This is a genomic window from Streptococcus sp. DD13 (assembly GCF_001578875.1).
In the GTDB taxonomy this organism is placed as follows: Bacteria; Bacillota; Bacilli; order Lactobacillales; family Streptococcaceae; genus Streptococcus.
In genome coordinates this window covers 1,188,984-1,233,882 of sequence record NZ_KQ969506.1, presented here as the reverse complement: position 1 = coordinate 1,233,882, position 44,899 = coordinate 1,188,984, and the positions used below count along the sequence as shown (strand labels likewise).

The window sequence follows — 44,899 nt, the reverse complement described above, 5'->3', positions numbered from 1 at the left end:
TTTGTAGACATCAAGCCTGCCGTCAACCAAATCGAAACCCATGTCTTCCAGCAACAAAAGCTAGCCAAAAGCTATTTGGACAAATACCATTGCCAGATCGAGTCTTGGGGACCTTTTGCCGAAGGGCGCAATGACTTCTTTAACACCCCTGTCTTGAAAGCGATTGGGGACAAATACGGCAAGTCAGTCGCCCAAGTCGCCCTGCGTTTCTTGTTGCAAAGTGATGTGGTCCTGATTCCCAAGTCAGTCCGCAAAGAACGCATGCAGGAAAACTTTGATATCTTTGATTTTGCATTAACCGAGGAGGATATGCAGGCTATTGCGGCTCTGGATCAGGAAGAATCGCTTTTCTTTGACCATCAAGACCCTGAGACGGCGGAGTTCTTTATGAACTTAGCCGATAAGTAAACAGGTAAAAGGAGAACCATGAAAAACAAATCTTTTCTCATCATTTCTGGCCTACTCATGGCCTTCACCTCGCTGTCGACGGATGTTTATTTGCCCGCTATGCCTACTATGGAAAAAGAACTGGGTGGGCAAGTAGAGTTGACGGTAACCGGTTTTTTGGTGGGCTTTGCCCTAGCCCAGTTGGTCTGGGGCCCTATCAGTGACCGGATCGGGCGGAAAATCCCTCTGTATCTAGGTCTTGTAATTTTTATTCTTGGGTCTTTGGGGTGTGCGCTGTCGACGGATATGACCCAGGTCATCATCTGGCGGGTCTTTCAAGCTTTTGGAGCCTGCGTGGGGCCGATGTTAAGTCGGGCCATGAGTCGCGACCTGTTTGATAGTCGAGAAGCGGCCCAGGTGTTATCGACCCTCATGATTATCGCAGCAGTGGCCCCTATCCTAGGCCCCTTTATCGGTGGCTTTATCGTTAGTTTTACGAGTTGGCATGTGATTTTTTACTTTATGGCGCTGGCTGGGACCCTCATGCTCTATGGGGTTTACCGTTTGCCTGAGACCTTACCAAAAGAAAAAAGAGGCCACATGAGTCTGCTAAGGTCATTTAGCAACTACGGGCAACTCTTGACCAATCGCTCTTTTATGCTCTACACGCTCTGTGTGACCTTTTACTATGTGGGCGCCTATGCCTTTATCACAGGTTCTTCCACGGTTTACATCACCTATTTCCATGTGCCTGAACAGGATTACGGCTTTTTGTTCGGGGTCAATGTCTTAGGGATTGTCGGGCTCAATCTCTTTAACCGACGTTTGGTGGAGCGTTTTTCACTGAGGTTCTTGTTGCGTTGCGCTAGTGTCATCGCTCTCTTGGCTAGTCTGGCCTTGTGGGGTCTCAATCTGGGCAATGGGTCGAGTATTTGGACCTTGGCCATCCCTGTCTTTTTCGTCTTTAGCATGAATGGGATTATCGCTGCCTGTAGCAATGCGGCGGCTCTAGCCTTTGTCTCTGACGAGATGACGGGCTCCGCTTCGGCCTTACTCGGTTCCCTCCAATACGGGAGTGGGATTCTCTCGTCAGCACTTCTGGCAAGCTTTGCAGCGACAAATGGCCACCCTGGCGCTATGGTGACCATCATCTTGGTCTCTGTTGCCCTCGCCTTTTTGACGACCTTGCTAGCCAAGAATGTCCCACAAATCAAAAAGAGTGTCTGACTTGGTCGAGCTAAGTCGATGTGATTGCAAGTAATGAAAGGAAATAAGATATGACAGGTATAAAACAAACGGCAGGACGAGACCTCTTAGGGGACTTTGCTCCCAACTTTGCCCATTTTAATGATGATGTTCTCTTTGGTGAAAATTGGAATGATCGGACGATTCCACTAAAAACACGGGCGATTATCACAGTTGTCGCCCTGATGGCTCAGGGAATAACGGATAGTGCCATGGTGCACCATTTGGAAAATGCCAAAAAAGAGGGGGTTAGCCAAAAGGAAATAGCAGCGATTATTACCCATACGGCCTTTTATGCAGGGTGGCCTAAAGCCTGGGCGGTTTTCAATCTGGCCAAACAGATTTGGCCTGTTGAAGAAGCAGAAGGCAAAGCCAGCGATAAAGAGGCTTACCAAGCGACACTTTTCTTTCCCATCGGTGAAAAAAATACAGCTTTTGCAGATTACTTCAGTGGCCAGTCTTACTTGGAGCCAATTGCAGAGGAGGCCTTCCCTGTTTTTAATGTGACCTTTGAGCCTGGGTGTCGCAATCATTGGCATACGCATAAGGCTAAAGCAGGTGGCGGGCAGTTGCTCATCTGTGTCGGTGGCGAGGGGTATTACCAAGAATGGGGCAAGCCAGCCCTCAAACTGCTCCCTGGGGATACCGTTACCGTTCCTGCAAATACCAAACATTGGCATGGGGCCAGCAAAGACCAGTGGTTTTCTCATCTAGCCTTTGAAATTCCTGGTGAAGCGACCGCAACAACTTGGCAGGAGCCGGTGTCCGAGGAAGATTACCTGAAAGCACAGGAGTAGGAAGCGAGACAAATTGTACAGCAATTCGTGTTATACTCAATGAAAATCATCAGCAAACTAGGAAGCTAGCCGCAGGCTGCTCAAAGCACTGCTTTGAGGTTGTGGATGGAAGCTGACGTGGTTTGAAGAGATTTTCGAAGAGTATTAGCTTTGTTTCCCACAAACCCCGTTAAAAAAAGAGTCTGGGACAAAATCCTAGACTCTCAATTTTTTTGGGGTTGTCGAGCAAGACGCAGTGGTTGAGTGGGCTCTACTAGGCTGATTGCATCAGCATTTACAGCCCGACTCAACTGTGCGGAGGTGGGACGACGAAATCGAATTCTAACGAATGACCGATTTCTATCCCACTCTCTCTTTATGTTGTTAGAGCGTTTTTTGGCCGCTATTTCTTCAATTGGGTGGTCAGTTCGAGTTGGTTGCCTTCTGGATCCAGTACGATTGCTTCGTAATAGCCGTCCCCTGTCGTACGTGGGCCGGATTGGATGGGGTAGCCGTCAGCTTCAAAGCGCTGGGCAAAGGCATCCACGTCGGCCTCATTGCCAACAGCGATGGCCAAGTGGGTGAAACCAAAGGTATTTTTGTCTCCAGCGACAATGTCGGGGCGGTGGCAGAGTTCCAAGCGGGCACCATCTTCAAAACTAAGAAAATAGGAAGAAAAACCAGTTCTTGGGTTGTGGTATTTTTCGCTAGCTGTCGCCTTGAAGTAGGTTTGGTAGAAGGTTTTCATATTTTCTAGGTCTTTGACCCAGACGCCGATGTGTTCAATTGCGATTGTCATCATCAGTTCCTTTCTGGAGGCTGACCCAAAAGTATCCCAGTTCGGTAAATAATGGAAATAAGAGCCTGACGCAATGAGTGCTTGAGTTCGTTGTTGGTATGAATGAGGGATTGTATCCGTGCTACTTTTTGAATGGTCTTTGGTTAAGTGGCAGAAAACATATTGTAGAGTTTGAGCAAGCGAAGGTCCTCCTTGGACACTTTCAGTTTTTGAATGAGTTCTTCATTCTCTTCTAATCGTTGCTTTGAAAAGAGCATTTTGACAGCGATCGGCATCATTGGCCGACTCGAGATTCCAAAAAAGAGTCCCCACTTGGTATTGGAGTCGAGGAAGGAAGCTAAGATGCTAACGGTGACCTGCTCCATGAGGGTGTCTTGGTTTCTCATGATGATATTGGTCAGTGCATCGTAGTGTTCAATTGTGCCCTTATAGGTGTTTTCTGAATTTTGATAGTTAGCATAGTCTTCAAAATTCATGTACATGTATACAGTGTTTCCCATCTCATGGTCGCTTGGCACAATGTCGAAGACACATCGGATCAACTGGTTGCTCCGGCCATCATAGAGATAGGAGTAAAACTGGTTGGCATCAGCGAAAAAGGCGGGGTTCGATTGCTTGCTATCCGGGCGAGTGATGTTCTCTTCCATGTGCAAGAGTTGAGCTAGGTCCACGGAAAGAACTTTTGCGAGCTCGTGCAAAGTAACCACATCTAGGGTAATTTCCCCTCGTTCATACTTTGAAACCGTTGCTTTACTTTTGTGTAAGAGGTCGGCCAGTTCTTGAATGGTGAGACCTTTTTTCTTGCGAAAGGTCCGGATATGTTGGCCGATAACGTCATTAATCATTATGTAAGTTTCCTCAAAATAGACAAATGAATGATTTTCACAGGGAATGTCTGCTTTTTCAAAAAGTATAACATGAAAAAAGAAAAAAATCTATTCAAAATAGATTCTATTGGAAGGAAAGTTTCGTTAAATGAAACAGAAGAAGTTTTGAAAAGAGAAACGAGAAGCACTAGAATAGAAGCATTAATCATCAAAAAGGAGTCGACATGTTTGCTGTGTTTTTCCTGATTCTTATCTTTCTCCTCATCATTCTCTTATTAGGGTTAAAGCGACCACTCTACCAGGCTATGCTAGCGGGGATTCTAGCAACCGTTCTCTTCTTTCAAATCGCACCCAGCAACTGGTGGAGTTTGATCCGATCGGTCTTTGTGGATTGGGGGAGTTTCTCCATCTTGCTTTCTCTCTATCTGATTACCTACCTACAACGTATTTTAGAAGAGAAAGAACAAATCAAAAAAGCGGAGCGGGATTTAGATGGTATTTTCCATAATCGTAGAGTAAATACGATGGTTGCTCCGCTTTTTATCGGTCTCTTGCCTTCGGCGGCAGCCATGTTGCTCTGTGGAGATATCGTCACATCGACCACGGATGGTTACTTAAAGCGCAAGGATCAGGCGTTTTTAACGACTTGGGTTCGCCATGTACCGGAGGCTTTTTTACCAACTTATCCGGCTGTTCTTCTGATGTCCACTTTATCAGGGGTTCCTGTGGCTAGGTTTATGCTGGCGATGCTCCCCATTATCACCTTCTTATTGCTGGTTGTTTACTGGAAATACATCCGTCAGATTCCTAGGAAACCGGATACTCCAAAATCTTCGCATCCTTGGAAGGCTGCTGTCCAGCTCTTGAAGCATCTGTGGACCTTGATTCTCATGCTAGTTCTAATGATTGTCTTGGGTCTTGGGGTGGTTCCTGCGGCTCTCATCACCATCGTGCTTGCCCTGCTTGTTTATCGTTTATCTCTTAAACAAGGAGTGCTTTTTCTGAAGACGGCCTTTGAAGGTCGACTCATTGGAAATATGTTTCTTGTTCTTGTTTTTAAAGTCTTTTTAGATAGTACAGGAGTTCTTGCTAGCTTGCCAAAACTTCTTCAGGGCTTACCCATTCCAAGTTTTCTTATCTTTGTTCTCCTCTTTTTCTTGGGAGGAGTGATCAGTGGGGCTTCTGGGATCATTGCTCTTGGGACACCGATTGCTTTTGCGGCCGTTCCGGATGGGGGTGTCGCCCTTATGGTTCTCCTAATGGCAACGACACATGCGGCTAGTCAGGTATCTCCCACTCATATCTGTCTCACGGTTGTTTCCGAGTATTACGATACGTCTCTCCTACAGCTCATGAAAAAGACTTTGCCTTACTCCTTTGCAACGATTGTCTTTGCTTTATGTTACTACTTGTTACTCGGATGGATCGGATAAACATTCACATCCTAATAGTCGGGTTCTATCGTGGGCAGACTCTTTTCTATTCTCAAGATTTTTCTCCAGCTACCAGAGTATGTGATGACAAGGGTTATTCTATCTTTCTTTCCATGCTATAATAGAAGGAACGGTAGAAATCGGAGTAAAGATAGGATGATGTTGCAAGCATTAGAGTTTAAGGGAAAATGGCGGGATTACCAACAGCGGGTGCTAGAATCCGAGCTCTGGGAAACAAACAAGAACGAACCTATAACCCAAAGAAGGTCCTGTCTCCTTTTGGATAAGCTCTTATTTTCCACTGCAACGAAGTTGGATAAGTCTGGTTTCACGCCTCTACTCTATCCCTACTCTATTCCATCAAGTCTACCACTCTAAAAATTGACGAAAGGACTCTTCATGACACCTATTCGCTCCAAACGTGTTTCCAATTATGAACTCTTTTTTGATTTGGCTTTTGTCTTGACCATTAGTCAGCTGACTGGCGCCATCCATGTCCCTCATGTGCAGCTTGAGCATATCTTTTACTTTTTGACCACCATTATCGTTATGCTCAATGTTTGGAATCAAGAAGCTTTTTACTACAATAAATACGGCGATTCGAGGCAGATTGACATCTACACGGTCATCGTCCTCATGCTCCTTGTGGGGAATCTGGCTCTGTCTATCACCTTTGACCCGACTACCCTCAACTCTTTTTTGGAAAACCCGCTCAACTTTAATAGCCTTTTGATTTTGAGTTATGGGACCATTGCCCTCCAGTACGTCCTAAAAGGGAGAAAGCTAGGTTTTAACAAGGACATATATCTATCCATTGCCTTACTGGTGGTGTATGCGCTAGCTGTTCTCCCTAGGGCTTTGGATCTTCTGCCTTTTTCGGTTTATGCTCTGCCTCTTTACTACCTACCACTAGTAGTGCCCTTGTTTTTAAACTCGAAAAAACGCCCCATTTCGATGAATTTCCCGCATTATTTGGAACGTTGCCAGCTCTTGACCATTATCACCTTTGGGGAGAGTGTTATTGCTGTGCTTAAAACCTATCCCTTGGCTCAACATTTTTGGGAAGGTCTAACGCTCTTTATGGGCTTGGGCTTTATGTTTGTCTTTTATATCATTCAGACCTTTATCAATATCAATCACCACCAAAGGGTGTCTGTTAAGGCCCTTTGTTATGCCCATTATGTCATTGTGGCCAGTCTCTTGTTCTTTACGGTTGGTTTGGAATTCTTAAAAGACAGCCACCATCATGATCTAGGGCTGCATTTCTTTGTGCTGTCTATTCTGGCATTTTTTGTTGGAACCTTATCTACTTCCCACTATAATATCGAACTCTACCGTCTGGACCGCCGTGTGGTAGTCCAATACGGGCTCATCTTACTTGTCGCCATGGGGCTTTTCTACTTATTTGGGCAACAGCTAGCCCTTCTGGGTCTGACCTTGGCAGGACTTTCTCGGGCCTTGACTCGGACAGGGATGAGCTATCGCCGTCGCGTGCGGGAGCAAAATAAGGTGCCTCATCCTGATGTAACTGCAAATGAACGTGATTTTTCATAGTATGAACATAAAAATTGAGCCAAAGGCTTGACTTGGAGCGAACTCTAAGGTTTATAATAAGGGTATCCACTAATGAGAGAGGGGAAAGGAGTTGGGCATGAACATCAAATCCGCTAGTCAAGAACTGGGACTATCTGCCGATACCATTCGCTACTATGAGCGTATCGGGCTGGTGCCACCCATCACGCGGTCGGCTGCGGGCATCCGTGACTTTCAGGCGTCCGACATGGAGGCTCTGGAATTCGTCAAGTGCTTTCGGTCGGCAGGTGTGTCGGTAGAGAGTTTGGTCGCCTACATGTCCCTCTATCAAGAGGGGGATGCCACAAAATCTGCTCGCCTAGACATCTTGCGGGATGAACGAGACGAGCTGGCCCAGCGCATTAGCGAATTAGAGACCGCCCTTCATCGACTGGACCACAAAATTACATACTATCAAAAGGAGACAGCTAAATGAAATCAGCTATTTACACCAAAGCAGGCCAAGTCGGTCTGACAGAAATTGACCGCCCTCAACTGCAGGCAGCAGATGATGCCATCATCCGGATTGTCCGTACCTGTGTTTGTGGCTCTGACCTATGGAGCTACCGCAATCCTGACATCGAAGAAGGTCATGGCAACAGTGGTCACGAAGCGATTGGGATTGTCGAAGAAGTTGGCGATGCCATAACGACTGTAAAAGCTGGGGACTTTGTCATTGCACCTTTCACGCATGGTTGTGGGGAGTGTGATGCCTGCCGTGCCGGATTTGACGGTTCTTGTGACCGCCATCAGGGCCGAGATAACTTCTCAGGTGGGGTCCAAGCCGAGTATATTCGCTTCCAACATGCCGAGTGGTCATTGATTAAAATCCCTGGTCAACCGTCTGACTACATGGAAGGCATGCTTAAGTCGCTCTTGACCTTGGCAGATGTTATGCCGACAGGCTACCACGCTGCGCGTGTGGCCGATGTCAAACCGGGTGACCGGGTGGTCGTTATCGGTGACGGAGCCGTTGGCCAATGTGCGGTTATCGCAGCCAAGATGCGGGGGGCTTCTCAGATTGTCCTGATGAGCCGTCACAAGGACCGCCAAGACATGGCTTTGGCATCTGGTGCGACAGCAGTAGTGGCTGAACGTGGCCAAGAAGGGATTGCCAAAGTCCGTGAAATCGTGGGTGGTAACGGTGCAGACGTCGCTCTAGAATGTGTCGGTACCGAGGCAGCCATTGACCAAGCCCTGGGTGTCCTCCACAATGGAGGCCGGGTCGGCTTTGTCGGTGTGCCTCATTACGACAAAACACCGCTAGGGTCAACCTTCGCTCAAAACACCATCGTGGGTGGAGGACCAGCCTCTGTTACCACTTATGTCAAAGAGGAGCTCCTTAAAGCTGTCCTTGACGGTGCCATCAACCCAGGACGCGTCTTTACCAATACCTACAAACTCTCAGACATCAACCAAGCCTACAAAGACATGGACGACCGCAAGTCCATCAAGTCTATGTTGGTAGTGGACTAATCACATCTTAAAAAGCAAGAAAATCCAGCAATCTGCGGATTTTCTTGCTTTTTTCTTCTGTGAAATGCTATGTCGTCGAAACAAAAGGGGGTCATCCTCAAAATATCGACAGCAACTCCGAGGCAAAATTTAAAGTTCTGCGAGAGTGGCGTGAGAATCCGCAAACGAATCCCAATGGTGCTCAGTTTGCTTTTTTGCCGGCCAGCTGGCAGGGCAAAAGGACCAGTGGTTCTTTATCGAGCTCTACCAAGATGACGCTGCCTATGAAAGCCATCGGCAAAGGCCCTATTTTACAACTTATATAAAAGAAACCAAAGACTTGGTCATCGCAAAAGACCTGCTGTCTCTAAAATTGGATCTTTTGGTCTCAAAGGGGCAGTTGACCTATCTAAACTGAAGATTGTCTTTGCGACTGCCCTTGCTTCGTCCTGATAGCAGGCCTCACAACTCTAGCTTTGGCTGTTCTTTTGGTTAGCTGTCATCTCAAAAACAATCCAATTATCACTAATTAAAAATAATTGAGCAAAATTCTTGCTTTTGGGAGGAAGTTAGCGTAGAATGTAATTGTAACTAAGGTTATTACAAAAAACAAAATGAATCACAAGAGGTAATCCTATGTCAACATTTACTGAATTGCAAAAAGAACGTCGCTCTATCTATGCCTTGGGCAAAGATGTCGCTCTGTCAAACCAAGAATTGGTTGAACTGATTGAAGAAGCTGTGCTTCAAGCCCCATCAGCCTTCAACTCCCAAACATCTCGCATCGTCGTCCTCTTTGGCGAAGAGTCAGATGCTTTCTGGAATGAAATCGCTGCTTCTGAATTAGAAAAAGTAACACCAGCTGAAGCTTTTGAAGGCACCAAACAAAAATTGGCTAGCTTTGCAGCCGGAAAAGGAACCATCCTTTTCTTTGAAGACCAAGACGTGGTCAAAGGCTTGCAAGAAAACTTCCCTCTCTATGCGGAAAACTTCCCAATCTGGTCTGAACAAGCCCACGGGATTGCGCTTTACTCCGTTTGGATGGCCTTGGCGTCTAAGAATGTCGGTATGAACGTGCAACACTACAACCCATTGGTGGATGCACAAGTGGCTGAAAAATACGATATCCCTGCAAACTGGAAACTCCGTGCCCAAGCCCCATTTGGTTCTATCCAGGCGCCAGCTAGTGACAAAGAAGTGCAAACAGAAAACCGCTTCAAGGTTTTTGGAGAATAAGCGATTAAGACACGAGGCTGGGACAAAAGTCCTAGCCTCTTAATTATTTTTGGATGGTCAAGCAAGACGCAGTGGTTGAGGGGGCTCTACTAGGCCAATTTCATCCGCTTTTACAGCTCGACTCAACTGTGCGGAGATGGGACGACGAAATCGACTTCTAGCGAATGACCGATTGCTCTCCCACTCTCTTTGAATAGTGTTGAACGGTCAAAAGTGACCCTCCCTTGGCCCTTGGAATGGTCGTTTGGTCCATCCACAATTGTAGCCGTTGTTCCGATTGCCCGATGATTGGTGGAAGAACACAAGTGACGGCCTGGACAATCTTTAAGATTCGTTTAAGTAACGGACGCTATACTAGTAACATCCTAATAAGTTAGGAAACAAATTTTTCATCATCTCCCTAAAATGAAGACTGAGGCATGTGTCTCAGTCTTTTTTGTATCGCCCGAAGCGAGGTGCTCGATTTTCTTTTTATCTGTTTGTGGTACAATAACTCTATGGAATACTCACAAGAAGAAAAAGAATTTTTCATGGCAGAAGCCTTGAAAGAAGCGAAGAAATCACTAGACAAAGACGAAATTCCGATCGGCTGTGTTATCGTAAAAGATGGGGTCATTATCGGTCGGGGGCACAATGCGCGTGAGGAGCAGCAACAAGCCATTCTACATGCTGAAATCATGGCTATCCAAGAAGCCAATCGCACCTTGAAAAACTGGCGCCTGCTGGACTGTACCTTATTCGTCACGATTGAGCCTTGTGTGATGTGCTCTGGAGCGATCGGCCTCGCCCGTATTCCTCAGGTCATTTATGGAGCCAACAACCAAAAGTTTGGTGGAGCAGGTAGTTTGTACAACATCCTGACAGATTCCCGGCTCAACCACCGTGTGACTCTAGAAACAGGGGTTTTGGCACAAGATTGTGCAGCCATCATGCAAGACTTCTTTAGACAAGGACGTGAGAAGAAAAAGAACAGCAGGCAGACAGACCTCCTGCAGCAAGACTCGTAAAAGGATTTCCTATTTAAAAAAGGCTTGTTATTTTTTGAAATTCATGGTATAATTTATTAAATTATTTGTCGTCTTGCTCACTTGAAATATTGTCCAAGTAGGCGAAACAGCAGTTAAATCAAGCTTTTCGAAGAAAGATTTAGCTGCTCTTTTTGTGCTTTATTTTAGAAAAGCTAGAGAATTGTTACCTATTCTTAAAGATTCTAAAAATTCAGTCAAATCGGGCAAATTCCTTTGCATCTGGCAAAGAGTTAGAAAACGAGCGATGTCTCGTGGTCGAAGCATATTGCATTGGAGCGGATGATTCAAAATCGCCTAAGTTTCAGGCTCAGCTTGGAGGGGAATGGTTTTGAAAAGACGCTCTCCGATCTTTTATAAAGGAGTTACTATCTTGGCAGGACATGAAGTTCAGTACGGAAAACACCGTACACGTCGAAGTTTTTCAAGAATTCAAGAAGTTCTTGACTTACCAAATCTAATCGAGATTCAAACGGACTCATTTCAAGAATTCTTAGACCATGGTCTAAAGGAAGTTTTTGAAGATGTGCTTCCTGTGTCGAACTTTACAGATACCATGGAGCTAGAGTTTGTTGGTTATGAAATCAAGGAACCGAAGTATAGCTTAGAAGAAGCACGGATTCATGATGCGAGCTACTCTGCTCCTATCTTTGTAACCTTCCGCTTGATCAATAAGGAAACCGGTGAGATTAAGACACAAGAAGTCTTTTTTGGAGATTTCCCGATCATGACGGAAATGGGAACCTTCATCATCAATGGTGGCGAGCGGATTATCGTTTCTCAGTTGGTTCGCTCTCCAGGTGTTTACTTCAATGACAAAGTTGATAAAAACGGTAAGGTAGGTTATGGTTCAACGGTGATTCCAAATCGTGGAGCTTGGTTGGAGTTGGAAACAGACTCAAAAGACATTGCCTATACGCGTATCGACCGGACTCGGAAAATTCCATTCACAACCTTGGTTCGTGCATTAGGCTTTTCAAGCGACGATGAGATCATCGATATCCTTGGAGACAGTGATCTTGTTCGCAATACGATTGAAAAAGATATCCATAAGAATCCAGCGGACTCTCGGACAGACGAAGCCCTGAAAGAAATTTACGAACGGTTACGTCCAGGTGAACCAAAAACCGCTGACAGTTCTCGTTCACTTTTGACCGCTCGTTTCTTTGACCCACGTCGTTATGATTTAGCACCAGTTGGTCGCTACAAGATCAATAAAAAATTGAGTTTAAAGACACGCTTGGTTGGACAAACCTTGGCGGAGCACGTTGTAGATCCTGAGACAGGGGAGATTGTCTTTGAAGCAGGTGCTGTCTTGAGCCGTGAGGCGATGGAAGCACTCGGAGAACAATTTGATCGCCTGAACTTGTTCGAATATATTCCAAATGATTCTGCTGTGCTGACAGAACCAGTAGTATTGCAGAAGTTCAAGATTGTAGCTCCGACTGATCCAGATCGTGTGGTTACAGTCGTGGGAAATGCAAATCCTACTGAAAACATCCGGACAGTGACCCCAGCGGATATCCTGGCGGAAATGAGCTATTTCTTAAACCTTGCAGAAGGACTAGGACGTGTCGATGATATTGACCACCTTGGAAACCGTCGGATTCGTGCTGTTGGTGAATTGCTGGCCAATCAAGTCCGAATCGGCTTGACTCGGATGGAACGTAACCTACGCGAACGGATGTCTGTCCAAGACAATGAGGCGCTAACACCACAACAAATTATTAACATTCGTCCGGTGACCGCTGCGATCAAGGAATTCTTTGGTTCATCCCAGTTGTCCCAGTTCATGGACCAACACAACCCGCTTTCTGAGTTGTCTCACAAACGCCGTTTGTCAGCCTTAGGACCAGGTGGTTTGACTCGTGACCGGGCTGGTTATGAAGTCCGTGACGTACACCCGACTCACTATGGTCGGATGTGTCCGATTGAGACGCCTGAAGGACCAAATATCGGGTTGATCAATAACTTAGCTTCATACGGACATCTGAATAAATATGGCTTTATTCAAACTCCTTACCGTTGGATTGACCGTAAGAATGGTGTGGTCACGAATGAAATTCACTGGTTAACAGCGGATGAAGAAGATGAGTTTATTGTAGCGCAGTCCGACTCACCAGTGGATGAAGAAGGTCGTTTTGTAAATGATATCGTGATGGGTCGTCATCGCGGAAACAACCAAGAATACGCTGCAGATTCAGCGGATTACATGGACGTGTCACCGAAGCAGGTAGTTGCTGTTGCGACCGCATGTATTCCATTCTTGGAAAACGATGACTCCAACCGTGCCCTCATGGGTGCCAACATGCAACGTCAGGCCGTGCCTTTGATTGATCCCAAAGCGCCGTTTGTCGGGACTGGTATGGAATACCAAGCGGCTCACGATTCAGGTGCCGCGGTGATTGCTCAACATGATGGACGTGTCACATACGCAGATGCGGACAAGGTAGAAGTGCGCCGTGAAGATGGTTCATTGGATGTGTATCATATCCAAAAATTCCGTCGTTCCAACTCAGGGACTGCTTACAACCAACGGACCTTGGTAAAAGCAGGCGATATCGTTGAAAAAGGCGACTTCATCGCGGACGGCCCATCTATGGAAAATGGTGAAATGGCCCTCGGACAAAACCCTGTCGTCGCGTATATGACCTGGGAAGGGTACAACTTTGAGGATGCCGTTATCATGAGCGAACGCCTCGTCAAAGATGATGTCTATACATCTGTTCACCTAGAAGAGTTTGAATCTGAAACTCGTGATACCAAGTTAGGCCCTGAAGAAATCACCCGCGAAATTCCAAATGTTGGGGAAGATGCTCTTCGAAACCTAGATGAGATGGGAATTATCCGAATCGGTGCGGAAGTAAAAGAAGGCGATATCCTGGTCGGAAAAGTGACGCCAAAAGGCGAAAAAGACTTATCAGCCGAAGAACGCCTGCTTCATGCCATCTTTGGAGACAAGTCTCGTGAAGTTCGCGATACTTCACTTCGTGTCCCTCACGGTGGTGACGGAGTTGTTCGTGACGTGAAGATCTTTACTCGTGCCAATGGAGATGAGCTCCAATCGGGTGTTAATATGCTGGTTCGGGTCTACATCGCTCAAAAGCGGAAGATCAAAGTCGGAGATAAGATGGCTGGTCGTCACGGAAACAAAGGGGTTGTCTCTCGCATTGTTCCTGTGGAAGATATGCCTTACTTGCCAGACGGTACACCTGTTGATATCATGTTGAACCCTCTTGGGGTACCATCTCGGATGAACATCGGTCAGGTTATGGAACTTCACCTTGGTATGGCAGCACGTAACTTGGGAATCCACATCGCAACACCAGTCTTTGATGGAGCGACATCAGAAGATCTTTGGGATACCGTTCGCGAAGCAGGGATGGACTCTGATGCCAAGACTGTTCTTTATGATGGTCGGACCGGAGAGCCATTTGACAACCGTGTGTCAGTTGGGGTCATGTACATGATCAAGCTTCACCACATGGTCGATGACAAGCTTCACGCACGTTCTGTCGGACCGTACTCACTCGTCACCCAACAACCGCTTGGAGGAAAAGCACAGTTTGGTGGACAACGGTTCGGGGAAATGGAAGTGTGGGCCCTTGAGGCCTATGGTGCCTCAAACGTCCTTCAAGAAATCTTGACCTACAAGTCAGATGATGTGAATGGTCGATTGAAGGCTTATGAAGCGATTACTAAAGGAAAACCAATTCCAAAACCAGGGGTGCCAGAATCCTTCCGTGTCCTCGTGAAGGAACTACAGTCGCTTGGTTTGGATATGCGTGTTCTGGACGAAGATGATCATGAAGTAGAGCTTCGTGACTTAGACGAAGGCGATGATGACGATATTATCCACGTAGATGATCTCGAAAAAGCTCGTGCAAAAGCGGCAGCAGATGCAGCCGCAGCCTTTGCTCGGTCCGAAGAATAACCCTTTTAGGCACAGAAGGAAGCCTAATAAAGAAAAACAACTGATAGGTGGGAAAGCCCACAAGAAAAAGAAAGAAAGGGAATAAAAGTGGTTGACGTAAATCGATTTAAAAGTATGCAAATCACGCTAGCTTCACCCAATAAAGTCCGTTCATGGTCCTACGGAGAAGTTAAAAAACCTGAAACAATCAACTACCGGACCTTAAAACCAGAGCGAGATGGCCTCTTTGATGAAGTCATCTTCGGTCCAACCAAAGACTGGGAATGTGCCTGCGGAAAATACAAGCGAATCCGTTATAAAGGAATCGTTTGTGACCGCTGTGGCGTAGAAGTGACTCGTGCCAAAGTTCGTCGTGAACGCATGGGGCACATTGAGTTGAAAGCACCGATCTCACATATCTGGTATTTCAAAGGAATTCCATCTCGCATGGGATTGACCTTGGATATGAGTCCACGTGCCCTGGAAGAAGTCATCTACTTTGCGGCTTATGTCGTTATTGATCCAAAAGATACGCCGTTAGAACACAAGTCCATTATGACGGAGCGGGAGTATCGTGAACGTCTTCGGGAGTTCGGCGCAGGCTCTTTTGTCGCAAAAATGGGAGCAGAAGCGATTCAAGATCTCTTGAAACAAGTTGACCTACCAACAGAAATTGCAGCTCTCAAGGAAGAATTAAAATCAGCTACTGGACAAAAAAGGGTGAAGGCAGTTCGTCGTTTGGATGTGCTGGATGCCTTCTACAAGTCTGGCAATAAGCCAGAGTGGATGATTCTGAACATCCTGCCTGTTATTCCACCAGATTTGCGTCCGATGGTGCAGTTGGATGGTGGACGCTTTGCCGCTTCTGACCTCAACGATCTCTACCGTCGGGTTATCAACCGGAACAATCGCTTGGCCCGTCTCTTGGAACTGAATGCTCCCGGGATTATCGTGCAAAATGAAAAGCGGATGTTGCAAGAAGCGGTCGATGCGCTGATTGACAATGGCCGTCGGGGTCGTCCGATCACTGGACCTGGTGGCCGTCCGCTCAAATCCCTTAGTCACATGTTGAAAGGGAAACAAGGACGTTTCCGTCAAAACTTGCTAGGGAAACGGGTTGACTTCTCAGGACGGTCTGTTATCGCCGTTGGTCCAACACTCAAGATGTACCAATGTGGAGTCCCACGTGAAATGGCAATTGAGCTCTTCAAACCGTTTGTCATGCGAGAAATCGTCGCAAAAGACATCGCCCAAAATGTCAAGGCGGCGAAACGCCTTGTTGACAGAGGAGATGAGCGGATTTGGGACATCTTGGAAGAAGTTATTAAAGAACACCCTGTTCTACTAAACCGGGCACCGACCCTTCACCGTCTTGGTATTCAAGCCTTCGAGCCTGTTTTGATCGATGGGAAGGCCCTTCGTTTGCATCCTCTGGTCTGTGAAGCCTATAATGCCGACTTTGATGGGGACCAAATGGCCATCCACGTGCCGCTTTCAGAAGAAGCCCAAGCAGAAGCCCGCATCTTGATGTTGGCTGCTGAGCACATTTTGAACCCGAAAGATGGAAAACCAGTCGTTACTCCATCACAGGACATGGTTTTGGGGAACTATTACCTCACCATGGAAGAGGCCGGACGTGAGGGAGAAGGAATGGTCTTCAAGGATGCGGATGAAGCTGTTATGGCTTACCGCAACGGATATGTCCACTTGCACAGCCGTGTGGGGATTGCGACAGATAGTCTCAACAAACCTTGGACAGAAGAGCAACAACATAAGATTTTGATGACGACTGTCGGAAAAATCTTGTTCAATGGCATCATGCCAGCCGAGTTGCCTTATCTGCAAGAACCAACCAATGAAAACCTAACCCAGTCAACTCCAGATCAGTATTTCTTGGAGCCAGGACAAGATATTCACCAAGCCATCTCTGGATTGTCCTTGAATCAGCCTTTCAAGAAGAAAAACCTTGGAAATATCATTGCAGAAATCTTCAAACGCTTCCGTACGACAGAAACATCTGCCCTGCTGGACCGTTTAAAAGATTTGGGCTACTATCACTCAACTCTGGCTGGACTCACCGTAGGGATTGCGGATATTCCAGTGATTGAGAATAAGGCTGAAATCATCGAAGAATCCCACAAACGCGTGGAACAAATTCAAAAACAATTCCGTCGCGGGATGATTACGGATGACGAACGCTACAATGCTGTGACAGATGAATGGCGCTCTGCTAAGGAAAAACTTGAAAAACGCTTGACCGAGTCTCAAGATCCTAAGAACCCAATCGTTATGATGATGGACTCTGGAGCCCGGGGAAATATTTCCAACTTCTCCCAGCTGGCCGGAATGCGGGGGCTCATGTCTGCTCCGAATGGTCGGATCATGGAGTTGCCAATCCTATCTAACTTCCGTGAAGGTCTCTCTGTTCTGGAGATGTTCTTCTCTACTCACGGTGCCCGTAAAGGGATGACCGATACCGCCCTGAAGACCGCCGACTCAGGTTACTTGACCCGTCGTCTGGTGGATGTGGCGCAAGATGTTATCATCCGTGAGGACGACTGTGGTACGGATCGTGGTCTAAACATCCGTTCGATTACAGATGGGAAAGAAATGATTGAACCTCTGGAAGAGCGCTTAGTTGGTCGTTATACGAAGAAGACAGTCAAACATCCTGAAACAGGTGCCGTGATTGTTGGTCCAGATACGTTGATCTCTGAAGACTTGGCACGTGAAATCGTCCAAGCTGGTGTAGAGGAAGTGACGATTCGTTCGGTCTTTACATGTAACACTCGTCATGGGGTTTGTCGTCACTGTTACGGTATCAACTTAGCGACGGGAGATGCGGTTGAAGTTGGAGAAGCAGTCGGAACGATTGCGGCACAATCCATCGGTGAACCTGGTACTCAGCTGACCATGCGGACCTTCCACACAGGTGGGGTAGCTTCAAACAGCGATATCACTCAAGGTCTTCCTCGTGTCCAAGAAATCTTTGAAGCCCGTAATCCGAAAGGGGAAGCGGTCATCACGGAAGTTAAAGGAACAGTCACTGAAATTGTCGAAGACGCGGCTACTCGTACTAAAAAAGTCTTTGTGGAAGGCAAGACCGGCCATGGGGAATACGTGGTACCATTTACAGCTCGAATGAAGGTAGCCGTTGGAGATCAAGTAGCTCGTGGAGAAGCCCTGACAGAAGGTTCTATCCAGCCAAAACGCTTGTTGGAAGTTCGGGATGTCTTATCGGTAGAAACTTACCTACTCTCTGAAGTACAAAAAGTGTACCGGAGTCAAGGGGTAGAAATCGGTGACAAACACGTCGAAGTGATGGTTCGCCAAATGCTTCGCAAGGTGCGTGTCATGGATCCAGGAGATACTGACCTCCTCATGGGAACTCTCATGGATATTACCGACTTTACGGATGCCAATGCGGCAACTGTTATCTCAGGGGGCGTTCCTGCGACAGCTCGTCCAATCCTGATGGGAATTACGAAGGCTTCTCTTGAGACCAATAGTTTCTTATCAGCGGCTTCCTTCCAGGAAACAACTCGTGTCCTCACAGATGCAGCTATCCGTGGAAAACGGGATAACCTCCTTGGTTTGAAGGAAAATGTAATCATTGGTAAGATTATCCCAGCCGGTACCGGTATGGCTCGTTACCGCAATCTAGAGCCACAGGCGATTAACGAAGTTGAAATCATCGAAGAAGTCCCATTGACAGATGGAGAAGTAGATGTAACAACTGAAGAAACTGCCTATATTTCTGAATAAGAAGGACAAACAAGTCTGCCATTGTGCAGGCTTGTTTTTTAGTTGGTAGCATCCGTGCGCTCTCATCCAGAAGATGATAGGTATTTTCTGTAGAATATTCGGGAATTCCGGATTCATGAGTTCACAATAGTTGCGTATTCGTGAGGAAGCAGTATAATATTGTCTAAAGGAAGAGAGAGTAAATCATGTATCAAGTAATTACCATGTATGGAGATGCCGAACCTTGGTGGTTCCTAGATGGCTGGGAAGAGGATATCGTTAGTAGTGTTTTTTTTGAAGAGTATGATGAAGCCTTGCGCTACTATCAGCGAGAGTGGGTTCATTTAGCCGAGCAATTTTCGCAACGAGATACTCGAAAAGGGACCATGGCAGCCTTCTGGGATACGACAGACCAGCTCTGGTGTGATGAGTGTGATGAGTACTTGCAACAGTATCACTCCCTCATGTTGATGGAGACTAAAGATGCTCTTCCCAAGGGGCTGCAGCAAAAAACGGGGAAATACAAGGTCCGACCTTGTCGCCTGAAAAACTAAAAGAGAGGGGGACAGAAATCGGTCATTCGTTAGAATTCGATTTCGTCGTCCCACCTCCGCACAATTGAGTAGGGCTGTAAAAGCTGATGAAAACAGCGTCGTAGAGCCCACTCAGCCACTGCGTCTTGCTCGACAATCTAAAAACAATTAAGAGGCTAGGACTTTTGTCCCAGCCTCTTTTTGCTAGTCTGTGTCAAAATGGATGGACAGTTGCTCTGTGTCAACCGTTACTTCTCCTTCCATACTCTGGATAGAAGAGAAGGGCTTGAGAATACGAGTGTGGTCTTAGGGAATCAGTTTTTTTATAGCTCCCTCCAAAATCACTTGTTTTATTTTGATATAAGTAAGAAAAGGGGCAAGACCTTTTCGAATAAAAGAGTGAGGAGAAAAATATGGTACAAGCATTAGCACAGGAACTTATTCAGGAAGCTGTCACCAAGCGAGTCAGTGATTTGTATTTCCTTCCAAAAGAAGGAGAGTATCATCTTTATGGAAGAATTCGGGAAGAACGAACCTGGTTTCGCAAGGTGGAAAGCGCGACTTACAACGCCTTAATCAGTCATTTTAAATTTTTGGCAGGGATGAATGTTGGAGAGAAGCGTCGAAGTCAGTTGGGGTCTTGTGACTATGAGTATGGTTCGGGTCACATTGCGATGCGCTTATCAACTGTTGCGGATTACCAAAACCGTGAAAGTATGGTGGTGCGCTTCCTCTATCCCGATTTAGATAATTTGACCTTTTGGTTTGATCAAATGACAGATTTTAAACCTGTCATTTCTGGTCGAGGTCTGTACTTGTTTTCAGGACCGGTGGGGTCAGGGAAGACCAGTCTCATGTATCGCTTGGCCCAAGAATGTTTTGCGGAGCGACAAATTCTGACGATTGAAGATCCTGTTGAAATTCAACAAGAACAGATGTTGCAACTGCAAGTAAATGAAGCAATCGGACTCACTTATGAAAATCTAATTAAGCTCTCGCTACGCCATCGCCCAGATCTCTTGATTATTGGAGAAATTAGAGATTCTAAAACGGCACAAGCTGTTCTCCGAGCTAGCTTAACAGGCCTCACCGTTTTTTCAACCATTCATGCCAAGGGGATTCCCGGAGTCTATCATCGGATGACGGAGCTAGGAGTTGCGCCGGAGGAACTTGATAAGGCTCTTCAAGGAGTGTTTTATCAGCGATTAATAGCAGGAGGAGGAGTTGTCGATTATGCGAATGAAAATTTTAAGGACCATTCACCACAGGCTTGGAACCGCAAAATGGATCGTCTGGTGGAAGAAGGTCGGATTCTTTCATCCGAAGCGGCCACCGAAAAAATTAAAGATCAAACAACAGCTTGAAGTGATTGATCTCTTCTACAATCTTCTCTCGAGTGGTTTTCATTTATCCGAAAGTATTTCATTTTTAAAAAGAAGCTGTCTGCTTCCAGAGAAATACACAGACCATATGGAAAAAGGCTTGTTAGAGGGGGCAAGCTTTTCGAAAATTTTAGAAGACCTTGGTTTTTCCTCTTCGGTCACCACCCAGGTCGCCTTAGCGGAACAGCATGGCCATTTGACACACAGTCTTCTGAAAATTTCAGACTACCTGAAAAGCCTGTCCCAAGTCCGAAATAAATTAGTAGAAGTTTTAACTTACCCTTTGATTTTACTGCTTTTTTTAATCCTGATGATGATAGGTTTGAAAAATTATTTAATCCCTCAGATGGAGGATGAAAACCTTGCGACGCAGCTGATCGGACATTTACCGACGATATTCTTGCTCCTTTTTGGAAGTGTACTTGTGTTGGTCTATGGGGCGACTCTCTACTTCCGAAAAAGTAAGAAAATCCTTGTATGTACACGGTTGAGTCGATTGCCCCTAGTTGGTCCCTTGATTCAGTTGTATCTAACGGCTTATTACGCACGCGAGTGGGGGAATTTAATCGACCAGGGGCTCGATTTGGCAACGGTTGTTTCCGTCATGACTCAGCAACGATCCCGCTTATTTCAAGAGCTTGGAGAAGAGTTTACAAAAGCGCTAGCCAGTGGCAGAGGCTTTCATAATCAAGTAGCCCTTTATCCTTTCTTTAGACGGGAGTTGCCTCTTATGATCGAATATGGAGACGCGAAAGGAAAGCTCGGAAAGGAGCTTGTGATTTATGCAGAGCGCTGTTGGAAAGACTTTTTTAGGCGGCTCCATCAGAAAATGCAGTGGATTCAACCCATGGTCTTTTTGTTTGTCGCCCTCATAATTGTCCTCATTTATGTAGCAATGCTACTGCCGATATATCAGAATATGGAGTTTTAAATGGAAAAATTAAAAAGAAAATATGTTTCTGCTTTTACATTAATCGAGATGTTAATTGTCTTACTGATTATTAGTGTTCTTCTTCTTTTATTCGTTCCCAATTTATCCAATCAAAAAGAAAATGTAAAAGAAACCGGTAATGCAGCGATTGTCAAGGTGGTGGAAGGTCAAGCGGAATTATATGAGATGTCGCATACGGATACGGCCTCCCTTCAGAAGCTGGTCAGTCAAGGGATGATTACGAAGGAGCAGTCAAGTGCCTATCAGGAATATTATGCAAAACATTCGGACCAAACGGCAAATATTGGAAATTAAGGCCTTTACCTTGGTTGAGTCTCTTTTGACCTTGTTTGTTGTCAGTTTTGTAACCTTGCTCTTTTACTCGGGTGTAGGCGAGGGCTTTCATCAGGCACAAGAACAATTATTTTTTCAAGACTTCGAAGCTCTCTATCGGGAAAGTCAAGATAGGGCTCTTCACTCGCATCAAGAGGTTGTCCTCCAAATCAATGAGACGAGTATCACAAATGGCCGTCAAACGAGTATCTACCCCCAAGGGGTTCGGCCAGCGCAGTCCTATCGAATTGTCTTTGCGCCCGGGACAGGTGGGAATTCTTCTTTGCAGAAAGTCGTTTTTCAATCAAGAAATGGTTTCGTAGAGTATCAATTGTATATAGGAAGTGGTCGTTATCAGAAAAAGAACCGTTAATGCCTACATTCTCGTTGAAGCGTTGTTTAGTTTGTTTATATTTGCAATGATTGTCAGTCTTCTTCTGGAGAGTGTCAGAGGTTTGAGACTCAACCAAGAAAGCTTGCATCATCAACGAGAGGAGAGAGAGACAGCGCTGATTGCCCTCCAAACCGGTCAAACACGCCTCAATCTAAATGGGATAGAAGTCGAAGTTCAGCGAAGTGAAGAAGGGGTCCGGATTCAATCAGAAGGAAAGGAGATTCTTCATGTTCTTAAAAAATAAAGAAGTTCCTGCCTTTACCTTATTAGAGTGTCTCGTGGCCTTATTTGTGATGTCAGGAAGTTTGCTGGTGTTTCAAGGATTGACCAGTCTCGTTCATCAAGAAGTGCAGTATCTTTCGACAAATGTGCAGAAAGATTGGTCCTTGTTTGTCGATCAATTTCGTACAGAGCTGGATGGAGTCGTTCTAGAGAAGGTGGAGCAGAACCGCCTGCTGGTTCGGAAACGAAAGCAACAGTTAGCTTTTGCTTTATCTGGGGCAGGGGATTTCAGAAAGACCGATCATAAAGGGAAGGGCTACCAACCCATGCTGTATGGATTATCTACTGTCAGGGTTCGTGAAAAAAATGGTCTTGTTCACTTTCAATTCACGTTTGAAAATGGAGTTATAAAGGAGTTTGCATATGCTTTTCAAAAAGCAAGTTAAGGCAGGAATACTACTGTATGCACTGCTTATGCTCGCTGTGTTTTCTCTCTTGTTGAACTTTTATCTCCACCGTCAAACTGCCGCAATGGACTTGCATAAAGAAATCGCAAAAAACCAGCAAGCGCGTGCTATTGCCTATGTATCTGAACAGGAATTGCGCTCGAGTAAAGAGTTGCTAAAAGATCAAAAACGTAAAGGGACGTTGACCTACCAAGAAGGGCTTTGTGACTATGTTATAGAGCAGGATTGGATGGTTCTAATCGTCCGTTTGCCTACTGGAGAAAGCTATGAATATCAGATGGCGCCTCCTAGCAAAAGCAGTTGAATTTTGATATGATAGAGGCATGGAATTCGAAAAGATTGAGCAGGCTTATGAACTCCTGCTAGAAAATGTTCAAACGATTCAAAATGCCCTTTCTACCAACTTTTATGATGCCTTGATTGAGCAGAATGTCGCCTATACGACTGGTGAAGGAGATTGGGATCGGGTCAAAGAAAATAATCAGCGGTTGCGTCAGCTTGACCTAACCGTAGAAGAATGGAGACGAAGTTTCCAATTTTTATTTATCAAAGGCAATCAAACAGAGCCTTTGCAGTTTAACCACCAGTTTACCCCAGACAGCATCGGCTTTTTGATGACCTATTTAATAGACCAACTCACAGAGTCAGAAACGGTAACCGTTCTAGAAATTGGTTCAGGGACGGGGAATCTTGCTTATACCATCCTGAATCACAGCCAGCGGACTCTAGACTACTACGGCATCGAAGTGGATGATTTATTGATTGATTTATCTGCTAGTATCGCTGACGTGATGGGGGTAGAGCTTGGTTTTGCCCAAGGAGATGCTGTTCGCCCTCAAATTTTAAAAGAAAGTCAAGTCATTGTTGGAGATCTTCCGATTGGCTATTATCCAGATGATACCATCGCACATCGCTATCAAGTGGCTGCAAAAGAAGAACACACCTATGCCCATCATTTGTTGATGGAGCAGGCTTTAAAATACTTAAAAAAAGATGGATTTGCCATCTTTCTGGCGCCGAACGATCTCTTGTCTAGTCCCCAAGCAGACCTATTAAAAAAATGGCTTCAAGAACAAGCGAGTCTATTAGCCATTATTGCTCTGCCACAAAATGTTTTTCGTGCAAAGCACATGAGCAAGTCCATTTTTATCTTGCAACGGAAAAAAGAAGTGGAAAAGGAAGTTTTTGTGTATCCGATTCGGGATTTACAAAATGCAGACGAAATGCGAGATTTCACCTTAAAGTTTAAAAAGTGGCAAGAAGAGAATGCAAAATAAGCAGAATTCTGCTATACTAGACTAAGGAAAACGCTTTTAGAGAGGGAATAATATGACAAAAACAATTGCAATCAATGCAGGTAGCTCTAGTTTGAAATGGCAACTTTACGAAATGCCAGAAGAGAAGGTTCTCGCGAAAGGATTAATTGAGCGAATTGGGCTTAAGGACTCTGTTCCGACGGTCAAGTATGGTGACCAAAAACATGAACTGGTTCTTGATATTGCAGACCATGTACAAGCTGTAAAAATTTTGTTAAATGACCTTATTGAACTGGGGATTATTCAAGATTTTAGTGAGATTACTGGAGCAGGACATCGGGTAGTAGCTGGTGGAGAAAGCTTCAAAGAATCCGTTGTGGTAGACGATGAAGTCTTAGCAGAGATTGAACGTTTGTCTGAGTTGGCTCCGCTTCACAATCCAGCAAATGCAGCTGGAATTCGAGCTTTCCGTGAAATTTTGCCAGATATTACCTCTGTGGCGGTATTTGATACAGCTTTCCATACAACCATGCAACCAGCAACTTACTTGTATCCAATTCCTACAAAATATTACAAGGAAAATAAAGTTCGTAAATATGGGGCACACGGGACCAGCCATTATTATGTAGCGCAAGAAGCTGCTAAAGTACTTGGCAAGCCTTTAGATAAATTAAAGCTGATCACGGCTCATATCGGGAATGGGATTTCCATTACGGCTAACTATCACGGGGAGTCTGTTGATACTTCTATGGGCTTCACACCGCTAGCTGGTCCAATGATGGGGACTCGTTCAGGTGATATTGATCCAGCGATTATTCCTTACTTGATTGCAAATGATCCAGATTTGAATGACGCAGCGGATGTGATCAACATGCTGAACAAACAATCAGGCCTCTTGGGAGTTTCGCAAGTATCTAGTGATATGCGTGATATTGAAGCTGGTCTTCAAAATCATGATCCACAAGTGGTCTTGACCTACAATATGTTTATTGATCGACTGAAGAAATTTATTGGTCAATATTTTGCTGTGTTAAATGGGGCAGATGCCATTGTCTTTACAGCAGGAATGGGTGAAAATGCTGTGATGATGAGAAATGACATTGTCCAGGGGTTATCTTGGTTTGGAATGGAATTGGACCCAGAAAAGAATGTCTTTGGTTATACGGGTGAAATTTCAACACCGGCATCAAAAGTGAAGGTACTGGTCATTCCGACAGACGAGGAATTGGTCATTGCACGCGATGTTGAACGACTAAAAAATTAAAACAAAGAGGCTGGGACAAAAGTCCTAGCCTCTCCATTGTTTTTGGATGGTCGAGCAAGACGCAGTGGTTGAGTAGGCTCTATTAGGTTGATTTCATCCGCTTTTACAGCTCGACTCAACTGTGCGGAGGTGGGATAGAAATCGAATTCTAACGAAGGACCGATTTCTGTCCCCCTCTCTTTTTTGAAAACGGATACTGTACAAATGTCCTTTTTTATGGTATGATGAACAGGAAAAGAACAGAGTAGGTGGTTTGCGTCAAGTGTGTATGGACGGGATGTTGCTATACAACGAAGTGAAAACGCGGTGAACCATTGCATCCGCTGTCGATAGAATTCTCTAGGACAGCTCCCCCCAATGATAAAGGAGCCTTATTTTGCAAAAGAAGTCAGTATTTACTATTCAACGCATTACAACTATTGCGATGTTGATTGCCCTCTCGATCGTGATCAAGCGTTTAGGGACGATTACGATTATTCCCGGACTCTTGAAAGTGTCCTTTGCGTTTGTCGCCAATACGTTGATTGGGATGGTTGGTGGTCCCTTCTGGGGATTTGTAGGATTAGCGGCTGGTGATGTCATTGGTATGGCCCTAAGTGGTGGAATGGGGCAATTTATTATCTGGTTTACCTTGTTAGAGGCTGTCCAAGGAGCTTTATACGGTTATTTTTATTATGGAAATGAGTTAGATGCTAAGGAACCAAAATCTTGGTTACGAGTAACATTGGCAACGTTAGCGATCATGCTCCTTGGGACCTTTATTGTCACCCCGATTTTGAATTGGATTTATAACGGAGTGCCGATTTTGGCACAGTATGCATCGGGACGGATTTTCAAAGTATTTGAAATACCAGTTCGCGTACTGGTGACCATGGCTTTGATTCCACCGCTTCAAAAAATTCCGGAGGTCCGTCGTTTGATGGGCTTGACGAGAAAGAAATAAAACATGACCGTCTGCGTAGACAGGCATGAATTGGTAACGCTATCCCCTAAAAAGGAGACCGACCCTACCAGGTCGGTCTCCTTTTGAATAGGTCAGGATGGCTAATATCGTTTGATCAAATCAACGGTAGAGCGATCGAGTTTTTTCACCAAGGCTTGTAAGAAGGCTTGGGCTTGTAAGAAATCATCCATGCTGTAGAGAGTCTGATGTGAATGGATATAACGGGCGCAGACGCCAATGGTGGTTGATGGGATTCCTTGGTTTTTGAGATGAGCGGCTCCAGCATCTGTCCCACCTTTTGCGCAATAGTATTGATATTTAATGCCAGCTTCTTCCGCAGTCGTTAGAAGGAAGTCTTTCATATTTGGCAAGAGGATATGGCCGGGATCATAAAATCGTAGCAGGGTTCCTTGTCCAATGGCTCCTTGGTCTCCAAAGACGTCTCCTGCTGGAGAGCAATCTACTGCGAGAAAGATTTCTGGGTCAAACTTTGTTGTTGATGCATGGGCACCACGGAGGCCAACCTCTTCTTGGACATTTGCTCCAGCAATTAAGGTATTGCCTAGTGATTGATTTTCAAGGCTTCTTACGAGTTCAGATACCATCAGCACTCCATACCGGTTGTCCCAGGCTTTCGAAATAACATTTTTTCCGTTTGCAGTCAAAATAGCTTCGCTTTCAGGGATGATTTGATCTCCAGGACGGACTCCGAATGTCTCTGCTTCTTCCTTATCGGTAAATCCAGCATCAAAAATGATCTCATCTACGCTCGGTAAACCAGGGTTTCCGTTGCTTCCACGTAGGAGGTGTGGAGGCATAGAACCAGAAATGACAGGGATGATACGACCGTCTTGAAGATGTAATTGAAAGCGTTGGCTAGAGATGACGAGAGGATTCCACCCACCCAGAGCCACTGCTCGAAAGGTTCCGTCTGATTTGATTTCACGGATCATAAACCCGACTTCATCCATATGCGATGCGACCAGGATTCGGGGTGCTTGGGGTTGGCTGGATTCTTTTATACCGAATAGACCTCCTAAGCCATCTGTCTCGATCCGATCCACGTAGGGAGTAAGTTGGTCACGTAAGTAGGTGCGAACAGGGCCTTCAAATCCAGAGACACCTGTTAATTCTGTTACTTTTTTGATGTTATGAAATAGTGTTAAGTCTTCCATTTTGCTCCTCCTTATAGCTACTATTTTAGCAGAAATTGTGATAAAATGTGAGCTATGAAGAAGAAAAATAAACGTCTACTAGGGATTGGACTTGCTGGTTTTGCTGGTCTGATGGTAGGATTTCAAATAGTGCAGAATAAATTAGAGCAGAAAAAGAAAGAGCGAAAGATACTGGCCATTCGGGCAGAGCTTCTGCGAAAAGGAGAAATCGCTGGCTTTTATATTTTGGAAGAAGAATCGTCTGGAGATGACCTGATTGGAGGAGCGGTTTTAGAGGATGGTCGAGTCTTTTCTTATGAAATGCTCGGACAGGCATTAACGATTGAGGAGGAAACACGATGATTCGGGCGAAATCAATGGAAGAAGTCGAAGGCTTGATCCAAAATGGGAAAAAAACAGTATTTGTCTTTACGGCGGATTGGTGTGGAGATTGTCGAGTTTTGAAGCCCCACTATCCAACGATTGAAGCGCATTTTCCTGATTGGATATTTGTGGAGTTGGATCGGGATGAGTTCATGCCCTTAGCCCAGCAGTGGGATATCTTTGGGATTCCGAGTTTTTTAGTGATAGAAAATGGAAAAGAAATCGCTCGTTTTGTCGATAAAAATCGGAAGACGAAAGAGCAAGTAATCGAGTTTTTAGAAGGATGTTAAGATGATATTTTCATATAATAAGCAACAAGTAGGAGATGTCCTCCTGGTAATTTTGACAAATACAAACGATGAGAAAGTCCAAGTAGAGCGATGTGGAAAGATCGCGCGTGTCTTCAACCCCGAAACGAATGAAGTGAGGGCCTGGAATATTTTTGATATCTCCAAATTGTTTCCTATAAGCGGTCGAGGCCAGGTTTTCTTAACAGATGATGAGATTGCAGTTCTCAATGCTGAAATGGAAAAAGAAGGATTTGCAGAACGTTTAGAAAACGATCAGGATCCTAAGTTGGTTGTTGCCCAAATACGAGAGATTCAAGATCATCCAGATAGCGACCACTTGCATATTTGTCAGGTGGAAATTCAAGATGGTCAAGTTGTTCAAATCGTTTGTGGAGCTCCAAATGCTTCTTTGGGGCTCAAGACAGTTGCAGCCCTACCTGGGGCCATGATGCCAGATGGATCCTTGATTTTCCCAGGAAGTTTGCGTGGAGTCGAGAGTTTTGGGATGTTGTGTAGCCCTCGTGAATTGGCTTTGCCGAACGCTCCTCAAAAACGAGGGATTATTGAACTAGACGCTGAAATTGAAGTTGGCCAAGCTTTTGATCCTAAACGACATTGGAAATGAGGAATGAACAAAAATTCTAGAACTATTTTCTAGGATTTTTTCTTTGTCTCCTCTTTCACGAATAAATAGATAGGAGGAAATGATATGTACAATAAAGTAATCACAATTGGACGTCTGACAGCGACACCGGAGTTGCAACAGACCAGTACGGGGAAAAGCCTGACGCGGGTTACCCTAGCAGTGAATCGGCGTTTTAAGACAATGGATGGGGACCGCGAAGCGGATTTTATTTCAGTCACCTTCTGGGGAAAATTAGCAGAAAATTTGGTGGCATACGGATCCAAAGGGAGTCTGATCTCCTTGGATGGTGAACTCCGGACGCGGCGTTATGAAAAGGACGGGAAGACGCATTATGTGACAGAAGTCTTGGGTCACTCCTTCCAGTTGTTAGAGAGTAAAACGCAACGTGCGATGAGGGAAAATGGCAGTATGGATGTAGTAACGACTGTCACGCTAGAAGAAGAGCCTCTTCCTTTTTAAGTAGATGCTATGGCTCCACTTGACGAATCCTTGTGGTAAATGTGGGGTCATAAAAAGTTAAAAATGGAAGATGGCAAAAACTTCGTTCTCCATATGGAACGAAAAGGTGTTTTATACGAGTTGTAGAGGGAAGGGCTGCAACCAAATCTGATAAAGGTTGGTTTGGTTCAACTCTCTTTTTGTGTCTCTCAGTTGATATAGAAAATCGGAATAAATTCTTGACTAATTCTGACTAAATGATACAATAGAAGAGTAACCATTAGCACTCGGTTGGTTAGAGTGCTAAAAACAGGAGGTAATGTTCGTATGTTAAAACCACTTAGCGACCGTGTGGTCGTAAAAATCGAAGAAAAAGAACAAACGGTTGGAGGGTTTGTGCTAGCAGGTGCTAGTCAAGAAAAACAAAAACGGCGGTTGTTGTAGCAGTTGGAGAAGGGATTCGGACACTGAATGGCGAATTAGTTGCTCCAAGTGTTGCTGTCGATGATCGTGTATTGATTGAGGCGCATGCGGGTATTGAGGTGACGGATCAAGAACAAAAAGTGCTAGTGATCCGTGAATCTGATATTCTCGCTGTCGTAAAATAGGAGGCAATAAAATGGCAAAAGACATTAAATTTTCAGCAGACGCACGTGAAAGCATGGTCCGCGGGGTGGATATTTTAGCAGATACCGTAAAGGTTACCTTGGGTCCTAAGGGGCGCAATGTAGTGCTTGAAAAATCATTCGGTTCTCCGCTGATTACCAATGATGGGGTGACCATCGCAAAAGAGATTGAATTAGAAGATCATTTTGAAAATATGGGAGCAAAATTGGTTTCAGAAGTTGCTTCCAAAACCAATGATATCGCAGGAGATGGAACAACAACCGCAACAGTTTTGACCCAAGCGATTGTTCGAGAAGGATTGAAAAATGTGACAGCTGGGGCCAACCCGATTGGTATTCGTCGAGGGATCGAAAAAGCGGTCTCTGCAGCCGTTGCCTCTCTGAAAGAAAAAGCGCAACCCGTTTCTGGAAAAGAAGCGATTGCACAAGTAGCGGCTGTGTCTTCTCGCTCTGAAAAAGTAGGGGAATACATCTCCGAAGCGATGGAAAAAGTCGGAAATGACGGTGTCATCACAATTGAAGAATCCCGTGGGATGGAAACAGAGCTGGATGTTGTTGAAGGGATGCAATTTGACCGTGGGTACTTGTCTCAATATATGGTGACAGATAATGAAAAAATGGTTGCTGAGTTGGATAACCCTTATATTCTGATTACAGATAAAAAGATATCTAATATTCAAGACGTCCTTCCATTGTTGGAGTCTATTCTTCAAACAAGTCGTCCTTTGCTTATTGTCGCGGATGATGTGGATGGAGAGGCTCTTCCAACTCTTGTATTGAATAAGATTCGTGGAACCTTTAACGTCGTGGCGGTTAAAGCTCCTGGATTTGGAGATCGTCGGAAAGCCATGCTAGAGGATATCGCAATCCTAACTGGTGGAACTGTGATTACGGAAGATTTAGGGCTAGAGCTTAAAGATGCTACCATTGAAGCTCTTGGCCAAGCGGCAAAAGTAACGGTGGACAAGGATCGCACGGTTATCGTTGAAGGTGCTGGAGATTCAGAAGGGATTGCTCAGCGTGTTGCCGTGATTAAATCACAAATCGAAGCGACAACATCCGAATTTGATCGCGAAAAATTACAAGAGCGCCTTGCAAAATTATCGGGCGGTGTTGCAGTGATCAAAGTCGGAGCAGCTACCGAAACAGAATTGAAAGAAATGAAACTTCGAATCGAGGATGCTTTAAATGCGACACGTGCTGCTGTCGAGGAGGGAATTGTTGCTGGTGGTGGAACAGCCTTGGTAGATGTGATCGATGCTGTAGCTGCCCTAGACCTCGATGGAGATGAAGCGACCGGTCGGAATATTGTGCAACGAGCATTGGAAGAGCCAATGCGTCAGATTGCGTATAATGCCGGCTTTGAAGGTTCGGTTATTATTGATCGATTAAAGCGGTCTGAAGCTGGAATGGGCTTCAATGCGGCTAGTGGTGAATGGGTAGATATGATTCAAGCGGGGATTATTGATCCCGTGAAGGTTACTCGTTCTGCTCTTCAAAATGCGGCTTCTGTAGCTAGTCTCATCTTGACAACGGAGGCGGTCGTAGCGGACAAACCAGAACCAGCCAGTGCAACACCAGCAATGGATCCAAGCATGATGGGCGGGATGATGTAAGAACGTTAATACAAGGACAGGTTTGGAGGAAACTCTGAATCTGTTTTTTGTCATCTGTCCTATAGCTGGATAGTCAAGGATAGTGGAAGAAGATTCAAAAATGGATCGGCAGGTTTGCGTCAGAGCTCTTGATGGAACGGAATCTTCGAAAAGCCAATACCAGCAAGACCTGGTCATTGATGCTCAGTAGAAGTGATCTCACACTCTTTTTAGCGAATGCAATCCGCTACCTTTCCTTGAAATAGGGTAGGAACAAAAACATCCGTCTTCCGGGAATAACTATTGACACACTGGGACTTCTATGGTATTATGATAGACGGTACTTTTTACTTTTGGTCTCTCAAAAGTGTACAGAGACGTGCTGACAAATGTTGCAAAAGTACACACAGATAGGGGTTGTCACCAAATGCCCTATCAACCAAAAATAAAAATTTTACAGGAGAATGTAGATGCCTACAATTAACCAATTGGTTCGCAAACCGCGTAAATCAAAAGTAGAAAAATCTAAATCACCAGCTTTGAACGTTGGTTACAATAGCCGTAAAAAAGTTCAAACAAATGTTTCTTCCCCACAAAAACGTGGAGTTGCAACGCGTGTTGGAACGATGACACCGAAGAAACCAAACTCAGCCCTTCGTAAATTTGCTCGTGTACGTTTGAGCAACTTGATTGAAGTAACTGCTTATATCCCAGGTATCGGACACAACTTGCAAGAGCACAGCGTGGTGCTTCTTCGTGGTGGACGTGTAAAAGACCTTCCAGGGGTACGTTACCATATCGTTCGTGGTGCACTTGATACAGCAGGTGTGACTGACCGGAAACAAAGCCGTTCTAAATACGGTACGAAACGTCCAAAAGGGTAAGAAGGGAGATTAGCTAAATGAGTCGTAAAAATCAAGCGCCTAAGCGCGAAGTATTGCCAGATCCATTGTACAACTCAAAATTGGTAACTCGTTTGATCAACCGTCTTATGCTAGATGGTAAACGGGGTACTGCAGCATCTATCGTATATGGTGCGTTCGATCAAATCAAGGAAGCAACAGGAAATGAGCCTCTTGAAGTCTTTGAACAAGCAATGGAAAACATCATGCCTGTACTTGAAGTACGTGCACGTCGTGTAGGTGGATCTAACTATCAAGTCCCAGTTGAAGTTCGTCCTGAGCGTCGTACTACTCTTGGACTGCGTTGGTTGGTAACCATCGCGCGGAACCGTGGTGAGCACACTATGGTGGATCGTCTTGCAAAAGAAATTTTGGATGCGTCCAACAATACAGGTGCATCTGTTAAGAAACGTGAAGACACCCACCGTATGGCTGAAGCCAACCGTGCCTTCGCACACTTCCGTTGGTAAGAAAATGATACTAAGAGCGACAAAGGCCCAAGGCAAAAATAGGAAACTGATGCAGTGTTCCGTGAACACAAAGCAGTTTATCTTTTTTGCGCCGGGCCTCGCTCGGGTTCAAATCAATTAACTTGAGCTTTTAGCCCAAGTACAATTCAACTTTTATCGTAAGTTGACACCAACATGTAATATAAATGATGACAACGGGTAGGTCCTGCCTATCCGTTTTGTTGGATAAAATCCAATAGAAAAATAATAGGAGAAATAACCTCATGGCACGCGAATTTTCACTTGAAAAAACTCGTAACATCGGTATCATGGCTCACGTCGATGCCGGTAAAACAACTACAACTGAGCGTATCCTTTACTACACTGGTAAAATCCACAAAATCGGTGAAACTCACGAAGGTGCATCCCAAATGGACTGGATGGAGCAAGAGCAAGAACGTGGGATTACCATCACGTCTGCTGCGACAACGGCTCAATGGGATGGTCACCGTGTGAATATCATCGATACCCCAGGACACGTGGACTTCACCATCGAAGTACAACGTTCCCTTCGTGTATTGGATGGAGCCGTAACTGTTTTGGACTCGCAATCAGGTGTTGAGCCTCAAACTGAAACTGTTTGGCGTCAAGCAACGGAATACGGAGTTCCTCGTATCGTTTTTGCCAACAAGATGGACAAAATCGGGGCAGACTTCCTTTACTCAGTAAGTACACTTCATGATCGTTTGCAAGCAAATGCGCATCCTATTCAATTGCCAATCGGTGCTGAAGATGATTTCCGTGGAATCATTGACTTGATCAAGATGAAAGCTGAAATCTATACCAACGACCTTGGTACAGATATTTTGGAAGAAGATATCCCAGCTGAATATGTGGATCAAGCAAATGAATACCGTGAAAAATTGGTGGAAGCAGTTGCGGAAACTGATGAAGAACTCATGATGAAATACCTTGAAGGTGAAGAAATTACCAACGATGAGTTGAAGGCGGCTATCCGTCAAGCAACAATTAATGTTGAATTCTTCCCAGTATTGTGTGGATCTGCCTTCAAGAACAAAGGGGTTCAATTGATGTTGGATGCTGTTATCGACTACTTGCCAAGTCCGGTTGATATTCCAGCGATCAAGGGTGTCAATCCAGATACAGACGAAGAAGAAACTCGTCCAGCCTCTGATAACGAACCATTTGCTGCGCTTGCCTTCAAGATCATGACAGATCCATTCGTTGGTCGTTTGACTTTCTTCCGTGTGTATTCAGGTGTCTTGAACTCAGGTTCTTATGTCTTGAACACTTCTAAAGGAAAACGTGAGCGGATCGGACGGATCCTTCAAATGCACGCGAACAGCCGTCAAGAAATCGAAACTGTTTATGCGGGAGATATCGCGGCTGCAGTTGGATTGAAGGATACGACAACTGGTGACTCATTGACCGATGAAAAAGCAAAAATCATTCTTGAGTCTATCGAAGTTCCAGAACCTGTTATCCAATTGATGGTAGAACCAAAATCCAAAGCTGACCAAGATAAGATGGGTATTGCCCTTCAAAAACTGGCGGAAGAAGATCCTACTTTCCGTGTTGAAACAAATCCTGAAACTGGTGAAACTGTTATCTCTGGTATGGGAGAGTTGCACTTGGATGTCTTGGTTGACCGTATGCGTCGTGAATTCAAGGTGGAAGCGAATGTAGGTGCTCCTCAAGTATCTTACCGTGAAACCTTCCGTGCGGCTACTCAAGCACGTGGATTCTTCAAACGTCAATCTGGTGGTAAAGGTCAATTCGGTGATGTTTGGATTGAATTTACACCAAACGAAGAAGGGAAAGGATTTGAATTCGAGAACGCTATCGTTGGTGGTGTCGTTCCTCGCGAATTTATCCCTGCAGTTGAAAAAGGATTGCAAGAATCGATGGCAAACGGTGTCCTTGCAGGATACCCAATGGTAGACATCAAAGCGAAATTGTATGATGGATCATACCATGATGTGGACTCATCTGAAACAGCCTTTAAAGTGGCGGCTTCTCTTGCACTTAAAGAAGCAGCGAAGTCTGCTCAACCAGCAATCCTTGAACCAATGATGTTGGTTACCGTAACTGTTCCTGAAGAAAATCTTGGGGATGTTATGGGGCATGTTACGGCACGTCGTGGTCGTGTAGATGGTATGGAAGCACATGGATCAAGCCAAATCGTTCGTGCGTATGTACCACTTGCTGAAATGTTTGGTTATGCAACTGTTCTTCGTTCAGCAACTCAAGGTCGCGGTACCTTTATGATGGTCTTTGACCACTACGAAGATGTACCAAAATCAGTACAAGAAGAAATTATCAAGAAAAACAAGGGTGAAGCTTAATCGCTTCTTCCAAATGAAGAGTTTGAAAGGTTCTTTCAGACTCTTTTTTTGGTTAAATCCTCCTTTCTCTACCTATTATTAGAGGTTTATCCTCTAAAAACATGCTTCAACTGATAAGAAGCTTCTCTCCTAGCGGTCCGTACATGAACGTTTCCCTTGAGGGCTAGAGGAATTGTTGGTCAAGATAGAATATGAAGAACAAGAGTCAATGAGAGACAGGCTGAAAGAAAATTAAGTTCATCCTGCTTGAAGTGAAGGGAAGATCCTTGATTTTTGTTGGGAATTGAGGTACAATAAGACTGTTGAAAAATACTTGTAATCATTCAAGTTATTATTTTCACATAATGGTTAAAAGGGAAACCTTTTAAAAAATTTAACGCGATTTTCATAAGGAGGAAATCATTCATGGTAGTTAAAGTTGGTATTAACGGTTTCGGTCGTATCGGACGTCTTGCATTCCGTCGTATCCAAAACGTTGAAGGTGTTGAAGTAACTCGTATCAACGACCTTACAGATCCAGTAATGCTTGCACACTTGTTGAAATATGACACAACTCAAGGTCGTTTCGACGGAACTGTTGAAGTAAAAGACGGTGGATTTGAAGTAAACGGAAAATTCGTTAAAGTTTCAGCTGAACGTGATCCAGAACAAATCGACTGGGCAACTGATGGCGTTGAAATCGTTCTTGAAGCAACTGGTTTCTTTGCTAAGAAAGAAGCTGCTGAAAAACACCTTAAAGGTGGTGCTAAGAAAGTTGTTATCACAGCTCCTGGTGGAAACGATGTGAAAACAATCGTATTTAACACAAACCACGACACACTTGATGGAACTGAAACAGTTATCTCAGGTGCTTCATGTACAACTAACTGTTTGGCACCAATGGCAAAAGCTCTTAATGATGCCTTCGGTGTAAAACAAGGTTTGATGACCACTATCCATGCTTACACAGGTGACCAAATGATCCTTGACGGACCACACCGTGGTGGCGACCTTCGTCGTGCACGTGCTGGTGCTGCAAACATCGTTCCTAACTCAACTGGTGCTGCAAAAGCTATCGGCCTTGTAATTCCAGAATTGAACGGTAAATTGGACGGTGCGGCACAACGTGTTCCAGTTCCAACAGGATCTGTAACTGAATTGGTTGCAACTCTTGATAAAGAAGTAACTGTTGAAGAAGTAAATGCAGCTATGAAAGCAGCATCTAACGAATCATTTGGTTACACTGAAGATCCAATCGTATCTTCAGATATCGTAGGTATTTCATATGGTTCATTGTTTGATGCAACTCAAACAAAAGTTCAAACTGTTGATGGAAGCCAATTGGTAAAAGTTGTTTCATGGTATGACAACGAAATGTCTTACACTTCACAACTTGTACGTACTCTTGAGTACTTTGCAAAAATCGCTAAATAATCCAAAAGAGGAGCCTAGCTCCTCTTTTTTTCTCTTTTTTTTATTGAAAATTCATCTATTTCTAGAATTTTTAAAAATATCTTGACAATATTCCGACAAAGAGCGTACACTATCAGTGATTGGCGGTTCTAACAGAAATATGTAAGCGGTTACAATAGAAAGGAGAAGTTTGTCACTGCTCTGTTTAGAAACGATACTCATAAAGTACATTTCTTAGGAGGAAATGATGAAAGGTCAATTATTTGAAAAAAGAAGTCGGTTTAGCATTCGTAAATACACAGTAGGAGTCTGTTCCGTTTTGATAGGAGCTTTTTTATTGGGGGCGCCTCTTGTATCGGCAGATGATGCTGTGGCTTCCGAGGTCAGTTCTACTGTGGTGGAAGGGGATCTAGGATCTACAAACATAGATGAAGTCAGCGCACAAGATGGAGAAGAAACGCCTCTAACTCCTCAAGCCGAATCTAGTACGACTATTGAGAATGGCACATCTACATCAGCGAGTACAGATGAAGAACTGGTTGATAAAGAAGTGGTCACTGCGCCATCTACTATCGAGGGTACAGGAGAAACGGGAGCACAAACTGGACCAGCTGCTGAAGAACCTCGGGCGGTTGAAGAAAAGGCTGTTGCAGACTCTCCGGTAGAAGAGGAGAAATCTATTCGGCCAAAAGAAGTGAAGTTTGAAACATGGACCGACTTGTTGAACTGGCAACCTGGGGCTAGAGAAGATGATGCAATCAATCGTGCTTCGGTTGCATTGGCAGAACGCTATCGTGGGACGCTTGTTAATCAGCAGGCGAATCCTGATGCTAAGGTTCAGGCCTTGTCCAATATGAATTCCAAAGCTAAGGACCATGCTTCTGTCGGTGGGGAAGAATTCAAGGCTTACGCTTTTGATTACTGGCAATATTTGGATTCAATGGTCTTTTGGGAAGGATTGGTTCCAAGTCCAGATGTGATTGATGCGGCCCATCGGAATGGTGTTCCTATTTACGGTACCCTCTTTTACAACTGGTCTGATAGTCTCAAGGATCAAGAGCGCTTTGTCGAGTCGCTAAAAGAGGATAGTGAAGGATCCAAGACGTTTCCAATCGCACGAAAACTGGTGGATTTAGCGAAATATTATGGTTTTGATGGTTATTTTATCAACCAAGAGACAACAGGACGTCTGGTGAAACCGTTAGGACCAAAAATGCGGGACTTTATGCTTTATACCAAGGAGTATGCCCGTTCTGTTGGCTATCCCATCCAGTATTCTTGGTATGATGCCATGACTTATGAATATGGTCGGTATCATGAAAATGCTTTAGGAGAGTATAACTACCAGTTTATGGAAAAGAACGAAAAAGGGGATAAGCCGGTAGATACTTTCTTTGCCAACTTTAACTGGAACAAAGCAGATGTTGACTATTCTATCAACACAGCTGATTATGTCAAACGAAGCCAATATGATGTGCTGGCTGGATTGGAACTGCAACGTGGCGGGTCCTACTTGACCAATGTAGACTGGGACGCTATTTTAGATGCAAACGGGAAATTGAGATTGTCTTTGGGTCTTTATGCTCCGGATACGATAACGGGTCTTGGCAAGACTGGAGATGGATACCATAAACACGAAGATATCTTCTGGACAGGTTACCAAGGGGATCCGACCAAGGGGAAACCTGGAGATAAATCATGGTATGGTTTGGCTAATTTAATTGCTGACCGAACAGTGATTATCTCTCCAAATTTCAGTACTAGCTTTAATACTGGTCACGGGAAAAAGTGGTTTGTAGATGGAGTAGTTTCTAAGGACGGTGAATGGAATTATCGCTCGGTTTCGGGTATATTGCCGACTTGGCGGTGGTGGATTCAGCATGCAGAAGGGACCCAGGCCTTAAAAGGCGGCTATGATTTCGACCAAGCCTACAATGGTGGGAATTCTATCGCCTTTTCAGGGAAGTTAGAAGCAAATAGTAATCAGCATGTGATGCTCTACTCTACAAAAATTGCTGTCCAAGATACCAGCCGATTAAGTCTGGTTCACAAGGGTGGGTTGCAGTCAGAGGCCTATGTGACGATCACGACAGATCCGGAATACAAAACGGTTCGTCGCTACAAATTGAGTCCGAGTGATGATTGGCAAGCGCAAACTTTTGATCTTTCGGATTTGAAAGGGCAAACGATTTACTCCATTGGTCTACACTTTAACAGCGATCAAACAGTGGATGACTTCCAATTCCATCTAGGACAGTTGTCTGTATATAGTCAGACAGAAAAACCAGCGGCACCGAGCCAAGTGTCTGTGAAAGCCAAGCGATTACAAAATGCACAAGAAGCAGAGGCAATCATTCATTTCCAAGGTAGTGAAGGAGCTGACTATTATGAAGTCTACGAACAAGATGGAGATGGTTGGCGGATCGTGACGGGTTCATCAGGCACAACGGTCTATTTGGCAAAATTAAGTCGCTCTGCTCAGGCCCAAGGCACTAAACAAACCCTCAAAGTCGTAGCGGTTGGTAAAAACGGTCTACGTTCTGATGCTGGCTTAGTGGACTTTGATTGGGGGATGACAACAGGAGATACGACATTACCTAGAGCATTAGCCCCTAATGTGGTGTTAGGAGCCAAGGTCATTGATTCCAGTTTCCCTAAATCAGAGGGAAGCGAAGGTATGGAAGGAATGCTCAATGGGACAATCACCAGTTTGTCAGACAAATGGTCCTCTGCTCAACTCAGCGGTACGGTTGATATCCGCTTGACTCAACCTCGGACCATTGTTCGTTGGGCGATGGACCACGCTGGTGCGGGTGGAGAGTCAGTCGATGATGGGAAGATGAACACCCGCGACTTTGATCTTTACTACAAAGATGCGGACAACCAGTGGAAATTAGCTAAAGCAATTCGTGGCAATCGGGCGCATGTAACGGATGTTACACTAGATAAGCCAATTACGGCACAAGAATGGCGTCTACATGTCATTACGGCTGATAATGGTACTCCTTGGCAGGCGATCCGGATTTACAACTGGAGAATGTATGAAAGCCTTGATACCGAAACCGTTAATGTTCCAATGAAACATGCTGCGGTTCGGGACCTCGGAGATGGCTACCTCCAAGTTGGATTCAAAGACGTAGCGGCTAAGACGACAGTCTTTGTCTACGATGCACCAACAGCCACCAAGGCAATTGGCCAGGGAAGTGTAGATGAAGCTGGGGATTTGGTGTTGGCACCAATCCACTTTGACAAAAAGCCAAATCTGCTTTACTACCGAGCTCAAACAGAAGGGAAAGAATTGAGCAATATCTTAGCCATTTCTGTGCCAGAGCAAGAAAAAACCATTGCATCTGTCAGCTTAGAACAAGCTCCAACGAAGACCTCCTATACTCAGGGAGAAGATTTGCAACTAGAAGGTGGCTTGTTACGAGTTCGTTACCAAAATGGTTTGCCAGATGAGCTGATTCAATTGACCAATACGGCAGTCGTGGTAACAGGATATAAAGCAAATGATTTGGGAGAGCAAAACCTGACGGTATCCTATCTAGGAAAAACTCTAGACAAGGGCTTTACCGTCCAGGTCGAAGCCAAGCCGGATGAGGAGGAAAAGACTGTGCAAGCCATTGGAATTGCAAGTCTTCCAAAGACGGAATACACTGTTGGTGAAAACTTGGACTTGTCAGAAGGACGCCTCAAAGTAACGTTTGAAGATGGATCGTCTGAAGAACTATCGATGGAAGATCAAGAAGTCTATGTATTTGGCTACGATAAATCAAAAGAAGGTCGCCAAACAGTGACACTTCTCTATCGAGACCAACTCGCAAGCTTCGAAGTCTTAGTCTCGCCAAAAGCGGCGCTCAACGATGAATACCTTAAGCAAAAACTAGCGGAAGCTGAAAAAGTGATGGAAAAACCTATCTATAGCTTTGCTAGCCATGAAAACAAGCTGGCTTTGGAAGAAGCAGTGACAGAAGCTCAACTGGTCCTGGAAGAGCATGAAACCAGCACGCAAGCCCAGGTCAATGAACGTCTCAATATCTTAACAGAAGCCCTGGATAATCTAGACGGTGAAGAGCGGTTTAAGGAAGCTGTTCTTGAGATGACAAGCTTAACAGCTCAAGCACAAGAAAAACAAGCTCACTTGCCAAATCACCCTGCTCGTGAAGGATTGGAAAAAGCGATTGCGCAAGTCAAAACTCTCCTAGAGAAAGACTCAGTAACTCCTGAAGAATTGGCAGATGCAAAAACCAGCTTAGAGAAAGCGATTGCTGCTTTAGATGAAGAGAAGAGAATCATCTTCAAAGATGACAAGACAGGAATTGAGGTTCACTTCTCTGCTAAGGAACCAATTGCGATTAAGGGCTTGAAGGTAGACGTTCTTTCCTCAGAGACAACAAAGAATGGTCGCCTCTTTGACATTGAAGCGGTCGATGCTGATGGACAGGATATCGATCTACAGTACGCCTCTCTCGTTCGCATTCCAATCGAAGAAGGCCGAGAAGTTGAGAAGGTTCTCTTCTTGCCAGAAAATCAGCCAATTCAGGAATTGTCATTTGAAGTGGTAGAGGGTTATGTGGTCTTCACAGCGCCTCACTTTACCCACTATACAGTGGTTTATAAGGCGCTTGATTCAACAACGGACAAGCCACAAGATCCGGCTGACAAAGAGATTTCAGAGCCAAATGAAATCCAGTCGCCAAAGAAGATCGTTCCGCTTTCTACAAAACCACTTGAGGAAAAGAAGGCTACTAAGGAAACTGCATCAGAGCAAACCTTGCCTGAGACTGGAGAGAAAGCTTCATCTCATGCACTGGCTCTTGCTGCGCTTGGTCTATTGTCTGCTTCTTTGTTGCTTGTGTCAACGAAAAAAGAAGGTTAGGCCAGAGGTCGGAAGGAGCGAATTAAAAGGTTACTCTAAACCTGTTGAAAGAGAGAGTGGGACAGAAATCGGTCCTTCGTTAGAATGCGATTCCGTCGTCCCACCTCCGCACAGTTGAGTCGGGCTGTAAAAGCTGATGAAATCAGCCTAGTAGAGCCCGCTCAACTACTGCGTCTTGCTCGACAATCCAAATACAATTGAGAGGCTAGGACTTTTGTCCCAGCCTCTTTTGTATCTTTAGAGTAATGAAGACACCCTTCTTATAGTTGATGAAGTTTCTCAGCCCAAATCCTAGATGCTTGATGTCTTTAATCAGCTTGTTAATCGCTTCAAGTTTCGCGTTTGAATAGTCCGTTGCTAGTGTGTTTATGATGTATTGCTTGTGTCTAAGAAAGGTCCTAAAGAGCGTTTGAAAGTCGTACTTGATGTACAATCTAAGCCCCTCATCAACCTTCAGTGGCTGTTTAATTTACTGTATCAGGACAGGTTTAATGAAAGATGAAAATGAATAAAGGTTTCATCTGATAAGCAAAGGTAATGTCAATTCTGCTAGATGAAATAGAGAACAAGAAAAGTTTAGGCTTTTTCTATCTCTTTTGCTGATTTTGTGATATAATTAACACGTATAAAAAAGAAGGAGTCTTTCCAAATGGCTAAATTGACTGTTAAAGACGTTGACTTGAAAGGGAAAAAAGTTCTCGTTCGTGTTGACTTCAACGTACCTGTAAAAGACGGCGTGATTACCAACGACAACCGTATCACTGCTGCGCTTCCAACGATCAAGTACATCCTTGAACAAGGTGGACGTGCAATCCTCTTCTCACACCTTGGACGTGTAAAAGAAGAAGCGGATAAAGAAGGCAAATCTCTTGCTCCTGTAGCGGCTGACTTGGCTGCTAAATTGGGTCAAGATGTTGTCTTCATCCCAGGTGTGACGCGTGGTGCTGAATTGGAAGCAGCGGTTAACGCTCTTGAAGACGGACAAGTTCTCTTGGTTGAAAACACTCGTTATGAAGACGTTGACGGCAAGAAAGAATCTAAAAATGATCCTGATCTTGGTAAATACTGGGCATCACTTGGAGATGGTATCTTCGTAAACGATGCATTCGGTACTGCTCACCGTGCACACGCATCTAACGTTGGTATCTCAGCAAACGTTGAAAAAGCAGTTGCTGGATTCCTTCTTGAAAACGAAATTGCTTACATCCAAGAAGCAGTTGAAGCTCCAGAACGTCCATTCGTAGCCATCCTTGGTGGTTCAAAAGTTTCTGATAAGATCGGTGTTATCGAAAACTTGCTTGAAAAAGCGGATAAAGTTTTGATTGGTGGTGGGATGACTTACACCTTCTACAAAGCACAAGGAATCGAAATCGGTAACTCACTTGTCGAAGAAGACAAACTGGATGTTGCGAAAGCTCTTCTTGAAAAATCAAACGGTAAATTGATCTTGCCAGTTGACTCAAAAGAAGCAAACGCATTTGCTGACTACACTGAAGTGAAAGACACTGAAGGTGAAGCAGTAGACCCAGGTTTCCTTGGTTTGGATATCGGTCCTAAATCAATCGCTAAATTCGACGAAGCTTTGACTGGTGCGAAAACAGTTGTATGGAACGGACCAATGGGTGTCTTTGAAAACCCTGACTTCCAAGCTGGTACAATCGGTGTCATGGACGCGATCGTGAAACAACCAGGCGTGAAATCCATCATCGGTGGTGGTGACTCAGCTGCTGCAGCGATCAACCTTGGACGTGCAGACAAATTCTCATGGATTAGTACGGGCGGAGGGGCATCAATGGAGCTCCTTGAAGGTAAAGTATTGCCAGGTTTGGCTGCACTTACAGAAAAATAATTTCAGCCCGTTAGTCTCTACAAAATCCTGATTTTGTAGAAAAGGAACAAAACTGAAATGGTAACAAGAGGCTGGGACAAAAGTCCTAGTCTCTTTTTTGTTTTTGGATTGTCGAGCAAGACGCAGTGGTTGAGTGGACTCTAATGCGCTGATTTCATCAGCTTTTACAGCTCGACTCAACTGTGCGGAGGTGGGACGACGAAATCGAATTCTAACGAATGACCGATTTCTGTCCCACTCTCTTTTTGTTGTTCAAAGATTTACTGTATTTTCAAAGCTTCATTTACTGAAGGGGAACAGCTCATTCTTTTGTGGTCTCTGCCTGATTAAACTTCAGCAAAAGACTAGGAAGAAGGGTCTAGAGTTTCATAGTTTTTGAACATTTAGGAGGGAATATGGTAGAATAGAATAAAGTGAGGTAGGGCATGGATTATTTTAAAAAACATAAATTTGATGTCTCAAAATTTAGATTAGGAATGCGAACCTTTAAGACAGGTGTTGCGGTCTTTATTGTGTTGCTCGTTTTTGCGATATTTGGTTGGCGAGGATTGCAAATTGGGGCATTGACAGCGGTTTTTAGCTTGCGAGAAGATTTTGATCAAAGTGTGCATTTCGGTGTTTCACGTATCCTAGGAAATAGTATTGGCGGTTTTTTTGCCCTTCTTTTTTTTATTGTAAACCAGTATTTTAACGGGGCTTATTGGGTCACACTCTTTTTAGTTCCGGTGATGACCATGTTAACAATCATGACGAATGTCGCGATGGAAAATAAATCAGGTGTTATCGGTGGTGTTTCTGCCATGCTCATTATTACCTTGTCAATTGCACCAGGTGAAACATTTATGTATGTGTTTACCCGCATTTTTGAGACATTTATCGGCGTCTTTATTGCTATTTTGGTCAATTACGATATCGACCGAATCAAATCCTTTTTATCTCGAAGAAGGAAGAGCCCAGATAAAGCAGTGGATCAGTAAAAAATTTCAGCTATGTTAGAAGTTCTGACATTGCCTCTTGACCGTGTTAGAAAATCGTACTATAATAACCTAGATAGGAGTTGTTCATGAAAGAAAAAGAGCTCCGGCGTTCCCTTGCCGTTTTTCCGATGGGGTCTGTGATGAAATTGACGGACCTGACAGCACGTCAAATTCGTTATTATGAGGATCAAGGATTGATTCTTCCGGAAAGAAACGAAGGAAACCGTAGGTTGTATTCTTTGAATGATATGGACCGACTTTTAGAAATTAAGGATTTTCTTTCGGAAGGTTTTTTGATCGCAGATATTAAAAGAGAATATGCGAAACGAGAAGCGAATAAGAAGAAATCTTTATCCGATAGTGAGGTTCGTCGTTTATTGCGGGCTGAATTATCTCATCAAAGTGGGTTTACGACATCCTCTCATCCGTTTCGTCCATTACACTAAGCAATCGCTCATTTTAGGAGGAGTACTGAATGACTATTACAGCAGCTGATATCCGTCGAGAAGTTGAAGAAAAAACGTAACCTTTTTACGATTGATGTTCACAGATATCTTGGGAACGATGAAAAATGTCGAGATTCCAGCGACCGAGGAACAATTGGAAAAGGTGCTTTCGAATAAAGTCATGTTCGATGGGTCTTCGATCGAAGGGTTTGTTCGAATCAATGAATCAGATATGTACCTATATCCGGACCTTAACACCTGGACGGTTTTCCCTTGGGGAGATGAAAATGGTGCTGTAGCTGGGTTGATTTGTGATGTCTATACGGCAAGTGGAGAACCTTTTGCGGGGGACCCGCGTGGAAATCTCAA

At 44.6% G+C, this 44,899-nt stretch carries 39 protein-coding genes, 3 pseudogenes and 1 riboswitch; of the genes and pseudogenes, 38 read left to right on the top strand and 4 right to left on the bottom strand.

Annotated features, from left to right (window positions below; genetic code table 11):
• The 3 genes from STRDD13_RS08285 to STRDD13_RS05715 form a co-directional block, all read left to right on the top strand.
• Positions 1 to 408 (top strand): aldo/keto reductase (locus STRDD13_RS08285; protein ID WP_197457163.1); only part of this gene is annotated, 408 nt, incomplete at its 5' end.
• 18 nt (positions 409 to 426) lie between these two features.
• Positions 427 to 1,614: a multidrug effflux MFS transporter gene (locus STRDD13_RS05720; RefSeq protein WP_067102921.1), complete on the top strand. Its 1,188-nt coding sequence runs from the start codon at positions 427 to 429 to the stop codon at positions 1,612 to 1,614.
• Positions 1,615 to 1,664: 50 nt separating this feature from the next.
• The gene (locus tag STRDD13_RS05715; protein ID WP_067102920.1) at positions 1,665 to 2,429 is read left to right on the top strand and encodes a carboxymuconolactone decarboxylase family protein; all 765 of its coding nucleotides are present in this window, start codon (positions 1,665 to 1,667) and stop codon (positions 2,427 to 2,429) included.
• A gap of 382 nt (positions 2,430 to 2,811) precedes the next feature.
• Here the strand turns inward: STRDD13_RS05715 and STRDD13_RS05710 are convergent, their stop codons facing one another.
• Together STRDD13_RS05710 and STRDD13_RS05705 are read right to left on the bottom strand one after the other, a co-directional pair.
• The gene (locus STRDD13_RS05710) at positions 2,812 to 3,207 is read right to left on the bottom strand and encodes a VOC family protein (protein ID WP_067102918.1); all 396 of its coding nucleotides are present in this window, start codon (positions 3,205 to 3,207) and stop codon (positions 2,812 to 2,814) included.
• A 143-nt stretch (positions 3,208 to 3,350) separates the two neighbouring features.
• Complete coding sequence (locus STRDD13_RS05705; RefSeq protein ID WP_067102915.1) at positions 3,351 to 4,052, bottom strand: helix-turn-helix domain-containing protein; 702 nt, start codon at positions 4,050 to 4,052, stop codon at positions 3,351 to 3,353.
• Between the two features lie 206 nt (positions 4,053 to 4,258).
• On the opposite strand from STRDD13_RS05705, the gene STRDD13_RS05700 reads away from it, so the two are divergent.
• The 20 genes from STRDD13_RS05700 (at position 4,259) to STRDD13_RS05605 (ending at position 26,137) form a co-directional block, all read left to right on the top strand.
• A complete protein-coding gene (locus STRDD13_RS05700) occupies positions 4,259 to 5,467 on the top strand; it encodes a DUF401 family protein (RefSeq protein WP_067102913.1) in 1,209 nt (402 codons plus the stop codon).
• 399 nt (positions 5,468 to 5,866) lie between these two features.
• Entirely contained in the window at positions 5,867 to 7,021 is a 1,155-nt protein-coding gene (locus tag STRDD13_RS05690) for a low temperature requirement protein A (protein WP_067102909.1), read from the top strand.
• A gap of 97 nt (positions 7,022 to 7,118) precedes the next feature.
• Positions 7,119 to 7,475: a stress response transcriptional regulator NmlR gene (nmlR, locus tag STRDD13_RS05685; protein WP_067102907.1), complete on the top strand. Its 357-nt coding sequence runs from the start codon at positions 7,119 to 7,121 to the stop codon at positions 7,473 to 7,475.
• Positions 7,472 to 8,515 (top strand): zinc-binding dehydrogenase, encoded by a 1,044-nt coding sequence (locus STRDD13_RS05680; protein WP_067102905.1) that lies wholly within the window; start codon positions 7,472 to 7,474, stop codon positions 8,513 to 8,515. Before nmlR ends, STRDD13_RS05680 begins: the two co-directional genes overlap by 4 nt.
• A 205-nt stretch (positions 8,516 to 8,720) precedes the next feature.
• Positions 8,721 to 8,912, top strand: coding sequence for a putative quinol monooxygenase (locus STRDD13_RS08990; protein WP_443031069.1), 192 nt, complete (start codon positions 8,721 to 8,723; stop codon positions 8,910 to 8,912).
• A 218-nt stretch (positions 8,913 to 9,130) separates the two neighbouring features.
• Entirely contained in the window at positions 9,131 to 9,730 is a 600-nt protein-coding gene (locus tag STRDD13_RS05675) for a nitroreductase family protein (RefSeq protein ID WP_067102903.1), read from the top strand.
• 497 nt (positions 9,731 to 10,227) lie between these two features.
• Entirely contained in the window at positions 10,228 to 10,737 is a 510-nt protein-coding gene (gene tadA, locus STRDD13_RS05670) for a tRNA adenosine(34) deaminase TadA (protein ID WP_067102901.1), read from the top strand.
• A gap of 391 nt (positions 10,738 to 11,128) precedes the next feature.
• Positions 11,129 to 14,689, top strand: coding sequence for a DNA-directed RNA polymerase subunit beta (rpoB, locus tag STRDD13_RS05665; RefSeq protein WP_067103217.1), 3,561 nt, complete (start codon positions 11,129 to 11,131; stop codon positions 14,687 to 14,689).
• 87 nt (positions 14,690 to 14,776) lie between these two features.
• Positions 14,777 to 18,433 (top strand): DNA-directed RNA polymerase subunit beta', encoded by a 3,657-nt coding sequence (gene rpoC, locus STRDD13_RS05660; RefSeq protein ID WP_067102899.1) that lies wholly within the window; start codon positions 14,777 to 14,779, stop codon positions 18,431 to 18,433.
• 185 nt (positions 18,434 to 18,618) lie between these two features.
• Positions 18,619 to 18,966, top strand: coding sequence for a DUF1033 family protein (locus STRDD13_RS05655; RefSeq protein WP_067102897.1), 348 nt, complete (start codon positions 18,619 to 18,621; stop codon positions 18,964 to 18,966).
• Between the two features lie 392 nt (positions 18,967 to 19,358).
• Entirely contained in the window at positions 19,359 to 20,309 is a 951-nt protein-coding gene (gene comGA / locus STRDD13_RS05650; protein WP_067102895.1) for a competence type IV pilus ATPase ComGA, read from the top strand.
• A complete protein-coding gene (gene comGB / locus STRDD13_RS05645; RefSeq protein WP_269450105.1) occupies positions 20,191 to 21,258 on the top strand; it encodes a competence type IV pilus assembly protein ComGB in 1,068 nt (355 codons plus the stop codon). The genes comGA and comGB overlap by 119 nt, the downstream gene beginning before the upstream one ends.
• Positions 21,259 to 21,573 carry a competence type IV pilus major pilin ComGC gene (gene comGC, locus STRDD13_RS08485; protein ID WP_067102893.1) on the top strand — a complete coding sequence of 105 codons (315 nt, stop codon included), beginning with the start codon at positions 21,259 to 21,261 and terminating at the stop codon, positions 21,571 to 21,573.
• Entirely contained in the window at positions 21,515 to 21,964 is a 450-nt protein-coding gene (gene comGD / locus STRDD13_RS05635) for a competence type IV pilus minor pilin ComGD (RefSeq protein ID WP_231852563.1), read from the top strand. The genes comGC and comGD overlap by 59 nt, the downstream gene beginning before the upstream one ends.
• 46 nt (positions 21,965 to 22,010) lie before the next feature.
• Entirely contained in the window at positions 22,011 to 22,229 is a 219-nt protein-coding gene (gene comGE, locus STRDD13_RS05630; protein WP_231852573.1) for a competence system putative prepilin ComGE, read from the top strand.
• A complete protein-coding gene (comGF, locus tag STRDD13_RS05625) occupies positions 22,213 to 22,653 on the top strand; it encodes a competence type IV pilus minor pilin ComGF (RefSeq protein ID WP_067102888.1) in 441 nt (146 codons plus the stop codon). Before comGE ends, comGF begins: the two co-directional genes overlap by 17 nt.
• Positions 22,631 to 22,978: a competence type IV pilus minor pilin ComGG gene (comGG, locus tag STRDD13_RS08755; RefSeq protein ID WP_067102886.1), complete on the top strand. Its 348-nt coding sequence runs from the start codon at positions 22,631 to 22,633 to the stop codon at positions 22,976 to 22,978. The genes comGF and comGG overlap by 23 nt, the downstream gene beginning before the upstream one ends.
• Before the next feature lie 19 nt (positions 22,979 to 22,997).
• Positions 22,998 to 23,951, top strand: coding sequence for a class I SAM-dependent methyltransferase (locus STRDD13_RS05615; protein WP_067102884.1), 954 nt, complete (start codon positions 22,998 to 23,000; stop codon positions 23,949 to 23,951).
• A 52-nt stretch (positions 23,952 to 24,003) separates the two neighbouring features.
• Positions 24,004 to 25,194, top strand: coding sequence for an acetate kinase (locus tag STRDD13_RS05610; RefSeq protein WP_067102882.1), 1,191 nt, complete (start codon positions 24,004 to 24,006; stop codon positions 25,192 to 25,194).
• 238 nt (positions 25,195 to 25,432) lie between these two features.
• Positions 25,433 to 25,522, top strand: a riboswitch (THF riboswitch).
• Between the two features lie 48 nt (positions 25,523 to 25,570).
• Positions 25,571 to 26,137 (top strand): folate family ECF transporter S component, encoded by a 567-nt coding sequence (locus STRDD13_RS05605; RefSeq protein WP_082781185.1) that lies wholly within the window; start codon positions 25,571 to 25,573, stop codon positions 26,135 to 26,137.
• Positions 26,138 to 26,238: 101 nt separating this feature from the next.
• Here the strand turns inward: STRDD13_RS05605 and pepA are convergent, their stop codons facing one another.
• Complete coding sequence (gene pepA / locus STRDD13_RS05600; RefSeq protein ID WP_067102880.1) at positions 26,239 to 27,312, bottom strand: glutamyl aminopeptidase; 1,074 nt, start codon at positions 27,310 to 27,312, stop codon at positions 26,239 to 26,241.
• Between the two features lie 54 nt (positions 27,313 to 27,366).
• On the opposite strand from pepA, the gene STRDD13_RS05595 reads away from it, so the two are divergent.
• The 11 genes and pseudogenes from STRDD13_RS05595 (at position 27,367) to STRDD13_RS05545 (ending at position 41,258) form a co-directional block, all read left to right on the top strand.
• Positions 27,367 to 27,654 (top strand): DUF4651 domain-containing protein, encoded by a 288-nt coding sequence (locus STRDD13_RS05595; RefSeq protein WP_067102878.1) that lies wholly within the window; start codon positions 27,367 to 27,369, stop codon positions 27,652 to 27,654.
• On the top strand, positions 27,651 to 27,965 hold the full coding sequence (locus STRDD13_RS05590) for a thioredoxin family protein (RefSeq protein WP_067102876.1): 315 nt from the start codon (positions 27,651 to 27,653) through the stop codon (positions 27,963 to 27,965). The genes STRDD13_RS05595 and STRDD13_RS05590 overlap by 4 nt, the downstream gene beginning before the upstream one ends.
• 1 nt (position 27,966) lies before the next feature.
• Positions 27,967 to 28,590: a YtpR family tRNA-binding protein gene (gene ytpR / locus STRDD13_RS05585; RefSeq protein WP_067102874.1), complete on the top strand. Its 624-nt coding sequence runs from the start codon at positions 27,967 to 27,969 to the stop codon at positions 28,588 to 28,590.
• 84 nt (positions 28,591 to 28,674) lie between these two features.
• Positions 28,675 to 29,070 (top strand): single-stranded DNA-binding protein, encoded by a 396-nt coding sequence (locus tag STRDD13_RS05580; RefSeq protein ID WP_067102872.1) that lies wholly within the window; start codon positions 28,675 to 28,677, stop codon positions 29,068 to 29,070.
• Positions 29,071 to 29,376: 306 nt separating this feature from the next.
• Positions 29,377 to 29,657: pseudogene (groES, locus tag STRDD13_RS08275) on the top strand (co-chaperone GroES).
• Positions 29,658 to 29,668: 11 nt separating this feature from the next.
• Positions 29,669 to 31,291 (top strand): chaperonin GroEL, encoded by a 1,623-nt coding sequence (gene groL / locus STRDD13_RS05570; protein ID WP_067102869.1) that lies wholly within the window; start codon positions 29,669 to 29,671, stop codon positions 31,289 to 31,291.
• 449 nt (positions 31,292 to 31,740) lie between these two features.
• The gene (gene rpsL, locus STRDD13_RS05565) at positions 31,741 to 32,154 is read left to right on the top strand and encodes a 30S ribosomal protein S12 (RefSeq protein WP_067102867.1); all 414 of its coding nucleotides are present in this window, start codon (positions 31,741 to 31,743) and stop codon (positions 32,152 to 32,154) included.
• 17 nt (positions 32,155 to 32,171) lie between these two features.
• Positions 32,172 to 32,642 (top strand): 30S ribosomal protein S7, encoded by a 471-nt coding sequence (rpsG, locus tag STRDD13_RS05560; RefSeq protein WP_067102865.1) that lies wholly within the window; start codon positions 32,172 to 32,174, stop codon positions 32,640 to 32,642.
• A 263-nt stretch (positions 32,643 to 32,905) separates the two neighbouring features.
• Entirely contained in the window at positions 32,906 to 34,987 is a 2,082-nt protein-coding gene (gene fusA / locus STRDD13_RS05555; RefSeq protein WP_067102864.1) for an elongation factor G, read from the top strand.
• 405 nt (positions 34,988 to 35,392) lie between these two features.
• The gene (gap, locus tag STRDD13_RS05550) at positions 35,393 to 36,400 is read left to right on the top strand and encodes a type I glyceraldehyde-3-phosphate dehydrogenase (RefSeq protein WP_067102862.1); all 1,008 of its coding nucleotides are present in this window, start codon (positions 35,393 to 35,395) and stop codon (positions 36,398 to 36,400) included.
• A gap of 226 nt (positions 36,401 to 36,626) precedes the next feature.
• A complete protein-coding gene (locus STRDD13_RS05545; protein ID WP_067102860.1) occupies positions 36,627 to 41,258 on the top strand; it encodes an endo-beta-N-acetylglucosaminidase in 4,632 nt (1,543 codons plus the stop codon).
• 205 nt (positions 41,259 to 41,463) lie between these two features.
• Here the strand turns inward: STRDD13_RS05545 and STRDD13_RS05540 are convergent.
• Positions 41,464 to 41,673: pseudogene (locus tag STRDD13_RS05540) on the bottom strand (transposase); the annotation flags it as partial.
• 234 nt (positions 41,674 to 41,907) lie between these two features.
• Here STRDD13_RS05540 and STRDD13_RS05535 point away from each other — a divergent pair.
• The 4 genes and pseudogenes from STRDD13_RS05535 to STRDD13_RS05520 all read left to right on the top strand — a co-directional run.
• The gene (locus STRDD13_RS05535) at positions 41,908 to 43,107 is read left to right on the top strand and encodes a phosphoglycerate kinase (RefSeq protein ID WP_067102858.1); all 1,200 of its coding nucleotides are present in this window, start codon (positions 41,908 to 41,910) and stop codon (positions 43,105 to 43,107) included.
• A gap of 425 nt (positions 43,108 to 43,532) precedes the next feature.
• On the top strand, positions 43,533 to 44,084 hold the full coding sequence (locus STRDD13_RS05530; protein ID WP_067102857.1) for an FUSC family protein: 552 nt from the start codon (positions 43,533 to 43,535) through the stop codon (positions 44,082 to 44,084).
• Positions 44,085 to 44,170: 86 nt separating this feature from the next.
• Complete coding sequence (locus STRDD13_RS05525) at positions 44,171 to 44,530, top strand: MerR family transcriptional regulator (protein ID WP_067102855.1); 360 nt, start codon at positions 44,171 to 44,173, stop codon at positions 44,528 to 44,530.
• A gap of 29 nt (positions 44,531 to 44,559) precedes the next feature.
• A pseudogene (locus STRDD13_RS05520) lies at positions 44,560 to 44,899 on the top strand (glutamine synthetase beta-grasp domain-containing protein); the annotation flags it as partial.

Bases quoted from the DNA above. Each gene is read 5' to 3' on its own strand.
- STRDD13_RS05590 (WP_067102876.1), top strand. From the start codon at position 27,651: ATGATTCGGGCGAAATCAATGGAAGAAGTCGAAGGCTTGATCCAAAAT.
- STRDD13_RS05615 (WP_067102884.1), top strand. From the start codon at position 22,998: ATGGAATTCGAAAAGATTGAGCAGGCTTATGAACTCCTGCTAGAAAAT.
- STRDD13_RS05655 (WP_067102897.1), top strand. From the start codon at position 18,619: ATGTATCAAGTAATTACCATGTATGGAGATGCCGAACCTTGGTGGTTC.
- gap (WP_067102862.1), top strand. From the start codon at position 35,393: ATGGTAGTTAAAGTTGGTATTAACGGTTTCGGTCGTATCGGACGTCTT.
- STRDD13_RS05720 (WP_067102921.1), top strand. From the start codon at position 427: ATGAAAAACAAATCTTTTCTCATCATTTCTGGCCTACTCATGGCCTTC.
- STRDD13_RS05715 (WP_067102920.1), top strand. From the start codon at position 1,665: ATGACAGGTATAAAACAAACGGCAGGACGAGACCTCTTAGGGGACTTT.
- nmlR (WP_067102907.1), top strand. From the start codon at position 7,119: ATGAACATCAAATCCGCTAGTCAAGAACTGGGACTATCTGCCGATACC.
- STRDD13_RS05680 (WP_067102905.1), top strand. From the start codon at position 7,472: ATGAAATCAGCTATTTACACCAAAGCAGGCCAAGTCGGTCTGACAGAA.
- STRDD13_RS05675 (WP_067102903.1), top strand. From the start codon at position 9,131: ATGTCAACATTTACTGAATTGCAAAAAGAACGTCGCTCTATCTATGCC.
- comGA (WP_067102895.1), top strand. From the start codon at position 19,359: ATGGTACAAGCATTAGCACAGGAACTTATTCAGGAAGCTGTCACCAAG.
- STRDD13_RS05545 (WP_067102860.1), top strand. From the start codon at position 36,627: ATGAAAGGTCAATTATTTGAAAAAAGAAGTCGGTTTAGCATTCGTAAA.
- STRDD13_RS05535 (WP_067102858.1), top strand. From the start codon at position 41,908: ATGGCTAAATTGACTGTTAAAGACGTTGACTTGAAAGGGAAAAAAGTT.
- STRDD13_RS05610 (WP_067102882.1), top strand. From the start codon at position 24,004: ATGACAAAAACAATTGCAATCAATGCAGGTAGCTCTAGTTTGAAATGG.
- STRDD13_RS05530 (WP_067102857.1), top strand. From the start codon at position 43,533: ATGGATTATTTTAAAAAACATAAATTTGATGTCTCAAAATTTAGATTA.
- tadA (WP_067102901.1), top strand. From the start codon at position 10,228: ATGGAATACTCACAAGAAGAAAAAGAATTTTTCATGGCAGAAGCCTTG.
- STRDD13_RS05525 (WP_067102855.1), top strand. From the start codon at position 44,171: ATGAAAGAAAAAGAGCTCCGGCGTTCCCTTGCCGTTTTTCCGATGGGG.
- STRDD13_RS05595 (WP_067102878.1), top strand. From the start codon at position 27,367: ATGAAGAAGAAAAATAAACGTCTACTAGGGATTGGACTTGCTGGTTTT.
- comGE (WP_231852573.1), top strand. From the start codon at position 22,011: ATGATTGTCAGTCTTCTTCTGGAGAGTGTCAGAGGTTTGAGACTCAAC.
- STRDD13_RS05710 (WP_067102918.1), bottom strand. From the start codon at position 3,207: ATGACAATCGCAATTGAACACATCGGCGTCTGGGTCAAAGACCTAGAA.
- STRDD13_RS05690 (WP_067102909.1), top strand. From the start codon at position 5,867: ATGACACCTATTCGCTCCAAACGTGTTTCCAATTATGAACTCTTTTTT.
- comGG (WP_067102886.1), top strand. From the start codon at position 22,631: ATGCTTTTCAAAAAGCAAGTTAAGGCAGGAATACTACTGTATGCACTG.
- groL (WP_067102869.1), top strand. From the start codon at position 29,669: ATGGCAAAAGACATTAAATTTTCAGCAGACGCACGTGAAAGCATGGTC.
- ytpR (WP_067102874.1), top strand. From the start codon at position 27,967: ATGATATTTTCATATAATAAGCAACAAGTAGGAGATGTCCTCCTGGTA.
- rpsG (WP_067102865.1), top strand. From the start codon at position 32,172: ATGAGTCGTAAAAATCAAGCGCCTAAGCGCGAAGTATTGCCAGATCCA.
- comGC (WP_067102893.1), top strand. From the start codon at position 21,259: ATGGAAAAATTAAAAAGAAAATATGTTTCTGCTTTTACATTAATCGAG.
- STRDD13_RS05580 (WP_067102872.1), top strand. From the start codon at position 28,675: ATGTACAATAAAGTAATCACAATTGGACGTCTGACAGCGACACCGGAG.
- STRDD13_RS05700 (WP_067102913.1), top strand. From the start codon at position 4,259: ATGTTTGCTGTGTTTTTCCTGATTCTTATCTTTCTCCTCATCATTCTC.
- pepA (WP_067102880.1), bottom strand. From the start codon at position 27,312: ATGGAAGACTTAACACTATTTCATAACATCAAAAAAGTAACAGAATTA.
- fusA (WP_067102864.1), top strand. From the start codon at position 32,906: ATGGCACGCGAATTTTCACTTGAAAAAACTCGTAACATCGGTATCATG.
- comGF (WP_067102888.1), top strand. From the start codon at position 22,213: ATGTTCTTAAAAAATAAAGAAGTTCCTGCCTTTACCTTATTAGAGTGT.
- rpsL (WP_067102867.1), top strand. From the start codon at position 31,741: ATGCCTACAATTAACCAATTGGTTCGCAAACCGCGTAAATCAAAAGTA.
- STRDD13_RS05705 (WP_067102915.1), bottom strand. From the start codon at position 4,052: ATGATTAATGACGTTATCGGCCAACATATCCGGACCTTTCGCAAGAAA.